This window comes from Bacillus sp. JJ634, from assembly GCF_036962285.1.
Classification (GTDB): domain Bacteria; phylum Bacillota; class Bacilli; order Bacillales; family DSM-1321; genus Peribacillus; species Peribacillus asahii_A.
The window spans coordinates 1-56,472 of the sequence record NZ_JBALMU010000041.1; the positions used below are offsets into that span (position 1 = coordinate 1).

53 protein-coding genes, 1 pseudogene and 2 riboswitches are annotated in these 56,472 nt (G+C 37.0%); of the genes and pseudogenes, 39 read left to right on the forward strand and 15 right to left on the reverse strand.

The features are described 5' to 3' along the window. Positions 1-272: 272 nt before the first annotated feature. A complete protein-coding gene (locus V7068_RS07665; RefSeq protein WP_127760051.1) occupies positions 273-788 on the forward strand; it encodes an undecaprenyl-diphosphatase in 516 nt (171 codons plus the stop codon). Between the two features lie 140 nt (positions 789-928). Here V7068_RS07665 and V7068_RS07670 read toward each other — a convergent pair whose 3' ends face one another. The 4 genes from V7068_RS07670 to V7068_RS07685 form a co-directional block, all read right to left on the reverse strand. Continuing rightward, positions 929-1,222 (reverse strand): hypothetical protein, encoded by a 294-nt coding sequence (locus V7068_RS07670; protein WP_499711994.1) that lies wholly within the window; start codon positions 1,220-1,222, stop codon positions 929-931. Between the two features lie 166 nt (positions 1,223-1,388). Continuing rightward, a complete protein-coding gene (locus V7068_RS07675; RefSeq protein ID WP_127760053.1) occupies positions 1,389-1,628 on the reverse strand; it encodes a hypothetical protein in 240 nt (79 codons plus the stop codon). 280 nt (positions 1,629-1,908) lie between these two features. Then, on the reverse strand, positions 1,909-2,046 hold the full coding sequence (locus V7068_RS07680) for a hypothetical protein (RefSeq protein ID WP_499711996.1): 138 nt from the start codon (positions 2,044-2,046) through the stop codon (positions 1,909-1,911). A 116-nt stretch (positions 2,047-2,162) separates the two neighbouring features. Next, the gene (locus tag V7068_RS07685) at positions 2,163-2,552 is read right to left on the reverse strand and encodes a thiol-disulfide oxidoreductase DCC family protein (protein ID WP_127760054.1); all 390 of its coding nucleotides are present in this window, start codon (positions 2,550-2,552) and stop codon (positions 2,163-2,165) included. 168 nt (positions 2,553-2,720) lie between these two features. On the opposite strand from V7068_RS07685, the gene tnpA reads away from it, so the two are divergent. The 3 genes from tnpA (at position 2,721) to V7068_RS07700 (ending at position 5,033) form a co-directional block, all read left to right on the forward strand. Next, entirely contained in the window at positions 2,721-3,119 is a 399-nt protein-coding gene (gene tnpA / locus V7068_RS07690) for an IS200/IS605 family transposase (protein WP_499712088.1), read from the forward strand. Between the two features lie 15 nt (positions 3,120-3,134). Beyond that, positions 3,135-4,250, forward strand: a complete 1,116-nt coding sequence (locus V7068_RS07695) for an RNA-guided endonuclease InsQ/TnpB family protein (protein ID WP_499711998.1) — start codon at positions 3,135-3,137, stop codon at positions 4,248-4,250. Between the two features lie 393 nt (positions 4,251-4,643). Next, positions 4,644-5,033: a YidH family protein gene (locus V7068_RS07700; protein WP_499712000.1), complete on the forward strand. Its 390-nt coding sequence runs from the start codon at positions 4,644-4,646 to the stop codon at positions 5,031-5,033. A 96-nt stretch (positions 5,034-5,129) separates the two neighbouring features. Here the strand turns inward: V7068_RS07700 and V7068_RS07705 are convergent, their stop codons facing one another. Both V7068_RS07705 and V7068_RS07710 read right to left on the reverse strand, forming a co-directional pair. After that, positions 5,130-5,300, reverse strand: coding sequence for a hypothetical protein (locus tag V7068_RS07705; protein ID WP_252283348.1), 171 nt, complete (start codon positions 5,298-5,300; stop codon positions 5,130-5,132). 50 nt (positions 5,301-5,350) lie between these two features. After that, positions 5,351-5,485 carry a YuzL family protein gene (locus V7068_RS07710; protein WP_119117925.1) on the reverse strand — a complete coding sequence of 45 codons (135 nt, stop codon included), beginning with the start codon at positions 5,483-5,485 and terminating at the stop codon, positions 5,351-5,353. 171 nt (positions 5,486-5,656) lie between these two features. On the opposite strand from V7068_RS07710, the gene V7068_RS07715 reads away from it, so the two are divergent. Continuing rightward, complete coding sequence (locus tag V7068_RS07715; RefSeq protein WP_499712002.1) at positions 5,657-6,538, forward strand: hypothetical protein; 882 nt, start codon at positions 5,657-5,659, stop codon at positions 6,536-6,538. An 87-nt stretch (positions 6,539-6,625) separates the two neighbouring features. Here the strand turns inward: V7068_RS07715 and V7068_RS07720 are convergent, their stop codons facing one another. Both V7068_RS07720 and V7068_RS07725 read right to left on the reverse strand, forming a co-directional pair. Continuing rightward, positions 6,626-6,790: a hypothetical protein gene (locus V7068_RS07720; protein ID WP_488987565.1), complete on the reverse strand. Its 165-nt coding sequence runs from the start codon at positions 6,788-6,790 to the stop codon at positions 6,626-6,628. Between the two features lie 315 nt (positions 6,791-7,105). Further along, a complete protein-coding gene (locus tag V7068_RS07725) occupies positions 7,106-7,588 on the reverse strand; it encodes a C40 family peptidase (RefSeq protein ID WP_127760057.1) in 483 nt (160 codons plus the stop codon). Positions 7,589-7,850: 262 nt separating this feature from the next. Here V7068_RS07725 and V7068_RS07730 point away from each other — a divergent pair, with 262 nt between their 5' ends. The 4 genes and pseudogenes from V7068_RS07730 to V7068_RS07745 all read left to right on the forward strand — a co-directional run bounded on the left by V7068_RS07730 (position 7,851) and on the right by V7068_RS07745 (position 13,229). Continuing rightward, complete coding sequence (locus V7068_RS07730) at positions 7,851-9,005, forward strand: MFS transporter (RefSeq protein WP_499712005.1); 1,155 nt, start codon at positions 7,851-7,853, stop codon at positions 9,003-9,005. Between the two features lie 236 nt (positions 9,006-9,241). Beyond that, positions 9,242-10,393 (forward strand): CapA family protein, encoded by a 1,152-nt coding sequence (locus V7068_RS07735; RefSeq protein ID WP_499712007.1) that lies wholly within the window; start codon positions 9,242-9,244, stop codon positions 10,391-10,393. Positions 10,394-10,527: 134 nt separating this feature from the next. Further along, complete coding sequence (locus tag V7068_RS07740; RefSeq protein WP_499712009.1) at positions 10,528-11,694, forward strand: LL-diaminopimelate aminotransferase; 1,167 nt, start codon at positions 10,528-10,530, stop codon at positions 11,692-11,694. Positions 11,695-11,815: 121 nt separating this feature from the next. Then, positions 11,816-13,229, forward strand: a pseudogene (locus V7068_RS07745) (glycoside hydrolase family 18 protein). Positions 13,230-13,904: 675 nt separating this feature from the next. Here the strand turns inward: V7068_RS07745 and V7068_RS07750 are convergent. The 3 genes from V7068_RS07750 to V7068_RS07760 form a co-directional block, all read right to left on the reverse strand. Further along, positions 13,905-14,495: a DUF502 domain-containing protein gene (locus V7068_RS07750; RefSeq protein ID WP_499712011.1), complete on the reverse strand. Its 591-nt coding sequence runs from the start codon at positions 14,493-14,495 to the stop codon at positions 13,905-13,907. Positions 14,496-14,624: 129 nt separating this feature from the next. Beyond that, positions 14,625-15,767: a CAP domain-containing protein gene (locus V7068_RS07755; RefSeq protein WP_499712012.1), complete on the reverse strand. Its 1,143-nt coding sequence runs from the start codon at positions 15,765-15,767 to the stop codon at positions 14,625-14,627. Positions 15,768-15,889: 122 nt separating this feature from the next. Then, complete coding sequence (locus V7068_RS07760; RefSeq protein ID WP_499712014.1) at positions 15,890-16,576, reverse strand: lysozyme family protein; 687 nt, start codon at positions 16,574-16,576, stop codon at positions 15,890-15,892. A gap of 277 nt (positions 16,577-16,853) precedes the next feature. On the opposite strand from V7068_RS07760, the gene nhaC reads away from it, so the two are divergent. Further along, positions 16,854-18,236, forward strand: coding sequence for a Na+/H+ antiporter NhaC (gene nhaC, locus V7068_RS07765; RefSeq protein ID WP_499712016.1), 1,383 nt, complete (start codon positions 16,854-16,856; stop codon positions 18,234-18,236). A 242-nt stretch (positions 18,237-18,478) separates the two neighbouring features. Here the strand turns inward: nhaC and V7068_RS07770 are convergent, their stop codons facing one another. Together V7068_RS07770 and V7068_RS07775 are read right to left on the reverse strand one after the other, a co-directional pair. After that, the gene (locus V7068_RS07770; protein ID WP_499712018.1) at positions 18,479-19,123 is read right to left on the reverse strand and encodes a 2OG-Fe(II) oxygenase; all 645 of its coding nucleotides are present in this window, start codon (positions 19,121-19,123) and stop codon (positions 18,479-18,481) included. Between the two features lie 251 nt (positions 19,124-19,374). After that, positions 19,375-21,036: an alkaline phosphatase gene (locus V7068_RS07775; RefSeq protein ID WP_499712020.1), complete on the reverse strand. Its 1,662-nt coding sequence runs from the start codon at positions 21,034-21,036 to the stop codon at positions 19,375-19,377. A 214-nt stretch (positions 21,037-21,250) separates the two neighbouring features. Here V7068_RS07775 and V7068_RS07780 point away from each other — a divergent pair, with 214 nt between their 5' ends. The 18 genes from V7068_RS07780 to bluB all read left to right on the forward strand — a co-directional run bounded on the left by V7068_RS07780 (position 21,251) and on the right by bluB (position 39,838). Beyond that, the gene (locus tag V7068_RS07780; RefSeq protein WP_119117914.1) at positions 21,251-21,655 is read left to right on the forward strand and encodes a CidA/LrgA family holin-like protein; all 405 of its coding nucleotides are present in this window, start codon (positions 21,251-21,253) and stop codon (positions 21,653-21,655) included. Continuing rightward, a complete protein-coding gene (locus V7068_RS07785; RefSeq protein WP_499712023.1) occupies positions 21,625-22,317 on the forward strand; it encodes an LrgB family protein in 693 nt (230 codons plus the stop codon). The genes V7068_RS07780 and V7068_RS07785 overlap by 31 nt, the downstream gene beginning before the upstream one ends. Positions 22,318-22,628: 311 nt before the next feature. Beyond that, complete coding sequence (locus V7068_RS07790; RefSeq protein ID WP_499712024.1) at positions 22,629-23,504, forward strand: patatin-like phospholipase family protein; 876 nt, start codon at positions 22,629-22,631, stop codon at positions 23,502-23,504. Positions 23,505-23,661: 157 nt separating this feature from the next. Next, on the forward strand, positions 23,662-26,919 hold the full coding sequence (locus V7068_RS07795) for an AfsR/SARP family transcriptional regulator (RefSeq protein ID WP_499712026.1): 3,258 nt from the start codon (positions 23,662-23,664) through the stop codon (positions 26,917-26,919). 129 nt (positions 26,920-27,048) lie between these two features. Beyond that, complete coding sequence (locus V7068_RS07800) at positions 27,049-28,257, forward strand: substrate-binding domain-containing protein (protein WP_499712028.1); 1,209 nt, start codon at positions 27,049-27,051, stop codon at positions 28,255-28,257. A 90-nt stretch (positions 28,258-28,347) separates the two neighbouring features. Beyond that, positions 28,348-29,121 (forward strand): ABC transporter ATP-binding protein, encoded by a 774-nt coding sequence (locus V7068_RS07805; RefSeq protein WP_252294933.1) that lies wholly within the window; start codon positions 28,348-28,350, stop codon positions 29,119-29,121. Continuing rightward, positions 29,099-29,806: an ABC transporter ATP-binding protein gene (locus tag V7068_RS07810; protein WP_499712030.1), complete on the forward strand. Its 708-nt coding sequence runs from the start codon at positions 29,099-29,101 to the stop codon at positions 29,804-29,806. The genes V7068_RS07805 and V7068_RS07810 overlap by 23 nt, the downstream gene beginning before the upstream one ends. Before the next feature lie 10 nt (positions 29,807-29,816). Further along, a complete protein-coding gene (locus tag V7068_RS07815; protein ID WP_499712032.1) occupies positions 29,817-30,677 on the forward strand; it encodes a branched-chain amino acid ABC transporter permease in 861 nt (286 codons plus the stop codon). Between the two features lie 4 nt (positions 30,678-30,681). Then, on the forward strand, positions 30,682-31,689 hold the full coding sequence (locus V7068_RS07820; protein WP_499712034.1) for a branched-chain amino acid ABC transporter permease: 1,008 nt from the start codon (positions 30,682-30,684) through the stop codon (positions 31,687-31,689). A 1-nt stretch (position 31,690) separates the two neighbouring features. Continuing rightward, positions 31,691-31,870, forward strand: a complete 180-nt coding sequence (locus V7068_RS07825; protein ID WP_127760080.1) for a hypothetical protein — start codon at positions 31,691-31,693, stop codon at positions 31,868-31,870. Positions 31,871-31,924: 54 nt separating this feature from the next. Next, positions 31,925-32,818, forward strand: coding sequence for an intracellular short-chain-length polyhydroxyalkanoate depolymerase (gene phaZ, locus V7068_RS07830; protein WP_499712036.1), 894 nt, complete (start codon positions 31,925-31,927; stop codon positions 32,816-32,818). Between the two features lie 67 nt (positions 32,819-32,885). After that, positions 32,886-33,000: riboswitch (TPP riboswitch) on the forward strand. A 120-nt stretch (positions 33,001-33,120) separates the two neighbouring features. After that, complete coding sequence (gene thiC / locus V7068_RS07835; RefSeq protein WP_499712038.1) at positions 33,121-34,854, forward strand: phosphomethylpyrimidine synthase ThiC; 1,734 nt, start codon at positions 33,121-33,123, stop codon at positions 34,852-34,854. A gap of 304 nt (positions 34,855-35,158) precedes the next feature. Then, positions 35,159-35,578: a cell wall hydrolase gene (locus V7068_RS07840; RefSeq protein ID WP_499712090.1), complete on the forward strand. Its 420-nt coding sequence runs from the start codon at positions 35,159-35,161 to the stop codon at positions 35,576-35,578. A gap of 23 nt (positions 35,579-35,601) precedes the next feature. Further along, positions 35,602-36,063: a spore coat protein GerQ gene (gerQ, locus tag V7068_RS07845; RefSeq protein ID WP_499712040.1), complete on the forward strand. Its 462-nt coding sequence runs from the start codon at positions 35,602-35,604 to the stop codon at positions 36,061-36,063. A gap of 195 nt (positions 36,064-36,258) precedes the next feature. Next, the gene (locus V7068_RS07850) at positions 36,259-36,582 is read left to right on the forward strand and encodes a hypothetical protein (RefSeq protein WP_499712041.1); all 324 of its coding nucleotides are present in this window, start codon (positions 36,259-36,261) and stop codon (positions 36,580-36,582) included. Positions 36,583-36,849: 267 nt separating this feature from the next. Beyond that, positions 36,850-37,341 carry a PCYCGC motif-containing (lipo)protein gene (locus V7068_RS07855; protein ID WP_499712092.1) on the forward strand — a complete coding sequence of 164 codons (492 nt, stop codon included), beginning with the start codon at positions 36,850-36,852 and terminating at the stop codon, positions 37,339-37,341. Positions 37,342-37,650: 309 nt separating this feature from the next. Then, the gene (locus V7068_RS07860) at positions 37,651-38,874 is read left to right on the forward strand and encodes an MFS transporter (protein WP_499712043.1); all 1,224 of its coding nucleotides are present in this window, start codon (positions 37,651-37,653) and stop codon (positions 38,872-38,874) included. 62 nt (positions 38,875-38,936) lie between these two features. Further along, positions 38,937-39,113, forward strand: a riboswitch (cobalamin riboswitch). A 68-nt stretch (positions 39,114-39,181) separates the two neighbouring features. Next, positions 39,182-39,838: a 5,6-dimethylbenzimidazole synthase gene (gene bluB / locus V7068_RS07865; protein ID WP_499712045.1), complete on the forward strand. Its 657-nt coding sequence runs from the start codon at positions 39,182-39,184 to the stop codon at positions 39,836-39,838. A gap of 211 nt (positions 39,839-40,049) precedes the next feature. On the opposite strand, the gene V7068_RS07870 is transcribed toward bluB, so the two are convergent. Further along, entirely contained in the window at positions 40,050-40,748 is a 699-nt protein-coding gene (locus tag V7068_RS07870; protein WP_499712094.1) for a DUF421 domain-containing protein, read from the reverse strand. 181 nt (positions 40,749-40,929) lie between these two features. Here V7068_RS07870 and V7068_RS07875 point away from each other — a divergent pair, with 181 nt between their 5' ends. The 8 genes from V7068_RS07875 (at position 40,930) to V7068_RS07910 (ending at position 50,929) form a co-directional block, all read left to right on the forward strand. Next, the gene (locus V7068_RS07875) at positions 40,930-41,694 is read left to right on the forward strand and encodes a 3-hydroxyacyl-CoA dehydrogenase (protein WP_499712047.1); all 765 of its coding nucleotides are present in this window, start codon (positions 40,930-40,932) and stop codon (positions 41,692-41,694) included. Positions 41,695-41,733: 39 nt separating this feature from the next. Then, the gene (locus V7068_RS07880; protein ID WP_127760097.1) at positions 41,734-42,879 is read left to right on the forward strand and encodes an acyl-CoA dehydrogenase family protein; all 1,146 of its coding nucleotides are present in this window, start codon (positions 41,734-41,736) and stop codon (positions 42,877-42,879) included. Positions 42,880-42,900: 21 nt separating this feature from the next. Next, complete coding sequence (locus V7068_RS07885) at positions 42,901-44,052, forward strand: thiolase family protein (RefSeq protein WP_499712049.1); 1,152 nt, start codon at positions 42,901-42,903, stop codon at positions 44,050-44,052. Between the two features lie 32 nt (positions 44,053-44,084). Next, complete coding sequence (locus V7068_RS07890; RefSeq protein WP_499712051.1) at positions 44,085-45,644, forward strand: fatty acid--CoA ligase; 1,560 nt, start codon at positions 44,085-44,087, stop codon at positions 45,642-45,644. A 251-nt stretch (positions 45,645-45,895) separates the two neighbouring features. Further along, positions 45,896-47,074: an LL-diaminopimelate aminotransferase gene (locus V7068_RS07895; protein ID WP_499712053.1), complete on the forward strand. Its 1,179-nt coding sequence runs from the start codon at positions 45,896-45,898 to the stop codon at positions 47,072-47,074. A gap of 36 nt (positions 47,075-47,110) precedes the next feature. Next, a complete protein-coding gene (locus V7068_RS07900; protein WP_499712055.1) occupies positions 47,111-48,592 on the forward strand; it encodes an aldehyde dehydrogenase family protein in 1,482 nt (493 codons plus the stop codon). A 195-nt stretch (positions 48,593-48,787) separates the two neighbouring features. Then, entirely contained in the window at positions 48,788-49,582 is a 795-nt protein-coding gene (locus tag V7068_RS07905; RefSeq protein WP_499712057.1) for an aspartate/glutamate racemase family protein, read from the forward strand. Positions 49,583-49,831: 249 nt separating this feature from the next. Further along, positions 49,832-50,929, forward strand: coding sequence for a YkvI family membrane protein (locus V7068_RS07910; protein ID WP_499712059.1), 1,098 nt, complete (start codon positions 49,832-49,834; stop codon positions 50,927-50,929). 99 nt (positions 50,930-51,028) lie between these two features. On the opposite strand, the gene V7068_RS07915 is transcribed toward V7068_RS07910, so the two are convergent. Continuing rightward, complete coding sequence (locus tag V7068_RS07915) at positions 51,029-52,276, reverse strand: CdaR family transcriptional regulator (RefSeq protein WP_499712061.1); 1,248 nt, start codon at positions 52,274-52,276, stop codon at positions 51,029-51,031. A 194-nt stretch (positions 52,277-52,470) separates the two neighbouring features. Here V7068_RS07915 and V7068_RS07920 point away from each other — a divergent pair, with 194 nt between their 5' ends. From V7068_RS07920 to V7068_RS07930, 3 genes are all read left to right on the forward strand, one after another. Then, a complete protein-coding gene (locus V7068_RS07920; protein ID WP_499712062.1) occupies positions 52,471-53,637 on the forward strand; it encodes an NAD(P)/FAD-dependent oxidoreductase in 1,167 nt (388 codons plus the stop codon). Between the two features lie 45 nt (positions 53,638-53,682). Further along, the gene (locus tag V7068_RS07925) at positions 53,683-55,335 is read left to right on the forward strand and encodes a thiamine pyrophosphate-dependent enzyme (RefSeq protein WP_499712064.1); all 1,653 of its coding nucleotides are present in this window, start codon (positions 53,683-53,685) and stop codon (positions 55,333-55,335) included. A gap of 224 nt (positions 55,336-55,559) precedes the next feature. Further along, on the forward strand, positions 55,560-56,444 hold the full coding sequence (locus tag V7068_RS07930; RefSeq protein WP_499712066.1) for a fumarylacetoacetate hydrolase family protein: 885 nt from the start codon (positions 55,560-55,562) through the stop codon (positions 56,442-56,444). Positions 56,445-56,472 lie beyond the last annotated feature (28 nt).

Sequence of the window (56,472 nt, forward strand, 5' to 3'; positions counted from 1 at the left end):
TGGATTTTGATATATAGGGGTTGAAAAGAGTATAGATAAAATAAAATCTTTATAGAAGAGCACGTGTGTAATTGCCGTCTAGTGTTCCTTATCATATATTTCTCTAAAATTTTTTATATTTTATTTTTTCTTTAAACCATTTTTTTATTACTAATTGTTTCGATTGCAAATGTATAAAAACTTTGAAAAAGTTTATTCATAACTTTATACATATGAGGAATCATAAGTAAAGGTTGAAAAGACCTCATATATAAAGTAAGGAGATAATTGTTATGAACTACAAAGTATTTCAGTCAGTCAATCCGCTGTCTAGACGTTGTTCTCCAATTGACTTGCTCATGATATTGATATCAAATAAGATTCGTTATGTGTTTATTTTTGTTTTGATTTTTATGTGGTTTAGAAATGATTTTTACAAAAAAGTGTCTTGCAATGCGGTGATATCTGTAGGGTTAACTTTGTTTATTAACACTTTGATTAAATTGTTTTATTTTAAACCACGTCCATTTGTAAAACGTCGGGTTGGTATACTTATTCCTTCAAAAAAAGATTCTTCTTTTCCAAGTAAACATACTCTGCTTGTATTTGCTATATCTACTTCTATCTTTCTTTATGACCGCGTCCTTGGTTCAATCATGTGGATATTATCTGTGTTGACGGGCTTTTCACGTATTTGGGTAGGTCATCATTATCCATCTGATATTATCGGAAGTGCCTTTATTGGCACTATGATCAGCATCACATTAGATAAAGTGTCCAGATTCGCAAATTATTTTGCACGTCAATAGCAGCTATATTTTAGACGATATCATGTGTGATTATTATTTGTTCTTTAGCCAGAGAATAAATTGTTTCGGACTTTACTAATTTCAATTTTATTCACATAAAAATACCCACATTAATGTGGGTATTTTTATGTGAATGAAATTTATTTTTTTGTCGAAGGATTTTTATCGAGTCCTAATTCCTTTGAAAACTCTGCTAGAGCAGCTGCTTTTAGCATTGGATTAGCTGTTTGCGTTCGACTCCTGTTCGTTACATGTTCAACAGGATTCTGCATATTTCTGTTTCGATTTTTCCCTAATCCATAAGCAACTGCACTAACTCCTAGACCTAATAAAGACGTCCACATCATCCCTCTATTGTTTCTTTTTCTGCCAAACATTTTAAACATGTTTTTTCGCATCCCTATATTTAAAAGCGCAGATATCCAGTTATTCAATGTCAAACACTCCTCAATCAATCATTTGGAAAGCAAAATTGATGGCCTTCCATCATCTAATATTTGCTTTTTGGTGTTTGATAATGCTGGAAATGTTTTGATAGGGACTTAAATGTCAATAACCCTTCGATAAAATTGTTACTTAACAGATAACATTCTCATATGTCTAAAAAAATTTTTCGTTCATTTCCCATGATTCAACCGTTTTATAAGCGGTTTGCGGGTCATACCCTTTTCCGAGCAAATAGGCGATTGCTGCGACTTCTGTAAGTGCATGAGAATATGATGTAAAAGTTGCTTCTAGTAAACCATAATCCACAAAAGGTTTTACAGCTTGCAGTGTTTCACTTTTTAAATCTCTGTAAGGCATATAAAGCGTGTTATTTAAAGGTGGATAATAATACATTAGTGTTCCTCATCCTTCCTCGATATACTTCAAACGTGATGTTATTTTATGGTGAGGTTAGATATTGGTTTTTTGTCCTAATGAAAATTCCACATTTACCTAAAATTAAAAGTCCCGTATAACATATCTAATTTTTAAAAACTACATTCTTCTAGAAAATATACAGATAAATCAGATTGAAAAAACCTAAATTTGTAAATGTTTTTTTCTTGACTACACCCTTGAATTTGTTGCCCGAGGAATTTGTCCATTCGTGGTTGTGTCGGAGTATACTTTCATCTCAATACTCTATTTCATCATAATCTTTTGGTTGAGGTACTGGTTGCGTATTTTCTTTGTTAGAAAAATCATTTACGGTTTGTAATTCTTCTTGTTTTTCCGCGTTCATTTTTGTATGTTGTTTACCTTCTTTTTTCATGGTGAGAAACTCCTTCCACTTGTTCTAAATTTGATAGACCTTATTTTAAAGCATGTACTATATATGTGAAAAAATACATTGGAACAGAAACTTAAACCTCTACGACAAGTACAGTATTATAAGAACCGATTTCTAATTTCAGGAGAAGGTAATAAACAACTATCTTTTTTGCCAAACCATTTGTATCTATTTTTGGCGATTATTTCATAAAAGAAATCTCTAATAGGTCTTGGAATGATTAAAAGAAAATAGGGGATTTTCCAAAGGCCCTTTAAATTTTTGCAAACTTGAAGAGCTGCCGAGGATTTAAAATAACATTTGTTATGATCTATCAGAAAGAAACTATCCATATCTTCTGGAGCATTAAATTGTTTTAACAATTGTTTACCAATATCACTCTGCAGGGAGGCAAACTTATAGTAGCCTATAGGGTCTCTTTTGATGATGAATTGAACACTTTGGTCACAAAAATTACACTCTCCATCAAATAAAATAACTCTGTTCATTTTCATTCTCCTTTTTAACATCTTTCCGAAAGAAGTCTCCTTCCTCAAGCGTGTGAAGAGCGCAGCCCAAGGGTAGGGAGGGGATGAATTTCGGTTGGTGTAAGCCAAAGGCTTTTTACTTGTCTTCTTCTCTATTCAGTCGTAGGATAAAAAATAGAGGTGAAAGCATTGAAATTAGACACGAATAACCATTCAGTATTCAAATTGAACTACCACCTTATTATGGTTGTTAAGTATCGAAGAAAAGTGATTGACGATACAATCTCAACTAGATTGAAAGACATATTTGAACATATTGGTACTAATTATCATACATCTGTAAAAGAATGGAATCATGATAGTGACCACATTCATGTTCTCATGACAACCAAACCTAATACAGAACTATCTAAGTTCATTAACGCTTATAAGAGTGCCAGTTCACGAAGGATTAAAAATGAATTTCCAGAAATAAGGAAGAAATTATGGGAAGAATGCTTTTGGTCTCAAAGCTACTGTTTACTAACTGTTGGTGGCGCACCATTAGAAACTCTAAAACAATACATCGAAACACAGGGTGAAAAATAATAGGAGGTGACGGTCATGCTGTTGAATCAAAAATACGAAATTTTTCCAACGGAGGAACAAAGAGAAATGTTAGACCGTTGGCTACAATACTGCCGTCAAACCTATAATTCTGCCCTTTTAGACAAAGAACGTAAATATAAGCAAAGCAAAGAACCATACAACCGTTACGATATGCAAAAACAACAAACTTTGGATAAAAAGGAATACCCCTTTCTAAAAGAAATACCTTCTCAACCATTACAAGAAGTATTTGTTCGATTGAAAAAAGCATTCGATTATTTCTTCCGTAAAAACGCAAAATATCCAAAACAGAAAAAATATAAAGAGTATACGAGTATGACGTTTCCCCAATTTGGATTCAGCAAAAAAGGGAATCGAATGGCGATGTCTTTTTCTGATAACGGTAAACTACACAATACAAAGTTAGGTGAAATAGATATTTTACTCCATAGACCGATAGAAGGGGCTATTAAACAACTTATTATCAAGCGTCAAGGGAAAAGGTGGTACGCTATTTTCTGTGTCGAAAGACAAGCACTACCATCTACTATTGATACAAATCTTGCGGTAGGAATAGACGTAGGACTGAATAAGTATGCGGTTCTTTCCAATGGCTTAGAGTATGAAAATCCTCGGTTTCTTCGCAAGAAAGAAAAACAACTAAAGAAAGCACAACGTATGCTTTCTAAAAAGAAAAAGAAGTCTTCCAACTACATTAAGCAGGTACAACGAGTTAGACAGTTGCATGAGAAAGTAGCGAATCAGCGTAAAGATTTTCTTCATAAACTAAGCTACAATCTAGCAAAAGATTATTCAGTAATCGTTGTAGAAAATCTAAACATTCGAAACATGGTTCGAAATAGAAAGTTATCTAAATCTATTTCTGATGCGGGGTGGGGCATGTTTCGCAATATGTTGGCTTATAAATGTGAAAATCGTGGTGGCACACTTATCAAAGCAGAACCAACATTCACTTCTCAGGATTGTTCTTGTTGTGGCAATCGAGTAAAAAAATCCCTTTCTATTCGTACCCATATTTGCACGAAATGTGGAACCTTATTAGATCGAGATCACAATGCAAGTCTAAACATCCTGCAAAAAGGATTAGAAGAACTACTTGCCATACACTAAATCTTGCAGACTGTAGGGCAAGGTTGTGTCCAAACAGTATAATCTACGCCTGTAGAGATTGTGTAAGACGTAGTAGGAAACCCTATTACGCTACGGTCTATGAAACAGGAAGCCCCTTCTTCAAACAATTTCTAAGGGTGTTAAGGAGGGGTCATTCACTAAGTATTCTATCAATATATGACCAAAAGTAAAAAAATGACCCATTTTAAAAAGCTATGTAATTGATAATCAAGGTCTAATGTAGCAAAAAATTGTTGGTACAACGAACCGAAAGATACTAAAAGAACCAGTGAAAAGTATAGAAAAAAGTAAATATTTTATCATTTTAGTGTTATATATAAGAAGAGTTTAACAACCATAATAACATCTATTTTAGTAAGTGAGTGATTGTTTATGAAGGAAAATCAAACAAAAAAATTAGAAAGAAGCTCTCCAACTGTTGATTCTACATATATTCAGCAGCATTTAGCTAATGAACGTACATTTTTAGCTTGGATTCGTACAGCAATTGCTATTATTGGAGTCGGGTTTCTTGTTACAAATGTCCATTTTACAATGAAATCAAGCCTTTCCCCAATAGATGACTTATTAGCTAATATTATTGGAATATCTTCGGTTGGATTAGGTATTTTGACTATTATTATGGCTACCGCTGTATATATGAAAAAAATTACTGCTATTAATAATCAAACATTTCGGGCACCTAAAAAGACTGTGGTAATACTTAGTATCTTTATTATTATCATTTCATTAGTTTTTTGTATATACTTTTTAATTGCTTAATCTTATTATTTGTCAATCTTTATGGGGAAAATATTTTAAGAGCATGGTTGTAGCCGGGAATAAAAGGGGGCGACCCATTTGAGTCGCCCGAACATATTATTCATTGAAAAATTCTTTGAATTCTTTCTTGTTAGGGCTATTTTTTTGTTCATATGGATTTTGTTCTGTTGCATTTTGATCCAAATTTGTAGTGATAACAAGTTTTGGACTTTCTGAGGGTTCAGCGTAAATTCTTGGAGTATGTTGGGTTTGTTTTTCTGTCGTCATAGCTTCAGCCTCGTTTCGATGGTTTGGTTAACATATGAAAGAAAATAGGGTTAATCACGTTTTTGTTTTTTATTCGATGAAGGCACTTCTATAGAACCTGTTTCTTGTGTAGTTGTGCCTTGACCTTCGACTTGTGAAGAACCAAGGACTGACTTGGAACGGTCTTCCTTAATTTTTTTACTCATTTCGTTCACCTCCAATGTTACTTTTTGCTTAGAGGCAAGAAACTATGCAGGAGAAGATTATCCGTTAAAAACAAAATAGTGTACAATTTTATAAATGGTTGCAGCGGGATTTACTTTATAAGAAGTGAGTATCGCAACTATGTTGGTGTATACATAAAAGGAGAGATATTTTTGGAAGATTTTCAAAGGGAAATGAATGAAAATAGAGATAATTCAAGAAAAACGAAATGGGAGGGTCATCGTAACCAAGTAAGTGGCTTATTTCATGATGTTTTTTCAAAAAAAGCGTCCGTTGATAAAATAGCCATCTTTGGAGCGGGTAATTGTGATGATTTAGAGTTGAATTATTTGGCATCCAACTGTAACCTGATTTATTTATTTGATCTCGATATAGAGAGTATGAAAAGAGGGACTCAGTATCTCTTAGCAAGTACTCGTAACAAAATCAAACTCGTTGAGCTGGACGTGACAGGATTAAAGAACATCGATTTTGAACATCATTTGTCTTCTTTATTGAAATGTGGTGAGAAGGTTGAGAGTATTCTACAGTATGTGAGGGATATAGAGAAGTATGTGGTTGAAAGCTTAAAGGATGAATGGGCAGATTTTATTGATAGCTTTGACATTGTCGCATCATCAGCTATTTATACGCAATTGTTTTATAACTGGGCTTTGGATACGTTATCTCAATATGAAACCCAATATAATAAGGAAGAATTAGAACAAATCAAAGAAGGGTTTTTGGATTTAAGAGATAGCATCATTCTTGCTTACCACGATTCCATTTTTAAATGCTGCAAGACAACAGGCTTCGTTATTACATGGACGGATATTTTAAAGATGGAACCGGAGTACATAGACACGATTAAGCAAGGACCAAATGCCATTTTTGCTTTAGCTTCGAATATAGGATATGGAGCTGCACTCATTGCTATAAAAGATTTTATCGAGAATGCAAATAAAGCAGATTTTTCACTAAAATATTGGCTGTGGGATTTTAATGAAGAGAAGCAGTATTTGACGATGGGGCTTTTAGGAAAGTTGAATCGTTAGTTGATTGAAATCAAGGTGGATAGAGTTCTTGCGTGGCACAAATGAGTTGTAATAAAGAAAAAAGGGCTTGTGACAGCCCGGCGCATATTATTTATTACGACAATTTTTACATACTTGAATCAATTGGTTTGTCTCTGTTCTATGGGGATATAATAGCTTGATTCTTGTTTTTTTACATAATGGACATTCTCCACGTCCATTTGACGGTAGCTTTTTTAACGTTTTTCCTCTATATTTTTTAGCCATTTTCATCAATCCTTACTTTAATAATATTCTTTCTTTCTTTATTTAATGATGAAAAGGTCTAAATATTGATAGGCATTTAATGGTTTTCTGTTAAGGTATTTAACTCTTAGCTATGTGAAAATAATCCTTTTTGAAAATAGCTCGAAAAATGGCTCCGGATTTGTAATTCCGGAGCTTGTTTTTATCTATTCTTTTTTATTTGACTGTGTTATAGAACGTTGTTGATTTTGGCTCTTACTCCCTTGTTTCATGGGGCTAGAGCAACCTTTCAGCACATCTGAGCCAAAAATCGTATTATCCATAATCCTGTTTCATCAATCCTTATTTAATTACGCGTTTTGCTCCAATGTAGCGCTCTTTCCAATACTTATCACTCATTTTAACGATTTTTACTCCTTTTGAAGTAGTACCGATAAATGTGCCATTACCATTGTAAATTCCTACATAGGATACTTTTCCTTTTTTACCTGTAGCATAAAATACTAAATCCCCTTGCTTTAATGCGTTCTTTTTAACAGCTTTCCCGATTTTATATTGAGCGGCACTCGTTCTTGGAATCGTTAATTCTGTTGCCGCATGCTTATACACATATTGAGTAAAACCGCTTGCGTCAAAGCCTTTTGGCGTAGTTCCTCCATATTTATACGGTGTACCAATATATAACTCCGCTGTTGCTGCTACTTCTTCTCCGTAGTTAATAGATGCTGAAGCGTTAGAAGTAGAACTAAAGATGAAGGCCGTTGCTAAAGCGAAAATCGATACAATAACTGCAATCCATCTTGGAAACTGTACACTCATACTCATTTTTTCTCCCCCTAAAATTGAATTCCAAGTTAACACACAATGCTAATTTTATGAGCACTTTTTCCGTTTATTCCAAAAATATTTTTGGGCAGTATTCTGTTAAGAAGTGATAAATGCGTATTCAATTATCATGGTCCCTTTCTTTATGTTACAATTATTTTTACTTTAAAGGGTAACTTTGTATTTTTATGAGATGCTCATTCAATAAAACAGATAATGGATGTGTAATCCATGGCGAGCTGAAATTCTAGGGAGGATTTAAATGAATAATCAACGTTGGTTATCTTTAAATTTTTATACTTTTTTCTTTACGTGGGGTATTTTTTTGCCATACTGGATTGGTTGGCTTATTGTAGAAAAAAATCTGTCAGTTTCCGCTGCAAGTATGATTATGGGGACGGGGATGATTGTACGTGCCTGTTCAACCTTATTCCTATTTCCTCTGTTCACTAGGCTATATTCTTTAAGTATTGTAATGAAGTGTTTGGCTGTTGGGTCCTTAGGAGTAGTACTGTTATACATACCATTCGATACATATAGTTCATTATTCATCATTACAGTGTTATTTAGTGCTGTTTATCCAAATCTTTTACCTGCTATGGAAAGCAGTGCCTCGGTCTTAGTGAGTACTGGAAAAATCCATTATGGAAGAAGTCGGTCATGGGGCTCGCTTGGCTATACAATTGCTCTTTTAATCGTAGGTGCAGGAACTGCGGTATTTCAAGAGGCAGCGATTTTATGGCTAATGATTATAGGTCTAATTGCTATCGTTTTTTCGCAATTTCAAGCTTCTCCAGTTGTATTACATGTAAAAACTAAGCCGATTAATCAAGTGGATGAAAAAGGGAGTTTGAATAAATTATTTGCATCAGAAGGATTTGTTATCGTTCTTCTTATTTCTATCTTAGTGCAAGGGTCTCACGCTTCTTATTACAATTATGGATTTGTTTATTTACAAGATTTAGGGGTAGGCAGCTTCTATATCGGGTTAATTTTAAATGTTGCTATAGTATGTGAAATTGTATTTTTTACAAAGGTGGATCAGTTTTTTTCAAAAATGAAAGTATCTACGATGTATAGTATTGCTGCACTTGGTTCCACACTGCGATGGGTTATGATTTATTTATTTCCAAACGTTGTTGTATTTATATTTTCTCAAGCTTTACATGTTTTATCATTTGGTGTTGCACACTATGCATTCATTCAATACATTTCACAAAAATTAAAGCCCAATCAAATTCCAACGGCTCAAGGTATGTATGCTGCTTTTGCGATGGGTTTAAGTATAGCACTCCTTACATTTTTAGGAGGCTTCTTATACGAAGTATCCCCGAAGCTATCGTTTTTAGGTATGACTTTGTCTTCGGTCCCCGCCTTATTACTCACTTTATTTACAATGAGAAAATACAACTATTAAAAATATGATGGCTTTTTTGGAATACCGTTGCTCAAAGTCAAAGCTAAAATATAATCTTAAATTAATAAATTCGTACTTTATTATGATAATTCCTTTTAGAATAAGGAATTATTTTTTTTACAAATATTTACATAAAAATACATAATATTCAATATTTATAGTAAAATGTATATAAATAATTGGTTAATTAAGGTATAATGTGCATGTGTTTTGGGAAAGGTAGGGGGTCTTCGAGTATGGATAATAGAGATATGGGGCGAATGAGAAAACGGAGGCGGCTAAAAAGGTCGGTACGACGTATATTAACGGCGGGAGTGCTTTTAATTATCGCATTGCTTATTTTTAATAACATTATGACGAAAGACCAGCCAGTTACAAGTGGTGTGACAGAGGAAGGGAAAAAAGAGAAAACGCAATCCAAGGAGGAAAATTCACCAGTTGAACCTGTTATTGAAACGATTAAAATCAGTGCAGCGGGGGATTTCACACTCGGAACGGATGAAAGTTTTACATATGCAGGTTCATTTCCAGACGAAGCTTCTAAAAATGGACTGCCTTACTTTGTCAAAAAATTGGATCATATTTTCGAAGAAGATGATTTAACAACCGTTAATTTAGAAACCACATTAACAAATGCTACTGAAAAAGCAATCAAAAAGTTTCGCTTTAAGGGAGATCCTTCTTATGCTCAAATTTTAGAACTTGGTGGAATCGAAGCGGTCAATCTAGCAAACAATCATACTATGGATTATTTACAACAAGGGTATGATGATACAATTACAACACTAGAGAAGCAAAAAATTGGTTATTTCGGATACGAACATCACTATGTTACGACGATTAAAGGCGTGAAAGTAGGGGCTCTCGGATATGAAGGCTGGGAAGATACACCAGAAACGCGTGCTATTGTTGATGCGAATATAAAGCGCTTAAGAGAACAAGGTGTCCAAATTGTTTTAATCCATTTTCATTGGGGAATTGAAAGAAGCTATGTTCCAACTGAATCCCAACAATCGCTGGCTCGTTATGCAATCGATAGCGGAGCGGATTTGATTCTAGGACATCATCCTCATGTTGTTCAAGGAATTGAGGAGTATAAGGGGAAGTTTATTGTCTATAGTTTAGGAAACTTTATGTTTGGCGGGAACCGAAATCCAGCAGATAAGGATACATATGTGTTTCAGCAAACGTTTCACTTGAAGGATGGGAAACTGACAGATCAAAAAGAAATAAAGGTTGTACCGTTCTCGATTTCTTCTGTTACGTCTAGAAATAATTATCAACCATTGTTATTAGAAGGAGCAGAAGCAGAGCGAGTGAAAAATAAAATCATTGACGTCTCTAATCAAATTAATGGGTCAGACTGGCTTCAATATGAAACTGAATAAATGTATGAGGATAGTAGTATGGAAGGAAGAACACTAAAATAGGGTGTTCTTCCTCTTTATTTTGCTATAATAATATTATTCAAGATTCAAAAAATAAGGAAAATTGGATATAAACTTTAAAAGGGGAATGTTACATGCAATTTACGGCGTCAGAAAAAGTGGCACAGTTAACAACAGGAGTTTTTATGGAGGTAGCAGGTCGGAAACAAGAGGCATTGCAAAAAGGGAAGGATGTAATCGATTTAAGTGTAGGAAGCCCGGATTTACCACCTCCTTCCTTTGTTATTGATACGCTAATTGAATATGCACAAGATACAAGCAAATATGGTTATACGTTAAAAGGGATAACGGAATTTCATGATGCAGTTTGTTATTTTTATAGAAATCGTTACGGGGTTGAGCTTGATGCAGAAAAAGAAGTGCTGCAACTTATGGGTTCACAAGATGGACTTGCCCATTTAGCGACGGCTATTATTAATCCAGGAGACTATGTATTAGTGCCAGATCCTGGTTATCCAATCTATGAAGCTAGTGTATCACTTGCTGAAGGAACCATTTATCCAATGCCTTTAACGGCAGAAAATCAATTTTTGCCGCAGCTTAATCAAATTCCAGAAGATGTATTGAAAAAAACAAAAATGATGATTATTAGTTACCCGGGAAATCCGGTCACAGCTTTAGCAAATGAAGAGTTTTTTAAAGAGGTCATTGAGTTTGCGAAAAAGCATCAAATTTTAGTTGTTCATGATTTTGCTTATTCTGAATTAATTTTCGATCATCATCCGCAAATTAGTTTTATGTCTATTCCGGGAGCAAAAGAGGTAGGAATTGAGTTCAATTCTTTATCGAAAACCTTTAATATGGCAGGTTGCCGCATTGGTTATGTAGTTGGAAATAAAGAAGCGCTAAATATTTTAGCTACATTAAAATCTCATATTGATTATGGCATTTTTTATCCCATTCAAAAAGCAGCTGAAAAAGCACTTATGGCAGATTCAGCTATTCTTTCTGAACAAGTGAAAGAGTATGAGGCACGCCGAGATGCTCTGCTATCTGGACTAGCCAAAGCTGGCTGGGAAGTACCTAAATCAGCTGCGACGATGTTTGTTTGGGCAAAAATTCCTGCTGGTTGGAAGTCACGTGAATTTGCTTATGAGTTGATTGATAAAGCCGGCGTTGCAGTCGTTCCTGGAGATGCTTTTGGAAAGGAAGGGGAAGGATATGTTCGTATGGCTTTAGTGCAGCCGGCTGAAAGACTGAGAGAAGCAGCGAAGCGAATTCAAGAATTTTTACAGAAATAAATGAATGAGAAACAGGAGGGGACGTTCAGTATCCCTCCCTTCTTTTTTTGAGTTAGGAGTTATATGGATAGATAAATGGCCGCATACATTAGGGATAGAATCTAGGGGGAAGGGGGTTACTATGCTTATTCATGTTGTAACACAGGGAGAAACATTGTGGCAGATTGCGAGTCGTTATGGGGTAGATTTTGCAAGGCTTGTGGCGGTGAACAAACTTCCAGATGCAGGTCGATTAGTGATTGGTCAAGCGCTCATCATTCCTAGCGCTGCTCGTCAACATACTGTCGAATCTGGGGAAACATTATGGAAAATTGCCCAACAATACGGAGCTTCAGTAGATAGCCTTATGCAAGCTAATCAATTAACTGATTCTTCGGTTATTAATCCAGGAAAGGTTTTATATATTCCAGCTCGTACACATACGGTTCAGCCTGGAGAAAGTTTGGGGCAAATTGCTCAAAGCTATGGAACAACAGTGCAGGACATTATTGAAGTGAATTCTATTCAAAATCTTAATCAGGTTTATTCAGGAACTAGATTAATTATTCCTTTTTCAAAAGCTATCATTGATGTTTATACTTACGTCATTAACATGGGAGAAAAAGGAGCAGATGAAGTGAGGGAGGCAGGGAGTTCTTTAACTTGTATGTCTCCTTTTTCTTACGTTGTGCGAAGCGATGGAGAATTACAGTCATTAGATAATCAAGCTATTATCCAGGCTGCTCGTTTTAAAGGAGTTCTTCCGGTTATGTGCATCACTAATTTTACGTATGGTGATCCGGGATCGGACGCTGCCCAAACCATTTTGGCAAGTACAGAGCTGCAAGATAAATTATTGGAAAATATTGTAGCGACGATTGAGCAAAAGAGATATCGTGGATTAAATATCAATTTTGAAAACTTATATCCAACGGACCGTGAGAATTACAATCAGTTTTTGCAACGGGCTGTTAATCGTTTGCATGAAGATGGTTATTTTGTTTCGACTGCCGTTGCTCCAAAAACAAGTGCTGAACAAACAGGATTTCTTTATGAAGCACATGATTATGCTGCCCATGGTCGAATCGTTGACATTGTTTTTTTAATGACGTATGAGTGGGGCTATCGGATTAGGGCCGCCTCAGGCTATTTCGCCCCTGAATCAAATGAGAAGTGTACTTGAGTACGCTGTAACAGTTATCCCAAGGAATAAAATATTAATGGGTTTTCAGCTGTACGCTCGCGATTGGCTTCTCCCGCACGTGCAGGGCCAAGAAGCTGAAACGTTTGATATGCAAGAAGCGGTACAAAGGGCAGTGAAGTATAAGACAACGATTCAATATGATGAAATTGCTCAATCCCCGTTTTATCAATATGTAGATGAACAAGAGAAAAGACATGAAGTGTGGTTTGAAGATGCTAGAAGTGCTCAATCCAAATTTAACCTAGTAAAGGAATATGGTATACGTGGAATTGGGTATTGGGTACTCGGTTATCCGTTCCCGCAAAATTGGGTATTACTAAACGATCAGTTTAGAGTGAGAAAGCGAAGTTAGTGGCAACTTTTAAAGATAAGGTTCTGTTAAATAATATTGTTGAATTTTGGCGTATTTCGGTCGGGAATTAGTTAATCAACAATACGGTTTAGCAGAGCTTTATTTCGATATATACGCATTGTCTTTTGAATAGCAAGTTACTTCACTATGTGTATGTGTAATATTTACGCTAAACAGAATGTGTCGAAACTTGTTGTATGAAAATTATTGGAAAATGTAAGCGTTTTCTTTATAATTGTAGATAGGTGGATGGCATGCGTGGCCATCATGGTATTAGGCGTAGGTGGGGCCTGTACAACATAATTTCTTGTGGATGGTTTTGTGAGGAGATTTACTGAATATTTACAAAAACTTAAAAAGGGATGTCTAAAACAATAATAGCCAAGGGATTATAATAAAAGAAAACATAATGGAGAGAGGGAGAAGCGATGTCTACAGAAAATAAATTAAGATTATCTGATTTTGTTCAAGAAGATCGATTTGAATTAAATTCGTATTTGACATATTTATTTCATCAATTTTATAGAGATGCCTCGGGTCAATTAGATGAGGAAAAAGTGCGAATATCATGAAGATAAAAGTATAAGCGATCGTGTTAGTAGTATTGAATAACACGGTCGCTTTTTTGTTGACCAATATTAAATGGTGTACAATCTTGATCGAGGATGACTATATTTACACCTTCTGTTTTTCTTTTTTAGAGGTCATTCCCCCGGATAGAATAAATTTCATTGCTTCTTCTGGCTTTACATCAATCACTTCTACCTGATCTTTTGGAATCAATAAGGTCACACCAGCTACTTGAAAGGTTTGTTGAATATAAACAGCAACATAGTCTTTTAACGGATCATAAAAACTTTCTAAATCTTCTGTTGTAATGAATCCCATACTTTTGATTTCTGTACCAGGTATCGTAACTAAGGCTACTTTCGAAAAAGATTTTTTCTCACCAAGAAATGAATGAATGGTGTCTTTAATCACAGAGTAGATTGTTTTAACAATTGGGATATGTTCAAGAAGCTTATCAATCAACCCAATCATTGTTCCTGTGAAAAACTTCGTAGACAGCCAGCCTAAAAGTGTGATGAGAGCAATCGTCGCTAATAAACCAATTCCAGGGATGTAATCTTCCTTTAAATAAGGTTTTAATACATTACCAAGAATGCTATCTAAAAAAATAAATGTTTTAAAAACAACATATACAACTAGAATAATGGGTACAATCGTTAAAATACCCTTAATAAAATTTTGTACAATAATCTTCACTTTTTAAATCTCCTAAATATTTTCTACATGTATGAACATAACTCACTATTCATCATATGTCACAAGTAATCTGCACTTATTGTCCATCATGATAAGGAGGTTGGGTGCATTCTTCAAGGGTATATTTTCTTACTTTGTTAAAAAATTCTCTGTATAATATGGTTTGTATTCCGAATTGAAGGCTACGCCTACTCCTAATGATTCAAAGTCATTATGCAAAATATTTTCACGATGTCCAAGTGAGTTCATAAGACCTTCATGAGCAAAGATGCTGCTTAATTGGCCAGCAGCAAGGTTTTCACCGGCCGCTCTAAAGCGAATATTATCTTCTTTCATTCGATCAAAGGGGGATTGCCCTTTCAAATTTGTATGATCGAAATAATTATTTGCAGCCATATCTGAACTGTGATCGCGAGCTGTTTCTTTTACAGTATTATCCCAAGAAAGAGCAGGAAGATCGTGCTCAACTCTAGCGGCATTTGTTAAATCAAACAGTTGAAATTCAAAACCTTCCTTTAATTGTGGACTTGCTTCGACATAAAAGTCTTTCTTTTGTTCTTCGACTTCTTCGCCTATGATTTGTACAGCTGTTACGGTATTGCCCTCATGTTTATCATAAAAGATGGTCACATAACTATCATCTAATTGAAATAAATGATATTCATCGTTGTTTTGCAGTTGATAAAAGACAAAACCTTTTCGAATCTTTGTAATAGGTTCACCGAATTGCTTAAGAACGGTATCTTTTGCACTTCCTAATTTAATTCCTTGTTTCGCTGAAATTAAATCTTGATTCGTATATAAACCGACTACTTTTTCGTTTTCATCGTAAGCGGCCATGAAAAAGTTGTGGTAGTTTTTATGATAAGCGTACCATTTCACACCGTATTCATTATAAGAAGAGCGTTTGGCTGTCCCTGCTTGTTTTTCAACGTCTTCTTTCGAATCACCAAGCTCAATATTATAAACAGAGAGGGATTGCTTGTCAGGTGTTTTTAAATCAGGTTGCTCCACCTGATCTTGGGTTTGTTGTTTGTCTTCACTTGGGATACGCTCTACCAGTTGATTCAGTTCATCAATTAGATGATTGAGACCATCTTGCAGTGTATCAAGTGAAGCCGAAACGTTAGGGTGATTAATGACAGAGCGAATATCAGATTGTACATCTTCATATGCTGCTTGATAGTTAGAATCTGCAAGATCTTCTCCGTATTTATACCAAATAAAGCCGACTAGGCATAGAAAAATAAGAAGTTTGGTAAGCCCTCTCAATGTAATACCTCCTCGTTTAAACGATATGCAGTAAAATTATTGTATAATGATTAATCATTAAAAGAAAAGGTAATGGTTTTGTAAAAAATGGAATTTAATAAAAAACAAATTACAGGCACACCTTAAAAAGCTTTACCTGTGATTTGTTCTGTATTCATGGTCGGAATGCTATCACTAGAAATCATTTCAATGTTTTTAGTGACTTTAGTTGTATAAGTGAAGTCTCCATAGCAGTAAGGATAGCGAAAATTGTCTTTATCCCCACCGCAATTATAGAGCTTTGGATTTTTTTTTACTTGAATCATTGAGAATTTCTTTGCTAGCCCTTCGCTATGTGTGCCGCCGTTTTTTGCGATGTAATGAATATAGCCCAACCCCATATTGTATGACTGAATAATCGTGGGGAAATCAACATCTTTTTTCTTTCCATATTGAAGGACATGATGAAAGTGCTTTACTCCCTGCTTAATACTTTCTTTAGGATCTGTAATGGTATTAGGGGCAAGGCCTGCTGATTCAGAAGACTGCATCGGATCTCCGCCTTTTCCTCGACTTTCTTGCTGCATCAAGGATAAAAGAACGATTGTATATTCCTCAAGCTCGTACTTTTTTAATTCATCTTCAAGGAGGGAGCTGTATTTTTTTACATCTGTAAAAGGATCCACTTTTGTTTCTATTATTGTCGCATTGGTTGTTTTTGTTGAATGTAAAAACTGTTCGATTGTATGGAATAGGAGAATCATTACACAAATAAAAAATAAGGTAGCTATTCCAAAAGTAATATTAAATAGTGTTCGTTTTCTTTTCATCATCTACTCTCCAAATTATTTTTACAAATCTCTTATATAGATAGTTTAACAAAAATATAAGATTATCACTATTTTAGTATCATAAAGATATTTGAAGAGAGATAGATACATAAATGAATTGAATGAATTATCAGAATTGTAGGTATACAAACGATCGCATTGACTTACATATTATTTTCCCTTAAAATCTTTTTATGCTTTTATGCACAAAAGCGTTTATGTATAAAAATAATATAGAAATTAGAGAAACCGATATTATTAAAGTGGGGAAATGGTTATGAAACTAGAAAATGCGAAACTTAAACTCCCATGGCTAGAAGCAACGATTATACTTGCTTGCTTATTTATCATCATTGGAATGGGGATTATTTATTTTAAAATGACTCCGCATATGCCGATACTAGGAGGAGTGTTCTTTCTATTATTATATGGCAGGATGAAAGGAATTTCGTTTTCCGGTATGGAAAGAGCAATGGTGCAAGGGGCATCATCTGGTTTAGGAGCAATCTATATTTTCTTTTTAATCGGGATGTTAATCTCTAGCTGGATGGCAAGCGGTACGATTCCGACAATTATGTTTTACGGTTTTGAGTTTATTTCGGGCCAGGCTTTTTATGCGGTTGTCTTTTTGATTACGTCTTTAATTGGCTTATGTATAGGTAGTTCATTAACGACGTCAGCAACCATCGGTGTTGCTTTTATCGGAATGGCAGGTGCGTTAGATTTGTCATTAGCGGTTACTGCGGGAGCGATTATTTCTGGTGCATTCCTTGGGGATAAAATGTCACCATTATCCGATACAACGAATCTCGCTTCTGAAACAGTTGGTGTTCCATTATTTGAGCATATTAAGAATATGCTATGGACAACGATTCCTGGTTTCGTGGTAACGTTTGCACTATTTTTCTTTCTTTCACCACAATCTAGTGGAAGTAAAGTGCAAGAAATTGAAGATATGGTAGCAGCGTTGAGTATGTATACAACAATTAGCCCTTGGAGCCTATTGCCGTTTATTATCGTCGGAGGAATGGCTTTGAAAAAAGTATCCGCGATTCCGACATTAGCTGCGGGTATTATATCAGCGGTCGTTATTACGTTTATAGAAACGCCAGCGCTAACAGTTAAGGAAATGGCAAATGTATTATACTCCGGCTTTGTCTTAAATAGTGGAGTAGAGCAGCTTGATACAATATTATCTCGCGGTGGAATTGCAAGTATGTATTTTTCCATTTCGCTTGTGTTACTAGCTCTCGCAATGGGAGGACTTTTATTTGAACTTGGTATTATTCCATCGATTTTACATGCGGTTCAAAAAATGCTGATTAATGTAGGTAGATTAGTTTCAGCAACCGTTTTCGCAGGAATTGGTGTGAACTTCCTAGCTGGGGAGCAATATTTATCTGTTCTATTACCAGGGAAAGCTTTTCAAGATAAATATGGTGAACTAGGACTAGAAGGGAAATCTTTAGCCCGAGTATTAGAGGACTCGGGAACGGTTGTGAACCCACTTGTCCCATGGGGAGTTTGTGGTGTATTCCTTACGCAGGTGCTCGGTGTTACAACGCTTGAATATGCACCGTTTGCATTCTTCTGCATTCTTTGTCCATTTTTAAGTTTAGTAAGCGGATGGACGAAAGTGGGCTTGCATTTTAAGAAATAGACAAATGGTTTTCCTTTTTTTCTTCTTGGTATTTCGATTATCAATTCATCGTAAAAGAGCGATAAATCCTTATATAACAACACAAAAACGAGTATAAAATCTTGTCGATTTTATACTCGTTTTTGTATGCTATTTCTATTATTTCTCTACGTGATAAATGGATAAGTTTTAGTTAAGTCTTTACAATGATTTCTGAGAGGGTGTGTCTATTTTAGAATGTAAGAGTGAAGGTAAAGAATCTACTATTTTTGTCTTCTCATCCATTGTGTGGCAACCCATTTTTCGCCAGTTATAACTGGCGCTCCACCATGTAAAGTTAGTTCGTTTATGTTTTTGTCGTTATAGAAATATTCGAAATACACGGCCATTCCTTTTCCGGGGGATATTGAAAAATTTAGTTTAGGAAAAAAAGTTTCTCCTCCATGCTCCACATCATTTAAGTACATGACGAGCGTGCTGATTCTATTATTTTTTGTCGCTTTACTTGCGGAGGTAAAAAAATCAAAATGAGCTTTGTACTCTTGACCAGGAGTATATTTAAGAATTTGAATACCCTCTCCATGTTCAATGGGTATATTCATAATAGATGATATTCTTTTTTCAATTTTGGTAATGGTGTCATTTTCATTTTCTTGAAAAAACATACTGCTGCTTGTTCTTATCTCATTTACTTCGCGTGTAACTCCAATTTTAGAACGATGCATTTTGTCTTGTGACAATCTAATTAGTTCGTCACATTCTTCTTCACTCAAAACATTTCCTAAAATTACTATTAGCGGTTCTTCTAATCTAGCAATTATATTAATTTCTCTATCTTCTGTTTTGATTTTATTTCCGATGTGATTAAAAATAGTTTGTTCTTTACTAATTGATTGTTTACTATCCATTATCAACTTTCACCGTCCTCTCAAAAGGTTTAATTTTCAGAATGATTGCTTTATTTTGTTTCTCAAATGGTTATTTATGATAATTATACCATGAACTTTCTGTTATTTACCTGTTCCTTATTCAACAAGAAATAAAAAAAGGGTCGTACATATTAGACATATCTAATATGTACGATCCTTTTATCTTCATACGTTTGCCTATTCAACTTAAATATAACAAAATAAGGGGTTCCTTTTAGGTTTGCTTATTCTTATTTTACTATTTTCAATACTTCATCAGAAACATAGAAGTCTTTTCCGTTATAAATATTAATGGTCTTTACTTCTTGTTTTGTTTGACCTTTTTTCGTTTTTTGAATCACAATATTTTTGTTGACAGGAATCTCTATCGTTTGATCTCGTTTTGTAGCGACAAAAACAAGATTGTTTTTATCTGTTTGGTCGATACGAGTAGAATAGCCTTTTTTCTTAAAGGCTTGATCTGCATTTAAATACATAGAGTCGGTTACCTTATTTAAATTGAAGTTCATAAATTTTGCCATGCTCTTCGCTAAATCTGTATTTTCTACTAACCCAGTTGGTTTAGATGGACCATAAGAATAGAGGAATACATCTTCACCAGTATGTCCTGTTGTTGTAAATCCGATATTTGCACGGTTAGCGAGCATTTTTACCATATCTGCAGCTATGTTTTTAGAAGCGGTTAAAGTAGCAAGTTCTTCAGAAGTAAGGTCGTCTAAACCATACAAGGCAGCGACTTCTTTTAGATTAGATTTGTCTGATTTTAGTTGACTTAATGCACCCTCTACCGTCATTTTCGCTTTTTTAAGCGGGTCGATGTAGGCAGAAACAGGCACGCTTGGATAGGTTGAACTTGTATTAGCATTTCCAATTGTAATACCGCTGTTTCCGTGATCTGTCACAGCGATGACCATTGTATTTCCATCTTTTTTCGCAAACTCTACTGCTTTTTTCACTGCGTCATCAAAAGCTAAAATATCGCTGATCATGCCGATTGAATCATTCGCATGAGCAGCCCAATCCACTTTACTTCCTTCTACAAATAGGAAGAATCCATCTTTGTCTTTATTTAATGTTTTAATCGCTTTATCAGTCATTTCTGCTAACGTAGGCTCGCTTGGCTTAGTTGTTGCACGATCCATGTCATAAGCAAGAGCACTTGGAGCAAAGCTTCCCCAAATTTTCTTTGATTTACTATTTAATAAATCATCGCGATTTTCAACGATATCATAGTTCTTCTCTTTTAGTACATCAGTCAGATTTTCGCCATCTTTACGAGCGTTTTTCGTTGAACCAGGGGATAGGGACTCTTTTCCACCGCCTAATACAACATCAATATTTTGATAGACTTGTTGTTCTGCAATATCTTCATAGTTACTTCGATGTGTCACATGGGCAGAAAAACCTGCTGGTGTAGCATGTTGAATTTCTGAAGTTGAAATCAGACCGGTTGCTTTTCCTTGTTGCTTCGCTCCTTCTAGAACATTGGCTACTGGTCTTTGAGCATCTTCTGACTTCACTTGTGAAAGTCCAGGAGAATTAACAATAGAAGGGAGGACACCGACAAATTTGTCATTTGACTTATGACCTGTGGCAAGGGCCGTTGCTGCTGGTGCAGAATCGGTAATGGCAGATTCTGCTGAGTACGTTCTGACACCGCCAGATAGAATTCCATCCATAGCAAGATTACTTCCTTTATACCATCTTGATAAAGTGACCGCATCATCACTAGCCCCGTCCATTACCATCATAATGACATTCGTCGGCTCTTTTTTCTTTGTTTTTGCTTCTGCCTCCGTCACTCTATGATTTGCGGCAGTAAACCCGATTGATGAAACAGCGACTGCTCCAGCAAGCGTCAATCCAGCGACTTTTCTACTGATTTTTCTCATATATTCTCCTCCAGTATGTAAGATTTCTTCCAACAATTCCATAATAGAAGAAAATTGTTAATGAACGGTGGAAATGATGTAAAAAGAGAGCTTCAATTGTTAAGGTTTCATGAAGGGGGAAAAGGGAGTATAATGATTTTGAAAGAATACAGAATTTAACATAGTCTAAAAGAGAAGGAGGATAGTTGTCCTAAAAAGGGATATCTATTTATTTATGAATATCATCAGAATTATTGTACAAATTGCGATTTTATTCGGTTTTTCATTTTTAGGTGATCTAGTGCATACCTACTTACATATTCCATTACCAGGGAGTATTATAGGATTGCTGCTACTTTTCCTTGGATTATCTTTAAATATTTTCTCCGTTAAATGGATTAAACAAGGAGCGGGATTTTTATTAGCTTTTTTACCACTGTTATTTGTCCCAACGCTAGTAGGAATTATTAAGTACCCGGAGCTTTTTACCGGCAAAGGAGTTTTAATCCTTTTAGTTGTTGTTATTAGTACAATTATCACTATGATTGCAGCAGGGAAATCCAGTGAAGTTGTTGGAAATAAAACGAAAGAAAGAGAGCAGAAGAAAAAGTGGCACAAACACTCATCGCAATCCTTATAATTGTGTTAACAGTTATCATCTATTTAGCTATGAATCGGTTATATGTACGTTTCTCTTCACCGCTTTTATCACCGATTTTAACAACAGTGATAATCATTATAGCGTTTCTTATTTGTTTCCATATTCCTTATAACACATATCTAATCGGCGGAAAATGGATTAATTTTTTGCTAGGGCCAGCTGTTGTCGCTTTAGCTTATCCTTTATATAATCAAAGAAAAATGTTAATGAAGCATTTAGCACCTATTGTTACAGGTGTATGTATTGGGTTGTTTGTGGGAATAATTAGCGGTTCTATATTGGCATTTGTATTTGGGCTACATAAAGATATGATTCTCTCACTTTTACCAAAATCGATTACAACCCCTATAGCAATGGAAGTTTCTGCTCAATTAGGTGGTATTCCAGCTATTACCGTTGTATTTGTGGTCATTGCAGGCTTTGTTGGAGCTGTATTAGGACCTTCTTTTTTGCAATGGAGCCGTATTAACAGTGATATGGGGAAAGGAATTGCTCTTGGTAGCGCATCACACGCACTAGGAACGTCGAAGGCTTCTGAATATGGAGAACTGAGTTTCTCGATGAGTTCGATTTCAATGGCGTTAACGGCTATTTTAGGTGCGATTATTGGCTCCTTTATTCCATTCTTTTTTCATATATAGCACAAAAAATCCTTTGCCTATTTCAGCAAAGGATTTTTTGTGTACGGATGAAGAGTCAGTACTCCACATTGGGTTACTGGAAGTTTTACTTTATTTTGATATAACTAATAAATGGTGCTAAACGGTTCGATTGTTTCTATATTAAGGGTTATAATGCTAATTGCTGTTACATATGTTGAATGAATGATATCCTTAAAATGGAGAAAATATTACTTTGAAAAAGTGTATGCTAGATTAATATACCTGTTAATGATCATGAATAGTACACGTATACGAGCTTATTTTGTTTTATGTCAGTTGGGAGGATTATAATGAAAAAAGAAAAAATTGGACTCGTTTTAGAGGGTGGAGGTATGCGCGGATTGTATACAATCGGCGTCCTTGACTCGTTTATTGATCAACAGATTATGACAGATTATGTGATTGGTGTATCGGCAGGAGCTTGTAATGGTGTATCTTATGTTTCTCAACAACATGGTCGCAATTATCGCGTGAACACAAACTATATTGAAGACAAAAGATATGTAAGCCTGTCAAACTTTATGAAAACAAAATCGCTATTTGGGATGGATTTTCTTTTTGATGAAATTCCGCATCAATTAGAAATTTTTGATTATGATGCTTTTCTAGCCTCTTCTTGTGAGTTTGTAACAGGCGTAACGGATGTGATAACCGGAAAGCCTGTTTATTTTGGAAAAGAACATATGAATTATGATTCTACTGTTCTTCGTGCTTCTTCATCGATTCCGGTATTTTCGCCTATGGTCGACTATAAAGGTGGAAAATATTTAGATGGTGGAACATCTAATCCAATTCCTGTACGGAAAGCGATTGAGGATGGATGTGACAAAGTAATTGTCGTTTTAACACGTGATCGCAATTATGTGAAAACACCTGAGAAATTCCGAATCATCTATAAACGTCTATTTAAGAAATATCCGGAAATGATTCGTTTATTAGATCAACGTCATGAAATCTATAATGAAACTCTTCATTATGTGACGAAGCTTGAACGTGAAGGAAGAGCACTTGTTATTGCGCCAAGTTCTCCGATTACGATTAGTCGTTTTGAAAAAAATAAGGAAAAGCTTAAGAAGCTTTATCAGTTAGGAATACAGGACGCACAAGCAACGATGAATTTGATCGTCGAAATGGTACATGGAACAGCGGCTAGTTATTCTAAATAGAAAGAATAGGATTTATTGTAGTAGGCAGATGAAAGATATTGATTTAGGGAGTTATACTTTTGGATAACTTTCCCTTTTTGTTTTTATCGTGTAATATCAAAATGAAAGCGCTTATATAATAGTGAATCTGGATAATTATGAAAAAAGGGTGAAGCTTATGAAACCACTTGCTGTGATTAGTACTAAGCTAAAGCCTCCAATGATTCGCGAACCAAAGATTAGGCGTGCTGGGTTATATCGGAAATTGAAACAGATTAATCAGTATCCTTTGACAATCATCCATGCTGGTGCTGGTTATGGAAAAAGTACAGCTTTAGCTCTTTTTGTCCAAGATGTGAAAGAAAAAGTATGTTGGTACGATGTTTCTTCACAAGATGATGATTTTTTTCAATTTTATCAGTATATGATTCATAGTATTCAACAACTCTATCCTTCTTTCGGACAAGTTTTACTAGAAAGGGCTTACGCAAGTACTCCGTTTTCTAAAACAGATGAGCTGGTAGAATGGAGTATTTTATTTATTAATGAACTGGCTGCCTTATCTGAAGAAGTGATTGTAATTATCGACAATTTTCATCATGTAGAAAGATCTATGTCTATTCAATTGTTTATGGAATATCTTATCAACTATTATCCTTCGAACCTGCACCTTGTTCTATCTAGCCGAAATAAACCGCAGTGGAACTGGATTCCTCGTTTAAAGATGAATGGCCATATGCTTGAAATAACTCAAGATTATTTAGTGCTAACAAAGGAAGAGGCTGAGCTTCTTTTTATCGACTTTTACCATCTGGCGTTATGTGATGAAGAGTTAGCACGTATTTTTCAGTTAACGGAAGGATGGGCTATTGCTCTAGAAGTTGTTGCGCAACAATTGATGGAGGGAACACATCTTCATAAAATAATTACCAATCGTTCTTCCTATTTAGATGATTTTTTTCAATATATCACGTCGGAAGTATTACGTAATCAATCTTCAACAGTTCAATCCTTTTTGGAACAAACAAGTATATTAGAAGAATTGTCTCCCGAAGCATGTGATTATATTTTGGATATCGAGAATGCTGAGGAAATGCTGCAATATTTGAATCTTCAAAACTTGTTTATTATACCAACTGGTCATCAACAATACCGTTATCATCCCTTATTCCAAGAGCTATTGGAGAACCGATGTAAAGACATGCAATCAGACCGTTTTTTTCAATTAAATAAGAGAGCCGCCCGCTATTATGAAAATAGAGGTTTGTTTGAAATGAGTTTTTATCATTTGGAGAAACTCGTTGATTTCGGTGGGATGGCTAGAATTTTGCATATGCACGGGATGAGTATGTTGAAAAAAGGAAAGATTCATTATTTATTGGAGAAAGTAACCGCTCTTCCTGAAATAAAAAAAGATGAACATTATTTGCTATGGTTGATTGAAGCGGAAGTGATGCGGCTTTGTTCTCAATATGAAAGAGCGGAATTTTGCTATAATCGATTGATTTTTTTTAGTAGGCAATATGATGATAAACAAATAATGAGCCGTGCCCATGAGGGGAAAGCAAGGATATATTTAGACACGCTCCAGCCTGGTAAAGCTGAACGGCATTTACAAGCAGCCATTCAATTAAGAGAGAATAGCTATGATGTCGATGAAGAGGAAATCGCCGAGCTGCATCAATTGTTAGTTGAAAACTTAATTAACTCTGGAAAAACGAATCAAGCAGAACAATGGTTAACACGTCTTAAACAAATCAACACAAGTAAAAATGGAAATTTGCTAGCTCGTTTATATTTGCGAACAGGAAGATTAATGATGGCAAAAGAAACTTTACAAGAAAGACAGAAGGAGTACTCTTTTAATCAAGAAACGCATATTCCTCAATTTCATCGAGAAACGGAACTTATTTTATCATTAGTAGAGACCTATATGGGTAATGCTGAAGAGAGCAAACGTTTAGCTCAAGCCGCGATTGGATATGGAATTCAAATAAAATCATCTTATATAGAAGCTTGCGGTTGGATTAGAATGGGGCATGCCATTCAACTGCTTTTAGCCTATGATCCCGCTTTAGCGATACAGTGTTATGAAACGGCATTAATGATTATGGGTGATATAAAAAATTCAAGAGGAAAAGCAGAACCGTATTTAGGCTTATGTTTGTACTATGCAGGAAGAAAAGATGATAAACAAGCGGTTGAGTACGGGCGATTGGCTATGGAGGAAACAGAAAAGGCACATGATCAATGGTTGACAGCTTATATTCGTTTAAGTATTGCTATTGCTTATGTTTATACGGAAAGTTGGGCGATGGCTGAGCAAGAATTGGACGAAGCGGAGCAGCTATTTTGGCAATGCGGCGATGCTTACGGGCTTACTCTTGTTACGCTATGGAAAGTTCAGCTTGCTTATTCCGTAAGTTCCTGGCATGTATTTGAGCAGGAATGTATAAAATTATTTCAAAAAATTCAACTTGGACATTATGAGTATTTGCTTTTAAAACGAACACTGTATGGTCCGGTGGATGTCCAGCAGTTCGTCCCCATTCTGCTCGAAGCTCAAAAACGGAATATTGGGCAACCGTTTGTTTCTAAAACGTTAAAGGAACTAGGGTATCATGATCTTTTGACACACCCTGGTTATACACTAAAGATTTCAACGCTTGGACAATTCAAAGTCCTTTTAGGCAATCAGGAAGTAAAGGATAAAGGCTGGCAAAGAGGCAAAGCAAAAGAATTGTTTCAACTATTTCTTACAAAGAGAAATAAACTGCTGCAAAAGCGAGAAATTATAGAGATACTATGGCCTGAACAAGATGAGAAAACAGCAGACCGAGATTTTAAAGTAGCTTTAAATGCTCTTAATAGTGTACTAGAGCCGGAACGGAAAGCAAGGTCACAATCTTTTTTTATTAAAAGAGTGGGCAGTAGTTACGGAATAAATGACCAGTCAGCTTATATGCTGGATACTACGATGTTTGAACAATGGATGTTAAGGGGGTTAGAAGAACGTAATCAAAAGCAGGCGAAAGAATATTTAAAAAGAGGATTGACACTTTATAAAGGAGATTATTTACCTGAACGCAAATTTCATGATTGGTGTTTAAATGAACGAGAACGATTATTGGTTCTTTTTCTGAGAGGAGCGGAGAGGTATGCTCAATTAAGTATTGTCACAGAAGCGTACCATGAGGCTATTTACTGGTGTGAAAAAATTCTAGAAAAAGATCGCACTTGGGAAGAAGCGTATCGTCTCTTAATGTATTGTTATTATATGCATAACAATCGTCCGCAAAGTTTAAAATGGTACAAAAAGTGCTGTGATGTGCTGCAGGAAGAAATCGGTGTCGAACCGCTTGCTGCTACAAAAGAAATGTATAAGATGATTATGGAAGCAACAGATATCACCCTATCCGAAACTGACTCAATCTAAGCTGAATGAGGGGAGCCTCTATTCAGCTTTTTTATTCGCTCCCGATTTTGTAACTCCTTTGTAACTCCCTTTTTTTAAGATGATATCAAGCATTAATGGATTTCATTTTTAAAAATAGGAGGAAAACGAATGAGGAAAATGAAAGGTGCTTTGTTTGTAGTTTTACTTATGATGGTCTTTACATCAGCTTGTAGCTCTGGCTCTTCATCCTCTGAGCAATCATCTGAAGAAGGAACAATCAAAATTGGTGTGCTTGCTTCCATGACAGGGGCACTTGAATCGTATGGTAAGCAAACAACGAGAGGGTTTGAGCTAGGGCTTGATTATGCAACGGATGGAACGCGAGAAATCGATGGGCGAAAAATTGAATTCATTATAGAAGATACAGAAACGAAAGCAGAAGTAGCGGTACAAAAAGCAACGAAACTACTTGAAGAGGATCAAGTAGATTTTCTAGTGGGCTCATCTAGTTCTGTTGATACGCTAGCTGTTGTACCGCTTGCAGAAGAATATAAAAAAATCTTTGTTGTAGAACCAGCTGTTGCAGATAGTATTACTGGTTCAGAGTTCAATAAATACGTGTTTAGAACAGCGCGAAACTCCTCACAAGATGCTGTAGCAGGAGCAGCAGCGATTGCTAAAAAAGGAGTGAAAATCGCTACGTTTGCACCAGATAACAGCTTCGGGCATGATGGAATAACTGCATTTAAGGAAGCGGCAGAAAAATTGGGAGCAACTATCACTCATGAAGAATTTGCCGATCCGGCTGGAACAGATTTTACTTCCAATATCCAAAAAATTATCAATGCTAAACCAGACTATTTATTTGTTGTGTGGGCGGGTGCTAATTCTCCTTGGAATCAAATCGCTGATATGAAAGTACAAGACAAAGGAATTACCATTTCGACTGGTGCTCCAGATATTGCCGCGTTAAAAACAATGAAGCCATTAGTAGGAATGGAAGGATTTAGCGTATATTATCATGATCTGCCCAACAATGAAGTCAATGATTGGTTAGTAAAAGAGCATAAAGATCGTTTTAATGGTGAGCTTCCTGATTTGTTTACACCAGGCGGGATGAGTGCAGCTATTTCAATTGTCGAAGCTTTGAAGAAAACAGAGAATAGTACGGATTCTGATAAGCTGATTGAGGCTATGGAAGGAATGAGTTTTGAAACACCGAAAGGAACGATGACTTTCCGTAAAGAAGATCATCAAGCCCTTCAAACTCTTTATTCTATTAAACTAGAGAATAAGAAGGGCGTGGATTATCCAGTGCCTGTTTTAATTAGAGAATTAAGCCCTGAAGAAACAGCGCCGCCGATCCGGAATAAGTAAATGTAGTTGTACTCCCCTTACGCCTTTGGACCAGACTGTGAAGGTGTAGGGGAGTTTTTAAATAGAACATCTTAAAAGGATGGTGAGTGAGTGGTGGCGATTCTTGAAACGAAAAATCTAGGCATTACATTTGGAGCACACCAAGCTGTACAGGATGTTAGCTTTTCGGTTGAGAAAAATGAATTTAAATCGATTATTGGTCCAAATGGAGCGGGGAAAACGACCTTGTTCAATCTCTTAAGTGGACAATTGAAGCCAACAAAAGGAGAAATATATCTGAAGGGTCAACAAATCACGAAGCGCTCTGTCGTTGAACGAACACGCTTAGGGATAGGGCGTTCTTTTCAGATTACTAATGTTTTCCCTAATTTAACTGTATTAGAAAATGTAAGATTGGCTGTCCAGTCACAAGCTAAATTGCGCTATCAAGCTTTTACGCATTATCGCAGCTATCAAAAATTTGAAGAAAAAGCGTTACATTGGCTGCATGTAGCTCTACTAGATCATAAAGAAAACACATTAGCCATTAATCTTGCTCATGGAGAGAAACGAAAGCTAGAAATGGCCATGTTGCTTGCACTTGAACCAGAGTTACTCTTATTAGATGAACCGACAGCAGGAATGTCGTTGGAAGATGTACCAGCTATTCTACAAGTGATTAAAAAAATTAAAGAAGAAGGAGATAAAACGATTTTATTGATTGAACACAAAATGGATATGATTATGGATTTGTCTGATCGAATTATGGTGTTATTTAATGGGAAACTTCTCGCGGAAGGAACACCGAGGGAAATTATGGACAATGAAATGGTGCAGTCCGCTTATTTAGGAGGTTTGTACGATGAATTCACTTCTCAGTCTTAAAAATGTTGAAACGTATATTGACCAATATCATATTCTTCAAGATATTTCATTTGAAGTACCAGCTGGAGAAGTAACGGTGCTATTAGGTAGAAATGGAGCGGGCAAGACGACAACTTTACGAACGATTATGGGCTTAAATCCACCGACAAAGGGAGAGGTAGCCTTCAAAGGAGCAATCATGAACGGGTTGCCTCCACATGACATTGCCAATAGAGGGATTGGGTATGTGCCAGAAGACCAAGGAATCTTTGGAGAGTTAACAGTTGAAGAAAATATGAAAGTAGCGATTAAAAAAGAAAGTGATGGTGTGATGGAGAGAATGGAATGGATTCTTAATCTTTTTCCAGACTTGAAAACATTTTGGAAAAAGCCAGGCGGACTGCTAAGCGGCGGGCAAAAGCAAATGCTTTCTATTGCCAGAGCTTATGTCAATGAAACCGAATTGTTGTTGATTGACGAACCAAGTAAAGGCTTAGCACCGATTGTTGTGGAGAAGGTTATGCATTCTATTCAAGAAATGAAGCAAAAAACAACGATTATTCTAGTTGAACAAAACTTTTTGATGGCCAGTCAAATAGGAGACTCTTTTTATATTATTGACGACGGCAGAACGGTATTTAATGGACGGATGCAGCTTCTTCGTGAAGATGAAAGTCTTCGTCGGAAATATTTAGGAATCGCTTAGGGGGCATAATATGGAGCTATTCATTAATTTAACGATTAATGGTCTTGCAACAGGAATGTTAATTTTCCTTCTAGCTGCAGGTTTAACATTAATTTTCGGTTTAATGAGTGTTTTGAATTTTGCTCATGGGGGCCTTTTTGCTTGGGGAGCATATGCCGGTGTCTGGCTGTATCTATTAACAAATAGTTTTATAGCAGGAATAATAGGAGCTATTTTCATGGGTATCATTCTCGGTTTTATAACGGAAAAGTGGATTATTCAGCCTGTGTATGGAAATCATGTTCAGCAAATATTGATTACACTCGGTTTTATGATTGTTCTCTCGGAATTTTTGAAAGTAATCTGGGGACCTAATCAAATTGCTGTTACACCTCCAGCCTATTTAACAGGAAGCTGGGAAATCGGGAATATTTTAATTATTAAATATCGAGCTTTTATTATTGTGGTCGGCCTCCTCATGTACGCCTTGATTTATTATATGTTAAAACATACGAAGATCGGGCTGATTGTACGCGCAGGAGTGATTAATAAAGAAATGGTTCAGTCATTAGGTATTAATATTAAGCGGATTTTTTTATATGTGTTTATGGCTGGAGCGGCTATGGCAGCATTAAGCGGCATGTTGATTGCTCCATATGCGGGAGTGATTCATGGAAATATGGGGATGGAATATGCGATTCTCGCTTTTATCGTCGTTGTCATTGGCGGGATGGGTAATATTACAGGTTCCATCTTAGCAGCTACGCTTGTTGGACTTATTGGTTCCTTTATGGCTTATTATGTTCCTGAGCTTTCGCTAGCCGTTAATATGCTGATTATGGCTGTTGTTTTACTAGTTAGGCCGCAAGGATTGTTTGCGCTAAAGGGGTGATGAGGTGAGAAGGAATAGATTTACTGATAAAGAGTCTCTGCTATTTTTGATTATAGGTCTCGCTTTATTCGTATTTCCATTTATTTATGAAGATCGAAGCATGTTAATCCTTTTTACACAAATTTTTATCTTTGCGATTTTTGCGATGAGCTATGATATTTTACTTGGTTTTACCGGCATTGTTTCTTTTGGGCATGCAATGTTTTTTGGCATTGGAGCTTACTGCGTGAGCGTTATGTTAAAGCATTATGAACCAACGATGCTTCTTGTTACTGGGGCGATTATTTTGGGTGTTTTGTTTTCTCTAATTATCAGTTTTGTTGTAGGGTTGATGACGCTTCGTTTAAAAAGTCATTATTATGCGATGTTGACGCTGGCTCTTGCTGGTCTATTTCTTGTCGCTGCAGAAAAATGGAGGACCCTTACGTACGGAAATGATGGATTTACATTTCGAGTTCCTGAGTTTTTCCATAATCGACTTCACTTTTATCTTGTTTGTCTTGTGCTGATGATCATTGTCTATTTTGGATTAAAACGATTTATTCAGTCTCCATTAGGAAGAATATTGCTAGCTATTAAGGATAATGAACAACGGGCAGAATCGCTTGGCTATCAAGTTTTGCATTATAAAATCATTGCTAGTATCGTAGCTGGCGGAATTGCGAGTTTAAGTGGTTCTTTATATGCTTTATCGCTGCGTTTTGTCAATACGAGTGTATTTACGATGGACATTACGCTTGATGCTTTATTAATGACGATTATTGGTGGAGTGGGTACACTAATCGGCCCTGTTTTAGGGGCGGCTATCATTGAATTGGCTCACCATTGGCTGACAGGACTTGCAAAGGTGCATTGGATTTTTGAGCGTTGGCTTATTTTGTTTGGCGTTGTGTATATCCTTGCAGTAATGTTCTTTCCAAATGGGATTGTCGGTAGTGTCCGAAAACTTGTTGCAAAAAAAGGAAAGAAGGAAGATGTATCGACTTCAGAGAATATAGTGAAGGAGGGGTGAGATGAGCGGGCAAACAATCGTTTCATTTATCTTTCGCTTCCATCTCGCAAATACGGAAACGTTGACAGAAGAGAAGCAGTGGAGGATTAAAGTGACTCATATTCAAGACGATGATGAAATGACCTTCGAAAATCTAGATGATGCCGTAAATTTTGTAAGACAATCTCTAACGAAACGATAAAGAAAAGAAATCGAGGGGTGTATTTAGCAAATAGTAGATGAGGAGATGAAGTGAATGAATAAAGTGGGAGTGGAACTGAAAAGAACGACTTTAGCAAATGGAGAAACATTAGGATACCGTGAAAGGGCAGGCGGAGATAAAGTGTTACTTCTTGTTCATGGAAATATGACCTCTTCTAAGCATTGGGATCTTTTAATCGATGTTATTCCTTCCTCTTATAAAATATTCGCTGTGGATTTACGAGGTTTCGGTCATTCGACGTATATACGTCCAGTTGAAAGTATCAAAGATTTTTCAGATGACCTCAAACTTTTTGTTGATCAGTTACAGCTATCCAAGTTTAGTATGATTGGTTGGTCGACTGGCGGTGCGGTTGCAATGCAGTTTTGTGCGGATTACCCAGGGCTATGCGAGCAATTAATTTTATTAGCCTCTGTTTCAACGAGGGGATATCCAACGTTTGGAAGCCCGGATTTGACGAAGCGACTGCAAACACAGGAAGAAGTCAGAAATGATGCTAAGACAATGGCTGTACAACAAGCATATGATATGAATAATCGGGACTTTTTGAAGTCTGTGTGGAATACTTTAATTTATACAAAGAAGCAGCCTGATGACAAGAAGTATGAGGAATATGTGGACGATATGCTTACACAGCGCAATCTTGCCGAAGTCTATCATACTTTAAATATTTTTAATATAAGTGATCAACATAATGGGTTGCTTCAAGGTAGAAATCAAGTGAAGGATATTCAAATACCTGTCCTTATATTACGAGGAAGTGATGATTTAGTGATTTCTAAACAAATGGCCGATGAAATCATGGAAGATTTTCATGGTCGAGCGGTTTTTAAAGAATTGGCGGCTTGCGGTCATTCTCCATTAATTGATAATCTGGATTTGTTACGTGATGAAATTGTTCAATTTTTAAAAAATAAGGTTCGATAGGCAAAATTTTCAATATTCTCTTTACATGTCTATAAATTTATTTTATAGTGTAATAGAAAAGTTAATATTTTCATACTAGGGGTGTCCAATAAGTTGGGCTGAGAGAGAAACACGATAAAGTTTCTTAACCCTCAGGACCTGATCTGGCTCATACCAGCGTGGGGAAGTTGCTATCTGCTTTTTTTCATGGCTTTGTGCCGTTTAAAAAACTGACTACTACCGGGTTCTGTTTATACAGAGCCCGGTTTTTTCATGCCGCTTGGGAATCAGATTTCGTCCTATAACTAAAGGAGGAATGGATGATGAGTGAACAAAAGAACGTCGTAATGACCAGTTTTCCAGCTAGTAAAAAAGTATTTGTAGAAGGATCACAACCAAGTATAAGAGTTCCTTTCCGTGAGATTCAACAGTCTCCAACTGTGACAGCGCGAGGGGAAGAAGTAAATCAGCCTATCCGTGTCTATGATACGAGCGGTTCTTACACAGATCCACAAGTGGAGATTGATATTGAAAAAGGTCTTCCATCTGTACGGAGCGAATGGATTCGTGATCGTGAAGATACCGAGGAATATATTGGGCGTGAAATCAAGCCTGAGGACAATGGATATAAAAAGATCGATCAAGGAAAAGAATTTGTATTTCCTGGATTAAAAAGAAAGCCGCTTCGCGCAAAAAAAGGAAAAAATGTAACGCAAATGCATTATGCCCGTCAAGGAATCATTACACCTGAAATGGAATATATCGCATTGCGAGAGAATATGGACCCAGAATTTGTTCGTAAAGAAGTAGCGGAAGGGCGAGCGATTATTCCAGCTAATATTAATCATCCAGAAAGTGAACCAATGATTATTGGACGTAATTTTTTAGTGAAAATTAATGCTAATATCGGCAATTCTGCAGTAACTTCGTCAATCGATGAAGAAGTGGAAAAAATGACGTGGGCTATTCGCTGGGGAGCCGACACAATGATGGATCTCTCTACAGGGAAAAATATTCATACAACGCGAGAGTGGATTATTCGCAATTGTCCTGTTCCAGTTGGGACCGTTCCGATTTATCAAGCTCTTGAAAAAGTGAATGGTATTGCTGAAGATTTAACATGGGAAGTGTTCCGAGATACGTTAATTGAACAAGCGGAACAAGGTGTCGATTACTTCACGATTCATGCGGGGGTACGCCTTCCATATATTCCACTAACAGCGAAACGCACGACTGGCATTGTATCTCGCGGCGGCTCGATTATGGCGCAATGGTGTTTAGCGCATCATCAAGAAAGCTTCTTATATACACATTTTGAAGAAATATGTGAAATTATGAAAGCATACGATGTTGCTTTTTCATTAGGAGATGGGCTTCGTCCGGGTTCGATTGCTGATGCGAATGATGATGCCCAATTTGCAGAGCTCGAAACGCTCGGTGAATTAACGAAAATCGCCTGGAAACATGATGTGCAAGTGATGATTGAAGGACCAGGTCATGTACCGATGCATAAAATTAAAGAAAATATGGATAAGCAATTAGATATTTGCATGGAAGCGCCATTCTATACGCTTGGACCATTAACGACTGATATTGCACCAGGCTATGACCATATTACGTCAGCCATTGGCGCAGCGATGATTGCTTCATACGGAACAGCTATGCTTTGCTATGTAACACCGAAAGAACATTTAGGCTTGCCAAATAAAGACGATGTGCGCGATGGGGTTATTACGTATAAAATTGCCGCTCATGCAGCCGATCTTGCCAAAGGACATCCTGGAGCAGAACTTCGTGATAACGCTCTTTCAAAAGCACGATTTGAATTCCGTTGGCGTGATCAATTTAACTTATCACTTGATCCGGAGCGAGCGATGGAATACCATGATGAAACGCTGCCAGCAGAAGGAGCTAAAACTGCTCATTTCTGTTCAATGTGCGGCCCAAAATTTTGCAGCATGAAGATTTCTCATAATATCCGTGATATGGAAATAGATAAAGCGCTAGAAGAGAAAGCGGAGGAGTTCCGTCAGAGTGGTTCAAAGATTTATCAGTAAGAAAACTATTTAAATTATATATGTAAAACGAGACCTTGCAGAGCATAATTTCTGCAAGGTTTTTTGTAAGTAAAGATATATGAATTACAAAATTTAGTGGTATGACTCAAGGTATGGCGAAAATCTAGGGAACAGGACAAGACTTTTTTGGTTGAGGATACAATTTCTAAAGTTTGGGCTGATAGGCAAGCTACCAAAACCAGCTTCAGGCAATAAGTTAGCTGTATAAGCTGCAGGGGGTGAGAAAATGGGTAGACGAATAAAACATACTTCACGTGACGTGGAGGAGTTAGCGAGGCTCATGATGGCGGAAGCAATCGGTGAAGGAGCCCAAGGGATGAACATGGTGGGAACGGTTGTGGCCAATCGGGTCGAGGCTGACTGTGCTCCTGACTTCAAAAGATTGCGTAATATCAGACATGCGATTTATCAAACCATACCTGGAACTGGAATTCCACACTTCGAGCCCGTCTTAAATGGAACATTGTATACACAACGTCCCAAAGAAGCTGACCTCCAGAGGGCTAGGAATTTGCTGCACGGTCATAGGGATCCCCGAGCCAGAATGAATTTGTGGTTTTTTAACCCCAGTCCAGGGAAAAGGCACCGGGCTCCTTGTACCGACACGATGCCAAGATCCCCCATGACGAAGTTCGATTTTGCGCACAGGAATCATTGCTTCTATGTCGCTGTACCGGGCTATTGCAAAGAGTTTTATAGATAAATTAGAAAGGAGCCGATTTTCTCATGACTTGTGGGGACTCTAGTTATTATCCAATGAATTATTATCCTGATTTTTATCCAACTTCCATGATGCGGGGCAGTGGCGCACAACAAGCACAACAACCCGGCGGCATGTCTTCTGGACCCTCGTTTGCCGTCCCAGTGGTTCCAATGGGAACTGGGCAGCAAATTCCGACAGGAGCGATCGAAGAATCATTTATCGAAAATATCCTACGCTTCAACAAAGGTAAGATCGGTACATTCTACTTTACTTACCAAGGTAACAACAAATGGAATTCAATGGTTTACCACGGGCGCGTAGAAACGGCTGGTCGTGACCACATTATCATCAGCGATCCGTCCACCGGTAAACGCTATCTGCTGATGATGGCAAATCTCGACTGGGTAGAGTTCGGGGAACAAATTAACTATCCCCAGGCGGAAATTAATCCGAATGTCCAGGCGTCCCTGACGACATCGGAGTGAGTTTGTAGAACGCTAAAAACCCGTTCCCTTACTTTTTTTGGAAAAGGGAAGGGTTTTTAGTTCTGACTACATACTCTAGTAATAGAACACAGTTGTTGTTTATTTTGCTTTCTTTCCTAGTTTCTAAGGCCAATAACTTTTGGTCTACTAGTGTAAAATGATAGTTGATGCTAATTTTTTGATAACACGCTGCATATGGTGTATCGTTCAGAAGATTCAGGTTTAATTAATGCGCTAAGAAAAGCGGAAATGGAAGAATCGAAATTGTTTATTGTTTGTTTTGATGAAATGAATCTAGCACGATTGGAACATTACTTTTCACAATTTTTATCGATTCTAGAAATGGATCATGGGAAAAGGGTGTTGCGACTCTATAATGATGATTTAGAGAACAGATTATATAATTCTGCTCAATATCCACCAACTATTGTGATTCAAGACAATGTGTTATTCGTTGGAACAGTTAACGTCGATGAATGTATATCTAAAGGTGATTTTTATTGGTTCAATCGTTATTGAATTGAAGTATAGAAAGAAGCATCAGTTTTATTCCGCTCACCCCAGCTATTGACTTAACCGTTTTTCGCGATACGATTTATGAGCTGATTCAAGAACTTATTTTAGACGCAAAGGATGAAGGGATTTTTGTAGACTAGTTGAAAAAACCGCTTCAGGTTATATAGGCTGAAGCGGTTTTACTATGGATATAAGAAAACATTACCTTTGAAGAAACTCCTCTTTTTCTAGTAAAATAAGAAAAACCAAATTTTTCCAGAGGTGTATATGATGAGATTGAAAAAAGCGATGCTAACATTCGGAATCTGCTCTACATTGTTATTGGGGGCTTGTTCAAGTGAGGAAGAAAGTCATGATAATCATCAAGGTCATACGGAACACACAAGTTCAGGTGATATTCGTGAAGAAACGAGTGGGATAGGAGAAATGCCTAAATTTCTAGCAGATAAACCAGAGGATATGCAGACGATCTACGCGGCTGCTGCTAAGCATCAAGAACTATTAGAACAAATCCCTTGTTATTGCGGATGTGGGGAATCGGCTAATCATCAAAACAATTACGACTGCTTTGTATTTGAAAATAAAAAAAGCGGTGCGGTGGTATGGGATGATCATGGAACGAAATGTGGTGTCTGCTTAGAAATTGCTGCTAAGACAGTAATTGATTTTAACAATGGAAAAACGGTAAAAGAAATACGGGAGGCAATTGATCAACAATATGAGAAAGGATATGCGAAGCCAACGGATACGCCGGAAGTATAAATTCCATTGGTAATTTAATGGAAAAATACCTTGAAAAAAATGGGGAAACAATGTAACATAGGTACATCATAAATCGAAAGGGTGACCATAGGACGATGATTAACTAATCCTGTTTTGAAGAATAGATTCGTTGTATAATACGAAGTTATTTTTGAATGGGATTAGTCTGTACTTTTAAAAAATCATCGAAGTTATAGTACATGATGTACTATGTCTTTTTTTATGGTTTTTGACGACCTCCTATCCAAAAATAACGGATGGGAGGTTTTTTGTTTTCTCCCATAATCATTAATAGAAAAGGGGACTGTTATGTCACAATTATTGAAAAATCGATTTGTTCAAGCGATTTTCCTATCCGCTTTGTTTCTTCAAATCGGTATTTGGGTGAGGAATTTTGCGATTTTGTTATTTATTATGGAAAAAACAAATGGAAATGCTTTTGCTGTTTCCATGATCTCTGTTGCTGAATTTGCTCCGATTTTTATTTTTTCTTTTATTGGCGGGACATTTGCTGATCGTTGGCGGCCAAAAAGAACGATGGTATGGTGTGATATATTAAGTGCTATTTCGGTTTTTGCGGTAGTACTCACACTAGTGTTTGGTTCTTGGCAGATTGTCTTTTTTGCTACATTGATTTCGTCGATTTTATCGCAGTTTTCTCAGCCGTCGGGGATGAAACTATTTAAGATGCATTTAAGCCCGGAATTGCTGCAGTCAGCGATGTCGATTTACCAAACGATTTTTGCTGTCTTTATGGTGCTTGGGCCTGTTCTTGGTACAATGATTTTCCAACAATTTGGAATCGTTGTGTCGATGATTGTTACAGGAATAGCCTTTCTTCTTTCTGCAGTGATGCTTCTATTCATTCCAACTGACCATAAAACAGAGGATGAACAGAAAGCTACAACCTTACTTGAAGATATGAAAAGTGGAATTCGTTATGTTCTTGCTAAAAAGGAATTGAAGCTACTTGGAATTTGTTTTATGGCTGCAGGACTTGCAATCGGACTTATTCAACCATTAGCCGTTTTTCTTGTAACAGAACGATTAGAGTTAGCAAAAGAAAATTTACAATGGCTATTAATGGTGAATGGAATCGGAATGATTTTGGGGGGAGCGGCTTCTGTTATATTCTCTAAATCTCTTCTTCCGCAAAAGCTTTTAGTAATCGGGATGCTAGCCAATGCAATTGGTATGAGTGTGATTGGTTTTTCAACAGACCTTACATTAACTCTTGTCGCTGAATTTGTGAACGGATTTTTCCTCCCATGTATTCAAGTCGGCATTAATACGATGATTTTACAAAACACAAAATCAGAATTTATTGGAAGAGTGAACGGTACGTTAAGTCCGCTTTTCTCTGGAGCGATGGTATTAACAATGAGTATTGCTGGTATTTTAAAAGAAATGTTTTCAATTATTATGATTTTTGAAGTAGCAGCGATTCTATTTATTATCGGGCTTTTGTTTATTCTACCAATCTATAACATGCAAGCATCAGAGAATGTTGAAGGAATGTTATCAAAAGAGTAAAATCTTGACTTATTATATGAGTCATGGTAATTTAGTTTCGGATAACAATAGTATTAGACATATTATCTAAACGCCATATTGGTGCTTCCATGTGGAAGAGAATAGGGAAATCGGTAAGACGATGCGGAGCCCGCCACTGTAGTTGAGGAGTCGCTGTCATAGCCACCGGATTATTTCCGGGAAGGGACAGACTGACGTTGAATCAGAGCCAGGAGACCTGCCAGTATTGGATGTTCTGAGATTTGGCAAATTCTCAGCCTATTTAGGCTGGGAATTTTTTTATTGTCTAAAAATTGGAGGGATTAGTATGAATAAGTTAAGTGAAGCAGAAAAAAGCGGAGTCTATAAAGCGATTTTTAATCGAAGAGATATTCGGACCTTTTTACAAACACCGATTCCGGATGAAACATTATATAAACTATTAGAAGCGGCTCACAGTGGCCCATCAGTTGGATTTATGCAGCCATGGAATTTTATCATTATCAAAGATGACGAAACAAAGAAAAAACTAGCTGCCATCGTTGAAAAAGAACGACGTGCGCTTGCGATTCATTATGAAGGAACGGATCGCGAGTTAACCTTTTTAGATTTGAAAATTGCCGGAATTCTTGAAGCACCTGTCACCATTTGTGTGACATGCAACCCATTCAGTGCCGGTGACCATGTATTAGGAAGAAACTCAATCCCTGAAACGGATTTAATGTCCACAAGCTGTGCCATCCAAAACATGTGGCTTGCTGCTTATGCAGAAGGACTAGCAATGGGCTGGGTAAGCTTTTATAAAAAAGCCGATGTCCGAACGATTTTAGGTATTCCCTATCATGTGGATCCAGTCGCTTTACTTTCCGTTGGTTATACGGAAAATTATCCAGATCGACCTTTGCTAGAGATTTATAATTGGGAGAAACGACAACAATTGGATGGATTGATTTTTGAGGGGGAGTGGGGAGGTCGCTCTAAATAAGTCAATGACTATGTACTTTGTAAATAGATAAGTGTATTTATAATGATATTAGTTGAAAGTTTAAGAGGGGAATCCTGTTGACTTTGAATAACTATTGCTTTTAAAAAATTGCGAACCTCCATCGATGTAGGGTATACAGGGGGGGTTCGCGAATATCTTTCTTTATAAAACAACCATACCAACTTATCCAGACTACGGCATAGCATCCTCCTTAGTTAGAGGGTGAGGATTGAAACTGATAAGTCTGTACAAAAATCCCGTCCCCCTCCAACCATTCAGCGATAAAAACATCTTTATAATCTGAAATATTTTGTGATGAGAGTTGCACCTTTAACCAATATTCATCAAATCCTAAATCTTTTAGTTCATCCCACAGTACTTCCCCATCACGAATGAGCGTAACAGGAACGTAAACAGGCGTCCCTAAAAGATTGAAATCCTGCAATGTTGTTTTCTGATATTGTGGTTTTTTTAAAATGCTAATAGAACCGTTCGCCTCTAAATAACAAAAGGCAACTTCTCGAATCGAAAAGGTTTCGCTTTGCCGAAGTAAGCTTTGCAACTGATTGATATTCATGCGATTTTTCCTCAGCTCTGCTCGGTCGATGACCCCATTTTTAATAAGAGCAGATGGTTTTCCTTCAAAAAGGCCGCGAAACCATAAGGATTTTTGTCCAAGATATTCGACTATAAAGAGCAAAATTCCCCATAATACCATGGAGTATATAACATAAAGAATCCCAATTTGATGATCGTATAAGGCGTTGCCTAGTAATTCTCCTAATACTATAGCGGCAATAAAAGTGAAAGGTGTAATTTGATTAATAATTTTCTTGCCAACGAATTTGATGATTATAAAAAGCAGAAAAAATCCCGCAATCAGTTCTATTGTTAAATGCATGATTTTCATGCTATACATACTCCGATCTTTAAACATGATGATAACATTCCTATTTATCTCCAAATCGTAGCTGTTATAATACGAACTTTTTGTAAAAAAAAACCACAAAAAGGGTATTATTATATGAATTTTCAAAATAGTCATGCTAATATAAAAGTATATTTCAAATATTTGGGAGAGGGGTGCTCGTATGAACATACAAGATTCGATTGCCATTGTAACAGGGGGAGCTTCCGGCCTTGGGAAGGCAACGGTACAACATATTGTGGAAAAAGGCGGAAAGGCCGTCATTCTTGATCTTTTTGAAGAGAATGGTGCGCAACTTGCTAAGCAATATGGAGAGTCCGTTTTGTTTGTGAAAACCGATGTAACGAAGGAAGAGGACGTTCAAAGAGCTATCGATCAAGCCATTCAGCGATTTGGTCAGATTAATACTGTTGTCAATTGTGCGGGAATTGCTATTGCAAAAAAGGTTTTAAGCCGTCGAGGGATTCATGAATTGGAAGCGTTCTCAAAAGTGATTTCTGTTAATTTAATTGGCACGTTTAATGTGATTCGTTTAGCTGCAGAGAAAATGGCTCAAAATGAAGCAAATGAATCAGGAGAAAGAGGGGTTATTATTAACACCGCTTCAGTTGCCGCTTTTGAAGGTCAAATTGGACAAGTTGCATACAGTGCTTCAAAAGGTGGAGTCGCTGGGATGACGCTGCCGCTTGCCCGTGAATTTGCTTCAAATGGCATTCGTGTCGTATCGATTGCTCCAGGCTTATTCCATACACCGATGGTTGATGCACTGCCGGAAGAAGCGATGATTGCTTTAGGAAAAATGGTACCATTCCCAGCTCGTCTTGGTTATCCAGAAGAATATGCGAAATTAGCAGAAAGCATTATAACGAATCCAATGCTGAACGGGGAAACGATTCGTTTAGATGGCGCGATTCGCATGCAGCCGTAAACAAAATAATGATGATGTTGCCTAGAGGGGGACTGACAGTTGAAGCATCCATATTTAACAGATGATCATGTTATTTTTCGACAATCATTGCGTAAGTTTTTAGAAAAAGAGGCTGTTCCTTTTTATGAACAATGGGAAGAAGATCGAATCATTCCACGTTCATTTTGGAAAAAGCTTGGGGAACAAGGATTTTTAGCTCCAGATTTACCAGAAGAGTATGGTGGTTCAGATGTGGATTGGGGCTTTTCTGTTGTGGTCAATGAAGAGCTTGAACGAGTTGGTTCGAGTTTAATTGGCGTAGGTTTGCATAACGATATCGTCGTTCCGTATATTTCTGCTTATGGAACTAGAGCACAAAAATCGCGTTGGCTGCCAAAATGTACGACAGGAGAATGTATTACTGCGATTGCGATGACGGAACCGGGAGCAGGATCGGATCTTGCCAGTATTAAAACAACAGCTGTCTTAGATGGCAATCATTATATTGTGAACGGGCAAAAAACATTTATTACAAATGGAATTCATGCAGATTTAGTGATTGTCGCTTGTAAAACCGATCCAAACGCAGTTCCTAAGCATAAAGGGGTTAGCTTATTAGCGATTGAAAGGGATACGCCAGGTTTTTCAAGAGGCAGAAAATTAAACAAAGTTGGTCTACATAGTCAAGATACAGCAGAGTTGATCTTTGAAGATTGTCGTGTGCCAAAAGAAAATCTAATTGGTGTAGAGGGCAAAGGTTTTACTTATTTAATGGAGAAATTGCAACAAGAGCGACTTGTTGTTGCAATTTGTGCGCAAGCAGCATCAGAGGATATGCTTCAAGAGACGATTGAATATGTGAAAAGTCGCGAAGCGTTTGGAAAGTCCATTAGCAAGTTTCAAAATACCCAATTTAAAATCGCTGAAATGGCAACAGAAATTAAAATGGGAAGAGCCTTTCTCGACCAATTAATCGCAAAGCATATCGCTGGTGAACATGTAGTAACCGAGGTATCTATGGCTAAATGGAAATTAACAGAGATGGCTCGAAACATTTCAACTGCCTGTATGCAGCTTCACGGTGGATATGGATATATGGAAGAATACAAGATTGCTAGACGCTATCGAGATATTCCTGTAGCCAGTATCTATGCCGGTACAAATGAAATTATGAAAACAATCATTGCCAAAAATCTAGGGTTGTAACCGTTTAGAGGAGGAAGTAGGATGCGTGAAGTGGTCATTGTTGAAGGAATACGTACACCAGTTGGAAGAAGAAATGGGGTTTTTAGAGATATTCGTCCAGATGATTTAGCCGCAGAAGTGTTGAAGAAGTTAGTGGAGAAGACAGGCATTGATGCAGCGATAATCGATGATGTCATTCTCGGTTGTGTCTCACAAGCAGGAGAGCAAGCGGGTGATATTGCGCGCGTTGCTTCGTTAATTGCGGGATATCCGATTGAAGTTCCAGGTGTAACGCTGGACCGCCAATGCGGATCTAGTCAACAAGCTGTTCACTTTGCCGCTCAAGCGATTCTTGCTGGCGATATGGATGTAATAGTTGCAGGCGGAGTAGAAAATATGTCGCGCGTACCAATCGGTTCGAACTACCAAGGTACTAAACCAAGTCAAAAATATTTAGACAAGTATGAAGTGATTCATCAAGGGCTTTCTGCGGAGCGGATTGCTGAGAAATGGGGAATCACTCGTGAAGAATGTGACCAATTATCTGTAGAAAGTCATGAGCGCGCTCTTCGTGCACAACGTGAAGGATATTTTGAACGAGAAATCATCCCGATTGTTGGAAGTGATAAAGAAGGAAATCTAACCGAAGTGAGGGAAGATTCCGGTCCACGACCAGGAACGACGCTTGAAGTGTTATCGGGGTTAAAAACGGTGTTTAAAGAAGATGGTGTTATTCATGCGGGAAATTCAAGCCAAATTAGTGATGGTGCAGCTGCGTTACTTTTAATGGAACGAAAGAAAGCAGAGGAGCTTGGCCTAAAGCCTCGTTTTAAAGTACACACTCGCGTTGTTGTTGGTTCAGATCCAACCCTGATGTTAACGGGTCCGATTCCAGCAACTCAGAAGGTATTAGAGAAATCAGGACTTTCCATAGACGATATCGATGTGTTTGAAGTGAATGAAGCATTTGCGCCCGTTGTGTTAGCTTGGTTAAAAGAAACAGGAGCAGATTCGAAGAAGGTAAATCCAAATGGTGGAGCGATTGCACTTTGTCATCCACTTGGCGGAAGCGGTGCTCGTTTAATGGTGACGCTTATGCATGAACTAGAACGTACAGGTGGAAGATATGGGCTGCAAACAATGTGTGAAGGCCACGGTATGGCGAATGCAACGATTATTGAAAGACTAGATTGATCATTTATTTATATTGAAGGAGGGAAAAAGATATGTCCAAAACGATTAGCGAGATTTTCGAAAAGACAGTAAACACATTCCCTAACAAAGAAGCACTATACGATGTCAGAAGAAATAGACGCTTCACCTTCAAAGAATGGAACAATCAAGTAGATGCCTTAGCCAGAGCTTTAAAGAATGAAGGAGTGAAAAAGGGAGATAGGGTGTCAACGTATCTTTATAATAATGAAGAGTTAGCAACCGCTTTCTTTGCTTGTGCTAAAATTGGAGCGGTATTTAATCCAATTAATTTTCGTCTAATGGCTGAGGAAGTTGCTTATATTCTACAAGATGCCGAGCCAAAAGTAGTCTTATTTGAACAACCGTTAGCATCAGTTGTTTCCGCATTAGAAGAGCGTTTTCCAACAGTAGCATTTTGGTATATTGACGAAGATACTCCGTCTTATGCAGCCAATTATCATGAAAAACTATCATTAGCCCCTAAGCTAGTGCTAGATGAAACAGTAACAGAAGACGATTGGTATGCGATTATGTATACGAGTGGAACGACTGGAAGACCAAAAGGAGTTGTTCATCTTCATAAAGAGATGGTTATCCAAAGCGATATTTTATCGAAGGCACAAAAATTAGATAGTGATGATGTAGGCTTAATTACAGCTCCAATGTTTCATTGTGCTGAACTGCATTGTGCTTTTTTGCCGAGAATTCAGGCCGGAGCTAAAAATGTCATTTTACATCAATTTAAGCCAAACACGGTATTAGAGTTGGTTGAAAAAGAAAAAATTTCAAAGCTTTTTGCCGCTCCAACGATGTGGAATATGCTGCTTCAGGAAGAGTTATCAAAGTATGATTTACGCAGCTTGAAAATAGGTTTATATGGCGCAGCTCCAATGGCACCAACGCTTGTACTCGCTTGCCAAGAAAAGTTAGGTATCCAGCTTGTTCAAGCATATGGAATGACCGAAATGGGACCGGCCATTACATTGCTGCTCGAAGATGACCAAGTAAGAAAGGCGGGGGCAGCAGGTCAAGTCTGTTCTGAGCATGAACTGATTATTGTGCGTCCAAATGAAGATGGTCCTTCGGATCCTGATGACCGACTCCCTCCAGGAGAAACCGGTGAAATTCTAGTGAAGGGTCCTTGTATGATGAAGGAATATTTTCAACGGGAAGAAGCAACCGAAAAAGCGCTTTATAAAGGGTGGTATCATTCCGGTGATATTGGCTATTTAGATGAAGAAGGTTTCTTATATGTCAAAGACCGCGTGGACGATATGATTATTTCAGGTGGCGAAAATGTTTATCCGCGTGAAGTAGAAGATACACTATATGAACATAGCGATGTCCTTGATTGTGCGGTCATTGGACTACCTGATGAGCACTATGGAGAAACGGTTGTGGCCTTTGTTGTGGCTAAAAATTCATCTTTAACCGATAGCGAATTAGAAAATTGGTGTAAAAATAGCGATACGTTAGCTAATTATAAGCGACCACGTAAATATATTTTCCGTGATGCTCTACCGCGGAATGCGAGCGGGAAAATTCAAAAGTTTGTGCTTCGGAAGCAATTAGATGAACGGTTTGCTGAATAGAATCATAATTAGTTAACTAGACGAGGGGGACTCAATAGGTCGTTACATAACGACGTTTTTGAGTCGCTCTCATTTCTGTTTTCCTATTGGAAAAATTCCACGTTTAAATTTGTATAAATCATACGGAAGATTAACGTATTTGCCTCCTGATTTTTGTATAAAACATCCATAGTTATAAATGGTAAAAGAGGATAAATTTTATTTATGATATATAAGATTTATTTTTAAAAAAGAGAGAGGTGATGTAAGGAGTGGTTTTTCAATCAGATAGAGTAGGACAAATTCCGCCTTACTTATTTGCAGAAATAAATAAGAAAAAAGCGGCAATGATTAAATCGGGAGTTGATGTCATCGATTTAGGAATAGGAGACCCTGATCTTTCTACACCAGAACATATAGTAGACAAGCTGATTGAAGAAATGCGGAATCCTTCGAATTTTAAATATCCTAGTTTTATAGGGTGTGAGGAATTTAGGCAAGCTGTGGCTAACTTTTATGAACGTCAGTATGGTGTAAGGCTTGACCCTGATACGGAGGTTCTTACACTCATCGGTTCTAAAGAGGGAATTGCTCATATAGTTCCTGCCTTAATTGACCCAGGTGATACGGTTCTTATTCCGGATCCTAGCTACCCTGTGTATAGAATGGCAACACATCTTGCTAATGGTCACTCTTATAGTATGCCATTGAAACCAGAAAACAATTTTGAACCAGATTTTAGTTCTATTCCAAAGGAAATTCTTAGATGCTCAAAACTTATGTTTTTAAATTATCCCGGTAATCCTACTGCGGCTACTGTTGATAAACAATTTTTTGATCGTGCTGTTTCATTTGCTTATGAACATCAAATTCCAATCGCCCATGATTCAGCTTATAATATGGTCACTTTTGATGTCTATAAAGCACCTAGTATTTTGCAAGTAGATGGGGCAAAAGATATTGCGGTAGAATTTGGTTCTCTTTCAAAGTCCTATAATATGACAGGGTGGCGCATTGGTTATGTTGTAGGCAATAAAGATATTATTAAATCTTTATCGATACTTAAAAGTAATGTAGATACAGGGCAATTTACTCCGATTCAAAAAGCTGCTGCATTTGCTTTAAATAGTGGTGATCAGAGCTGTATTACAAAACATAATCAAATATACAAAGAACGCATGAAGGCTATGCTAGACGGACTGGCGACCATCGGAGTATATGTAAATCCACCAAATGGAAGTTTTTTTATTTGGGCACCAGTTCCTGAAGGATATACTTCAACTGAATTTGTAACAAACGTAATGGAAAAGACAGGTGTGATTTTTACTCCAGGTAATGCATTTGGTCCTGCTGGAGAGGGATATTTTCGAGTGTCTTTATCTGTTCCGACTCAACGTCTTTATGAGGCCATAGAAAGAATTAAACAAAAACTTGGAGTCAAAATGGTTTAATAGAATAGCCAAAATTCAGTAAGAGGAGGATGGAAAATGAAAAGATTTTTAAATTTTATCAATGGTGAATGGAGCGAATCGTCATCAGGCAGAGCTATTTCTGTTACGAACCCAGCAAATGGAGAGATTCTTGGAGAAGTTGTTCAATCTACAAAAGAAGATGTCGATCGTGCCGTTCAAGCTGCTAAAGTTGCCCAAAAATCATGGCGTTTAGTTCCAGCTCCTGAGCGTGCTGAAGTTCTATATAAGGTTGCTACTTTATTAAGAGAAAGAAAAGAAGAGTTAGCGCAGATTTTGACAAGTGAAATGGGAAAAGTGATTGATGAAGCACGAGGGGAAGTCCAAGAAGCGATCGACATGGCTTATTATATGGCGGGGGAAGGTCGACGTCTTTTGGGCGATACAGTTCCATCTGAGCTTCGTAAGAAATTTGCGATGAGTGTTCGTGTACCAATCGGAATTGCTGGATTAATAACGCCATGGAATTTTCCAATTGCGATTGCTTCTTGGAAATCGCTACCTGCACTTGTTTCAGGTAATGCGATTGTTTGGAAACCAGCAACTGAAACGCCAGCGGTTGCACAAGGTTTTGTCCGTATTTATGAAGAAGCTGGTCTACCAAACGGTCTTATTAATCTTGTAAATGGTTCTGGTAGTGAAGTAGGAAATGCTATGGTTGAACATCCGGATATCGATCTTATTTCTTTTACGGGATCTAATGAAGTTGGTAAGCAAATTAATGAGCGTGCGGGGGCATTGTTAAAAAGAACATCTCTTGAGATGGGAGGAAAAAACGCAGTAACTGTTTTAGAGGATGCTGACCTTGATCTTGCAGTAGATGGAATATTATGGGGGGCGTTTGGAACAAGCGGTCAAAGATGTACGGCTACCAGTCGTGTTATTGTTCATGAAAGCGTCAAGGAAGAATTAGAAAGCAAATTGTTGAAACGCATTGAGGAATTAAAGATTGGGGATGGTCTTGATGAAACAGTAAAAGTAGGTCCGGTTATTAATCGTTCCTCCCTTGAACGAATTGATGAATATGTGAAAATAGGGGTGAACGAAGGAGCTAAACTTCTTGCTGGTGGATATATTGTAACGGAAAATGGCTTAGATAGAGGGAACTTCTATGCTCCAACAATTTTTACAAATGTGAAACCAAATATGAGAATTGCAAAAGAAGAAATTTTTGGACCAGTCGTTTCTATTATTGAAGTGAAAAGTTTAGAAGAAGCTATTGAAGTGAATAACAGTGTAGAATTTGGTTTATCGAGCGCTATTTTCACTGCAGATGTTAATCGTGCTTTCCAAGCTATGAATGACCTAGATACAGGAATTGTGTATATCAATGCAGGAACAACAGGAGCTGAAATTCATCTTCCCTTTGGTGGAACAAAAGGAACAGGTAACGGTCATCGTGATTCTGGTGTGGCCTCATTAGATGTATATACAGAATGGAAATCCATTTATGTGGATTACAGTGGCAAATTACAGAGAGCGCAAATCGATAACTATTAATACTTTATGAATATAGTATGAGAACAAAAAATGCCTGTCTTCCTTGCTATGTCGAGCATAACATAGCAAGGAAAAACAGGCAAAACTTGTTATTTATATTAGCATTACTAAAAACTATTTTATAAAATAAAAATATCAAACTTGAAGTTACAGTTTGTATAGAAGAAAAATGTAAATAAAAAGGGGGAAATAAACATGGATGTAAAAACGATTGATCAAGAAAGAGAGTATGGATATATGGATACGGAAACAAAAACCACTGTAGTCACACAAAAAAGAGGCCAATATATATCTGGTTATTCAGTCGGGATTCTGTATCTCGATGAATGTTGGTATCCAGTGTTACCCGGGAACGTAGCAAACTTAAGTACGTATACATTTCCTGTAAGACTGAAAAAAGTGCCTAATTGTACGACATCTAGATTATTAGATGGAGATGAGAGACTTTTGGAAAGTATCATTGAAGCGGCTAAAGAATTAGAAGCAGAGGGCGCCCGAGCAATCTCGGCAGCATGTGGTTTTTTCGGGAACTTTCAGGACAAGGTGGCAGATGCTGTTGATATCCCGGTGTACCTATCAAGTGTTGTTCAAGTACCATGGATTAAAACAGGTTTAAAATCGAACCAAAAAATCGGTATTTTGACAGCGTATGCTAATGGAATGAAAGAAAATTTATTTAAAAGCTGTGGTATATTCGATCCAAGTGTTTGCGTAATAAAGGATTTGAGTAAACTACCTGAGTTTTCAGCCATTATAGAGAATAGAGGTACTTTTGATAATGAAAAAGTGAGAAATGAAGTTGTTACAGCCACTATTAATTTAGTAAATGATAATCCAGATATAGCTGCAATCTTATTAGAATGTAGTGATTTACCCCCATACGCAGCGGATATACAAAGACATGTCAAACTCCCCACTTATGATTTTATAACTTTGATCAATTGGATTCACCATGCTACTAGCCAGAAACCATATCATGGTTTTATCTAAGGAAACTTCCACTTATAATTTTCTGAATTTTCAGTAAAGTAATATTACGTTATACGACAGTGCTGATTTTGGCTCATTTTATTCGAGACGTTCTCGGCCTCATGTGCCTTTCAGCTCTGCTGAAAGCTTAATCTAGCTTTATGAAATGCTGGAGTGAACGGGCTTTCTCCCCCGTTTCATAAAGCTAGAGCTACCATGAATCCAAAGTGTTTGTTTAACACAACTAAATTTAAAAAAAGAGGTGGATAAATGAAACAAAGTTTGCAATTTGCAGCAGCTATTGTCGGAATTATTGTTGGTGCAGGGTTTGCTTCTGGGCAAGAAATCATGCAATTCTTTACTTATTTCGGATGGAAAGGAACTTTAGGTGCGATTATTGCAACTCTATTATTTGCGTTTCTATTCATGCAGGTGGTGCAATTAGGGAATGTACTTCAAGCTACCTCACATAGGCAAGTACTGCATCATATTTGTGGAAAGTATTTAGGAAACGTTATAGATTTGATTATTACATTTTTTTTATTCGGTGTATTAGTTGTCATGATTGCGGGGAGCGGATCGCTTTTTGAACAGCAATTTGGATTACCTCATTATATTGGAAATTTGTTCATGGCGATAGTAACAATTGCAACCGTGTGTATGAATATTCAAAAAATCATCTCGATTATAGGAGCTTTTACTCCCATTTTATTTTTAATGATTCTCATTATAGGGGGATATTCGCTTGCTACAATGGATTTTAATTTTGCTGAAATGAAGAAATTTAGTCAGCCTGAATCAGCAGCTGCTTCAAATTGGATATTAGGTGCTGCCTTATATGTGTCTTACTGTATTGCTGCAGGTTTTTCCATGCTAACAGTCATGGGAGGGACAAGTAAAGATAATAAATCAACTAAAATGGGTGGTATACTAGGTGGTATAATGCTTGGTTTATTAGTCATTCTATTTCATGTATCTATGTTTAGTAAAATTGATCAGATTCAGAATGTCGATATGCCAACTTTAGTTCTAGCAAATCATATCGCCCCATGGCTTGCAGGGATTATGGCGATTCTAATACTAGGGATGATTTATAATACCGCAGTTGGAATGCTCTATTCATTTACAGTTCGTTTTTTTAAAGCCGATCATCCGAAGTTTAAATATTATATTATAGGAATAGGTATTATTTCCTTTATGGCAAGCTTTGCTGGCTTTACTAATTTGGTAGGAACCTTATATCCAATTACAGGTTATTTAGGATTTGTATTAATTGGAGCAATCATATGGAATGCGTTGAAAACAAGAAGGAATAAAGCGAATGAAGAGATTGATGAAAAAGAAAGAGAAGAATCTCTAACTGTATAGATAGCGTGTGATAAAAGGACCGCAAAGTATTTCTTAAAGAAAGTTTTGTGGTCCTTTCGTATGTCTAAATCCTATTTCCTAAAGGTGCATCAAAAAGGATTACTTCATAGCGTTTGAAGATTTATCTATTTGTTTTTTAGACTGCTTAACCATTTTTGTATTAGTATGCTCTGAATGGATTTTAATCGTGAAATATAAAAGTAAGCAATGTTCAAAATTAGCTAAATTTAGTGAAGTGAGGTCTCCGATTTTTTCCAAACGATAAACTAAGGAATTACGGTGAAGAAATAAACTTCGTGCAGTTTCGCTTAGGTTCATATTGCATTTGCAATAGGCCATGAATGTAGATGAAAGAGTATCAAAATTATCATGATGAATAAAATCATGATAATTTTCAGTTAATCGATCTCTAATATAAGGGGTTAATCCTTTTGATAATAGTTCTAGTGCTATGTTCCAATCATTATAGCGGTATATCCTGGGCTGGATATCGGTTTTTTTACCAGCAGATAAAGCTTTTAAGGCATTTCGGTAAGACTCTCTAATTCCATCAACCCCACTCTGTATATTTCCAATGGAGATTGCTGCATTTGAATGATATGTAACTTCTAAATATTGATTTAGCCTTTGGAGCTTATGTTTAATCTTTTTGAAAAACATATCGGTGGTTTCTCTTGGATTAATCGCTTTTAAGATGATGAATTGATCGAGGGTTAATAATGAAATGATATCCTGTGTATGATCTATAAAGTAGTACTTCAAATTATCTATTAACTCTTTTGGAAGACGCTGTAACGATAATTCGTCAGTTTGAGTAGATACATGCAGTGAAAGCATGTCTAAATCGATAAGGAGACAAGCTCTTTTTACATCTAAATCATACCCTAGTATTTTTCCATATCTAATAATACGAGTGTGATTTTCGGAATTTTGAGAATTTATAAGGTGGTGTATGAGGGTATCTATTTTTTGAGATTCAAGCACACTCATTTCTTGTTTGAAAAATTCTTGGCACATCATTTCAACATGGCTTTTAACAATTTGAGCATATTTGTTAACCTCATCCGGGTTCCCTATAATCCCTAATACACCGATTACTTCATGATTGAACATAATAGGGGCCGCTACTCCCGGTAGAACATTTTTGAATAGTTTAACCTCATTTATTTCATAACAAACAATTTGCTTTCTTTTTAATATATCTAGTGATGCTTGATGGAAACTTCCCAACCGACTTGGGTCTGTTGTTCCAATAATATACCCTTTCTCGTCGGTAATGCTGATCGGATGACCGATTATTTCTGATGTATTTTCAACAATCCTTTGCGCAATTTGTTTTAAAATCACGGAGCAGACCTCCTTATATAGTAGATGTTTTACTAGGAATTCTATAAAGATTGCTATTTTCCCTTGTGAAAAGTGACAATTTTTTCGTTTATAAGATAGGATTTTTTGTGAAAAATTTACGTAGTTCCTTCATCGCTTAAATTAGTACATTAATAATAAGAATTTCTTTATAAATTAGGAAAGGTGGTTCATGAATGAAAGATAAGGCGGATATCCTCATTGTTGGTGGTGGAGTTATTGGTTCTAGTATTGCTTTTAATCTTTTAAATGATGGTTTTACTGGTAAAATTATAGTTTTTGAAAAAGATAGGATCTATGAATTTTCTTCTACACCTAGAAGTGCGGGGGGCTTTCGTCAATTATATACGACAGATATCAATGTTCAGTTAAGCCGGTTTAGTCTACAAGTTTATAAAGAATTTTCTAAAACAATGGCTATAGATGGAGAAGCGGTTGAAATTGACTTTAAACAAAGAGGTTATTTATTTCTTGCTACAGAGAAGATGATGCATCGTTTTGAAAAACATTTAGTGCTTCAACATAGAAATGGTGTTAACTCTCAGCTTCTTGAAAAAAATGAATTGTTAACAATCATTCCAGAATTAAATGTGGAGGATTTAGCAGGTGGGTTGTATTGTTCGGAGAGTGGTTACTTAGATCCATATTCTGTTATGCAAGGGTATGTGAAGTGCTCGAAAAAATTAGGAGCTGAGTATATATATGAGGAAGTTGAGAGCCTTCTTACAGAGCAAGGGAAAATCAAAGGTGTTCGACTTGCTAATGGTAACGAGTATTATGCACCCGTTGTTGTAAATTGTGCGGGGGCTTGGGCTGCCATGTTAAGTGAAAAAGCGAATTTGCCGTTACCTGTTGTACCTTTGCCCAGACAAATATTTCAATTTGATGTTGAAGAACCTTTAAAAGAATATCTTCCGTTAACGATGGATCCTACAGGGGTCTATTTCCGTCATGAAGGAGAAAAGTTTATCGCCGGTTATGCAGAAGAAATAGAACCGAAAATAGATTTTAGCTGGCGACGCTCTGACTTTGTTGAAAATATTTGGCCAATTCTTGCTCATCGCATTGGGAATTTTGAACAGGTGAAAGTCGAGAGAGGTTGGGCCGGATTATATGATTTTAATACAAAGGATCATAATGCTATTCTTGGAGAATATCCATCTATGAAGGGATACTATGTTGCTTTTGGATTTAGCGGCCATGGGATGCAGCAGGCACCTGCAGTTGGTAAATGTCTTTCAGAACTGATTAGAACAGGACACTACGACACGCTTGATTTAACGCCTTTAAGGGTGGAGCGTTTTGCAGAAAACCAATTAGTAATCGAAGATGCGATTTACTAAGCGTTGACTATAGGTTCATAAAGGTAAAAGGGAGGGACACATAATTTGAAGAGATTATCAGGGGGAGAAGCAGTCGTTCGCGTGATGGTAAAAGAGGGAACAAAGAAAGCTTTTTGTGTTCCTGGAGAGAGCTATTTAGGTGTAATCAACGCATTATATGATCATTCTGATATTCAACTTATTGCTGCACGTCATGAAGGAGGAGCATCCTTTATGGCTGAGGCATATGCCAAAACGTCAGGTGATGTAGGCGTTTGTATGGCTACAAGAGGCCCAGGAGCTTCCAACTTGGCTATTGGACTTCATACAGCGATGCAAGACTCTACACCTTTAGTTGCCCTGATTGGTCAAGTTGAACGTTCTTTTAAAGAGAAAGAGGCATTTCAAGAAGTGAATTTTTCAGGATTGTTTAGCCATTTATGTAAGTGGGCTGTAGAAATTGATCGGGTCGAACGGATTCCAGAGCTATTACACCGTGCCTTCCATATTGCACGTTCAGGGCGGCCAGGGCCTGTTGTCGTTTCTTTACCTCATGATATGTTGGAGGATACAGCTGAATTTGTTGAACAAAAACCTTATTATGTAGGAGCTTCAAATCCAGATGAGAAGTCTGTTGATGAGGCGCTTAAAGAAATCGCAAAAGCAAAGAGACCAGTGCTTATTGCTGGTGGCGGGGTTACAATCTCGAAATCTACTTCATTGTTAATAAAGTTTGCTGAAGCGATGCATATTCCGGTTGTAACAGCTTTTAGACGCTTTTCTGCTTTTCCTAATACTCATCCATGCTACGCTGGTTGGCTTGGATTCGGTACTCCTTCAAGCTTATTGGGCTATATAAAAAATGCTGATTTGGTGATTGCACTTGGAACGCGCTTTTCTCAAGTAACAACACAGGATTATAGCTTGTTAGCGGACGATGCGCGACTTATCCATATTGATATTTCTCCTGATACAATCGGAAAAGTATATGCTCCAATGCTCCCGATTGTAGCGGATGTGAAGCAATTTTTAATAAAAGCACTTGAAAGAATTCCGCAAATGAGAGATGTAGAAAGAAAAAAACTGATAACAGAACTTCATAAACGATACAGGGAGTTTTCTTCTATAAAAGCTGATTATTCCCTAGATTATGTGGACTTGGATGGCATGATGTACGATTTGGTTAATAAACTTCCGAAGGATGCTATTGTAACAAGTGATGCCGGGAACTTTTTTGGTTGGTTATCCCGCTATTATCGTTTTGAACAGGAGAATTCTTATATAGGGCCTACATCCGGAGCGATGGGGTATGGGCTGCCTGCCGCAATTGGTGCTAAAGTAGCGCGACCAGACAAAACAGTTATTTCTTTCTCCGGAGATGGAGGATTTATGATGACAATGCAAGAACTTGAAACAGCTGTTCGAGAGAAGATTCCAGTCATTTCAATCGTTGTGAACAATAATATGTACGGAACCATTCGTGCCCATCAAGAGAAGCATTTCCCTGATCGTGTGATTGCCACAGAATTAACGAATCCTAATTTTGCTGAATTAGCAAGATTATTTGGGGCACATGGGGAACGAGTGGAGAAAAATGAGGATTTTATACCTGCATTGGAAAGAGCGATGTTCAGTGGAAGTCCTGCTGTAATTGAAGTAATGACAAATCCTGCAATTCTATCAGTAAATCAGCCGAAGGAAATAGCTGAAAGATTATAAATGATTATGGATCGATTTTATAACGAGCAGACTTTTACTAAGTTTGCTCGTTTTAGTTAGGCTGTGTTAAAGTTTGGCTACTAGGAGGACTATGAATCATTCTATCATTTATAATTTTTAAATATTTTCAATGAAGAATAGTGAGAGAAGATAAGTGAGTTGATAATGGTAAATAATACCATGTTATAATGGATATATTCTACAAATATAGAAGGTGAAAAATAATGAAGTTTATAACAGCTCGAAAAAATAAACAATCTTTCGTAGGCGTTTTAGATGCTTCAGAAGTATTGGTGTTACCATTGACAAAGAAAGAACATGGATTTGATTTTCCTCAAAGTATGATTGAATGTATTGAATTAGGAGATGAATTTGTCAAGCAAGCAGAGAGAGTATTACAACAAGCGAGTCCATCTGATTTTCTTGAGCTTGGTGCAGTTGAGCTGTTGGCTCCCATCCCTCGTCCTCTAAAAAACATCTTTTGTGTCGGAAAAAATTATCGAGAACATGTAATTGAAATGGGAAGTAAGGATGATATTCCTGAACATGTGATGGTGTTTACGAAAGCGCCAACTACTGTAATTGCTTCTGGAGCACCGATTTTATCTCATCAAGAGGTAACTGAACAGCTGGATTATGAAGGAGAGCTAGCCGTTATTATTGGAAAAGAAGGGAAAGCGATTGCGAAAGAAGAAGCGTTAGATTATGTATTTGGTTATACAATTTTAAATGATGTCACAGCGCGAGATTTGCAGTCGCGCCATAAACAATTTTTTATCGGAAAAAGTTTGGATACTACTTGCCCTTTAGGTCCATGCATTGTTCACAAATCAGTCATTACGGATCCGAGTGCTTTGCAGATTGAAACAAAAGTAAATGGAGAAGTTCGGCAATCTTCGGAAAAAGAAAAAATGATTTTTCCGATTTCTGAGATTATTTCTGTGCTATCACAAGGAATGACCCTTGAACCGGGAGATATTATTGCAACAGGTACACCATCAGGGGTAGGAAAAGGTTTCAATCCACCGCGCTTTTTACGAGCTGGCGATGAAATTGAAATTACCATTGATCAAATTGGTGTGTTAAAGAACACCGTTGCCAATTTGTAAGGGTGCTGTCTACATAATGAATTAACCC

Coding starts and splice junctions, on each gene's coding strand:
- V7068_RS07760 (WP_499712014.1), bottom strand. CDS start 16,576: ATGAAAAGAAAACGAACACTATTTAATATTACTTTTGGAATAGCTACC.
- V7068_RS07815 (WP_499712032.1), top strand. CDS start 29,817: ATGGAGCTATTCATTAATTTAACGATTAATGGTCTTGCAACAGGAATG.
- V7068_RS07725 (WP_127760057.1), bottom strand. CDS start 7,588: ATGAGTATGAGTGTACAGTTTCCAAGATGGATTGCAGTTATTGTATCG.
- V7068_RS07780 (WP_119117914.1), top strand. CDS start 21,251: ATGAATATCATCAGAATTATTGTACAAATTGCGATTTTATTCGGTTTT.
- phaZ (WP_499712036.1), top strand. CDS start 31,925: ATGAATAAAGTGGGAGTGGAACTGAAAAGAACGACTTTAGCAAATGGA.
- V7068_RS07850 (WP_499712041.1), top strand. CDS start 36,259: ATGGTGTATCGTTCAGAAGATTCAGGTTTAATTAATGCGCTAAGAAAA.
- V7068_RS07790 (WP_499712024.1), top strand. CDS start 22,629: ATGAAAAAAGAAAAAATTGGACTCGTTTTAGAGGGTGGAGGTATGCGC.
- V7068_RS07665 (WP_127760051.1), top strand. CDS start 273: ATGAACTACAAAGTATTTCAGTCAGTCAATCCGCTGTCTAGACGTTGT.
- V7068_RS07890 (WP_499712051.1), top strand. CDS start 44,085: ATGTCCAAAACGATTAGCGAGATTTTCGAAAAGACAGTAAACACATTC.
- gerQ (WP_499712040.1), top strand. CDS start 35,602: ATGACTTGTGGGGACTCTAGTTATTATCCAATGAATTATTATCCTGAT.
- nhaC (WP_499712016.1), top strand. CDS start 16,854: ATGAAACTAGAAAATGCGAAACTTAAACTCCCATGGCTAGAAGCAACG.
- V7068_RS07810 (WP_499712030.1), top strand. CDS start 29,099: ATGAATTCACTTCTCAGTCTTAAAAATGTTGAAACGTATATTGACCAA.
- V7068_RS07735 (WP_499712007.1), top strand. CDS start 9,242: ATGGATAATAGAGATATGGGGCGAATGAGAAAACGGAGGCGGCTAAAA.
- V7068_RS07675 (WP_127760053.1), bottom strand. CDS start 1,628: ATGTATTATTATCCACCTTTAAATAACACGCTTTATATGCCTTACAGA.
- V7068_RS07800 (WP_499712028.1), top strand. CDS start 27,049: ATGAGGAAAATGAAAGGTGCTTTGTTTGTAGTTTTACTTATGATGGTC.
- V7068_RS07860 (WP_499712043.1), top strand. CDS start 37,651: ATGTCACAATTATTGAAAAATCGATTTGTTCAAGCGATTTTCCTATCC.
- bluB (WP_499712045.1), top strand. CDS start 39,182: ATGAATAAGTTAAGTGAAGCAGAAAAAAGCGGAGTCTATAAAGCGATT.
- V7068_RS07905 (WP_499712057.1), top strand. CDS start 48,788: ATGGATGTAAAAACGATTGATCAAGAAAGAGAGTATGGATATATGGAT.
- V7068_RS07720 (WP_488987565.1), bottom strand. CDS start 6,790: ATGAAAATGGCTAAAAAATATAGAGGAAAAACGTTAAAAAAGCTACCG.
- V7068_RS07685 (WP_127760054.1), bottom strand. CDS start 2,552: ATGAACAGAGTTATTTTATTTGATGGAGAGTGTAATTTTTGTGACCAA.
- thiC (WP_499712038.1), top strand. CDS start 33,121: ATGAGTGAACAAAAGAACGTCGTAATGACCAGTTTTCCAGCTAGTAAA.
- V7068_RS07920 (WP_499712062.1), top strand. CDS start 52,471: ATGAAAGATAAGGCGGATATCCTCATTGTTGGTGGTGGAGTTATTGGT.
- V7068_RS07840 (WP_499712090.1), top strand. CDS start 35,159: ATGGCGGAAGCAATCGGTGAAGGAGCCCAAGGGATGAACATGGTGGGA.
- V7068_RS07930 (WP_499712066.1), top strand. CDS start 55,560: ATGAAGTTTATAACAGCTCGAAAAAATAAACAATCTTTCGTAGGCGTT.
- V7068_RS07775 (WP_499712020.1), bottom strand. CDS start 21,036: ATGAGAAAAATCAGTAGAAAAGTCGCTGGATTGACGCTTGCTGGAGCA.
- V7068_RS07700 (WP_499712000.1), top strand. CDS start 4,644: ATGAAGGAAAATCAAACAAAAAAATTAGAAAGAAGCTCTCCAACTGTT.
- V7068_RS07795 (WP_499712026.1), top strand. CDS start 23,662: ATGAAACCACTTGCTGTGATTAGTACTAAGCTAAAGCCTCCAATGATT.
- V7068_RS07825 (WP_127760080.1), top strand. CDS start 31,691: ATGAGCGGGCAAACAATCGTTTCATTTATCTTTCGCTTCCATCTCGCA.
- V7068_RS07885 (WP_499712049.1), top strand. CDS start 42,901: ATGCGTGAAGTGGTCATTGTTGAAGGAATACGTACACCAGTTGGAAGA.
- V7068_RS07730 (WP_499712005.1), top strand. CDS start 7,851: ATGAATAATCAACGTTGGTTATCTTTAAATTTTTATACTTTTTTCTTT.
- V7068_RS07695 (WP_499711998.1), top strand. CDS start 3,135: ATGCTGTTGAATCAAAAATACGAAATTTTTCCAACGGAGGAACAAAGA.
- V7068_RS07710 (WP_119117925.1), bottom strand. CDS start 5,485: ATGAGTAAAAAAATTAAGGAAGACCGTTCCAAGTCAGTCCTTGGTTCT.
- V7068_RS07875 (WP_499712047.1), top strand. CDS start 40,930: ATGAACATACAAGATTCGATTGCCATTGTAACAGGGGGAGCTTCCGGC.
- V7068_RS07855 (WP_499712092.1), top strand. CDS start 36,850: ATGAGATTGAAAAAAGCGATGCTAACATTCGGAATCTGCTCTACATTG.
- V7068_RS07770 (WP_499712018.1), bottom strand. CDS start 19,123: ATGGATAGTAAACAATCAATTAGTAAAGAACAAACTATTTTTAATCAC.
- V7068_RS07680 (WP_499711996.1), bottom strand. CDS start 2,046: ATGAAAAAAGAAGGTAAACAACATACAAAAATGAACGCGGAAAAACAA.
- V7068_RS07705 (WP_252283348.1), bottom strand. CDS start 5,300: ATGACGACAGAAAAACAAACCCAACATACTCCAAGAATTTACGCTGAA.
- V7068_RS07870 (WP_499712094.1), bottom strand. CDS start 40,748: ATGAAAATCATGCATTTAACAATAGAACTGATTGCGGGATTTTTTCTG.
- V7068_RS07900 (WP_499712055.1), top strand. CDS start 47,111: ATGAAAAGATTTTTAAATTTTATCAATGGTGAATGGAGCGAATCGTCA.
- V7068_RS07740 (WP_499712009.1), top strand. CDS start 10,528: ATGCAATTTACGGCGTCAGAAAAAGTGGCACAGTTAACAACAGGAGTT.
- V7068_RS07910 (WP_499712059.1), top strand. CDS start 49,832: ATGAAACAAAGTTTGCAATTTGCAGCAGCTATTGTCGGAATTATTGTT.